This is a genomic window from Polyangium jinanense, from assembly GCF_028435265.1.
Taxonomy (GTDB): domain Bacteria; phylum Myxococcota_A; class Polyangia; order Polyangiales; family Polyangiaceae; genus Polyangium; species Polyangium jinanense.
In genome coordinates, this window is record NZ_JAGTJK010000004.1 from 457558 (window position 1) to 514698 (window position 57141).

At 67.6% G+C, this 57141-nt stretch carries 51 protein-coding genes (2 of these 51 cut by a window edge); 25 read left to right on the plus strand and 26 right to left on the minus strand.

The genetic code is table 11. The features are described 5' to 3' along the window. Positions 1 to 365, minus strand: partial view of a serine/threonine protein kinase gene (locus tag KEG38_RS12770; protein ID WP_272419684.1) — the start only. The gene continues 997 nt to the left of window position 1, outside the view; 365 of the gene's 1362 nt are visible here — the first part of the coding sequence; it begins with the start codon at positions 363 to 365; its stop codon lies beyond the left edge, outside the window. Between the two features lie 102 nt (positions 366 to 467). On the opposite strand from KEG38_RS12770, the gene KEG38_RS12775 reads away from it, so the two are divergent. Further along, positions 468 to 1700, plus strand: a complete 1233-nt coding sequence (locus KEG38_RS12775; RefSeq protein WP_272419685.1) for a vWA domain-containing protein — start codon at positions 468 to 470, stop codon at positions 1698 to 1700. A 6-nt stretch (positions 1701 to 1706) separates the two neighbouring features. Here the strand turns inward: KEG38_RS12775 and KEG38_RS12780 are convergent, their stop codons facing one another. Genes KEG38_RS12780 through KEG38_RS12805 form a run of 6 tightly spaced genes read right to left on the minus strand, consistent with a single transcriptional unit; the run spans position 1707 to position 8991 of the window. Continuing rightward, positions 1707 to 2552, minus strand: a complete 846-nt coding sequence (locus KEG38_RS12780) for an FYVE zinc finger domain-containing protein (protein ID WP_272419687.1) — start codon at positions 2550 to 2552, stop codon at positions 1707 to 1709. 50 nt (positions 2553 to 2602) lie between these two features. Continuing rightward, positions 2603 to 4111 (minus strand): 5-oxoprolinase subunit PxpB, encoded by a 1509-nt coding sequence (gene pxpB / locus KEG38_RS12785; RefSeq protein ID WP_272419689.1) that lies wholly within the window; start codon positions 4109 to 4111, stop codon positions 2603 to 2605. After that, complete coding sequence (locus KEG38_RS12790; RefSeq protein WP_272419690.1) at positions 4108 to 4818, minus strand: LamB/YcsF family protein; 711 nt, start codon at positions 4816 to 4818, stop codon at positions 4108 to 4110. Before KEG38_RS12790 ends, pxpB begins: the two co-directional genes overlap by 4 nt. Positions 4819 to 4839: 21 nt before the next feature. Further along, a complete protein-coding gene (locus KEG38_RS12795; RefSeq protein ID WP_272419691.1) occupies positions 4840 to 5883 on the minus strand; it encodes a hypothetical protein in 1044 nt (347 codons plus the stop codon). An 8-nt stretch (positions 5884 to 5891) separates the two neighbouring features. Further along, complete coding sequence (locus tag KEG38_RS12800; protein ID WP_272419692.1) at positions 5892 to 6917, minus strand: methyltransferase; 1026 nt, start codon at positions 6915 to 6917, stop codon at positions 5892 to 5894. 37 nt (positions 6918 to 6954) lie between these two features. Next, positions 6955 to 8991, minus strand: coding sequence for a hypothetical protein (locus KEG38_RS12805; protein ID WP_272419693.1), 2037 nt, complete (start codon positions 8989 to 8991; stop codon positions 6955 to 6957). Positions 8992 to 9038: 47 nt separating this feature from the next. Between KEG38_RS12805 and KEG38_RS12810 the strand changes: the two genes are divergently transcribed. Then, positions 9039 to 10220, plus strand: a complete 1182-nt coding sequence (locus KEG38_RS12810) for a class I SAM-dependent rRNA methyltransferase (protein ID WP_272419694.1) — start codon at positions 9039 to 9041, stop codon at positions 10218 to 10220. A gap of 49 nt (positions 10221 to 10269) precedes the next feature. On the opposite strand, the gene KEG38_RS12815 is transcribed toward KEG38_RS12810, so the two are convergent. The 7 genes from KEG38_RS12815 to KEG38_RS12845 form a co-directional block, all read right to left on the minus strand. Further along, a complete protein-coding gene (locus tag KEG38_RS12815; protein ID WP_272419697.1) occupies positions 10270 to 11922 on the minus strand; it encodes a serine/threonine protein kinase in 1653 nt (550 codons plus the stop codon). A gap of 131 nt (positions 11923 to 12053) precedes the next feature. Beyond that, positions 12054 to 13244: a M20/M25/M40 family metallo-hydrolase gene (locus tag KEG38_RS12820; RefSeq protein WP_272419698.1), complete on the minus strand. Its 1191-nt coding sequence runs from the start codon at positions 13242 to 13244 to the stop codon at positions 12054 to 12056. Positions 13245 to 13787: 543 nt separating this feature from the next. Further along, positions 13788 to 14552 carry an acyl-ACP--UDP-N-acetylglucosamine O-acyltransferase gene (gene lpxA, locus KEG38_RS12825; RefSeq protein ID WP_272419699.1) on the minus strand — a complete coding sequence of 255 codons (765 nt, stop codon included), beginning with the start codon at positions 14550 to 14552 and terminating at the stop codon, positions 13788 to 13790. A gap of 118 nt (positions 14553 to 14670) precedes the next feature. Continuing rightward, complete coding sequence (locus KEG38_RS12830; RefSeq protein WP_272419700.1) at positions 14671 to 15498, minus strand: SIMPL domain-containing protein; 828 nt, start codon at positions 15496 to 15498, stop codon at positions 14671 to 14673. 207 nt (positions 15499 to 15705) lie between these two features. Next, positions 15706 to 17454, minus strand: a complete 1749-nt coding sequence (locus tag KEG38_RS55500) for a serine/threonine protein kinase (protein WP_272419701.1) — start codon at positions 17452 to 17454, stop codon at positions 15706 to 15708. 8 nt (positions 17455 to 17462) lie between these two features. After that, entirely contained in the window at positions 17463 to 18101 is a 639-nt protein-coding gene (locus KEG38_RS12840) for a hypothetical protein (RefSeq protein ID WP_272419702.1), read from the minus strand. A gap of 113 nt (positions 18102 to 18214) precedes the next feature. Continuing rightward, positions 18215 to 18922: a hypothetical protein gene (locus tag KEG38_RS12845; protein ID WP_272419703.1), complete on the minus strand. Its 708-nt coding sequence runs from the start codon at positions 18920 to 18922 to the stop codon at positions 18215 to 18217. A 245-nt stretch (positions 18923 to 19167) separates the two neighbouring features. On the opposite strand from KEG38_RS12845, the gene glgC reads away from it, so the two are divergent. From glgC to KEG38_RS12880, 7 genes are all read left to right on the plus strand, one after another. After that, positions 19168 to 20433: a glucose-1-phosphate adenylyltransferase gene (gene glgC, locus KEG38_RS12850; RefSeq protein WP_272419704.1), complete on the plus strand. Its 1266-nt coding sequence runs from the start codon at positions 19168 to 19170 to the stop codon at positions 20431 to 20433. 9 nt (positions 20434 to 20442) lie between these two features. Beyond that, positions 20443 to 21132, plus strand: a complete 690-nt coding sequence (locus KEG38_RS12855) for a metallophosphoesterase (protein ID WP_272419705.1) — start codon at positions 20443 to 20445, stop codon at positions 21130 to 21132. Between the two features lie 56 nt (positions 21133 to 21188). Next, positions 21189 to 22091 carry a hypothetical protein gene (locus KEG38_RS12860; protein ID WP_272419706.1) on the plus strand — a complete coding sequence of 301 codons (903 nt, stop codon included), beginning with the start codon at positions 21189 to 21191 and terminating at the stop codon, positions 22089 to 22091. A gap of 52 nt (positions 22092 to 22143) precedes the next feature. Next, on the plus strand, positions 22144 to 23040 hold the full coding sequence (locus KEG38_RS12865) for a 50S ribosomal protein L11 methyltransferase (protein WP_272419707.1): 897 nt from the start codon (positions 22144 to 22146) through the stop codon (positions 23038 to 23040). Further along, the gene (locus KEG38_RS12870; RefSeq protein ID WP_272419708.1) at positions 23037 to 23765 is read left to right on the plus strand and encodes an RsmE family RNA methyltransferase; all 729 of its coding nucleotides are present in this window, start codon (positions 23037 to 23039) and stop codon (positions 23763 to 23765) included. Before KEG38_RS12865 ends, KEG38_RS12870 begins: the two co-directional genes overlap by 4 nt. 98 nt (positions 23766 to 23863) lie before the next feature. Continuing rightward, positions 23864 to 25411: a sensor histidine kinase gene (locus tag KEG38_RS55505; protein ID WP_272419709.1), complete on the plus strand. Its 1548-nt coding sequence runs from the start codon at positions 23864 to 23866 to the stop codon at positions 25409 to 25411. Positions 25412 to 25416: 5 nt separating this feature from the next. Further along, on the plus strand, positions 25417 to 26340 hold the full coding sequence (locus KEG38_RS12880) for a response regulator (RefSeq protein ID WP_272419737.1): 924 nt from the start codon (positions 25417 to 25419) through the stop codon (positions 26338 to 26340). A 7-nt stretch (positions 26341 to 26347) separates the two neighbouring features. Here the strand turns inward: KEG38_RS12880 and KEG38_RS12885 are convergent, their stop codons facing one another. Continuing rightward, positions 26348 to 27826 (minus strand): STAS domain-containing protein, encoded by a 1479-nt coding sequence (locus KEG38_RS12885; RefSeq protein WP_272419710.1) that lies wholly within the window; start codon positions 27824 to 27826, stop codon positions 26348 to 26350. Between the two features lie 323 nt (positions 27827 to 28149). Here KEG38_RS12885 and KEG38_RS12890 point away from each other — a divergent pair, with 323 nt between their 5' ends. Next, positions 28150 to 29454, plus strand: a complete 1305-nt coding sequence (locus KEG38_RS12890; RefSeq protein ID WP_272419711.1) for a ferritin-like domain-containing protein — start codon at positions 28150 to 28152, stop codon at positions 29452 to 29454. Positions 29455 to 29545: 91 nt separating this feature from the next. Further along, entirely contained in the window at positions 29546 to 30868 is a 1323-nt protein-coding gene (locus KEG38_RS12895; protein WP_272419712.1) for an amidohydrolase family protein, read from the plus strand. A gap of 34 nt (positions 30869 to 30902) precedes the next feature. Here KEG38_RS12895 and KEG38_RS12900 read toward each other — a convergent pair whose 3' ends face one another. Then, positions 30903 to 32072, minus strand: a complete 1170-nt coding sequence (locus tag KEG38_RS12900) for a glycoside hydrolase family 88 protein (RefSeq protein WP_272419713.1) — start codon at positions 32070 to 32072, stop codon at positions 30903 to 30905. A 163-nt stretch (positions 32073 to 32235) separates the two neighbouring features. On the opposite strand from KEG38_RS12900, the gene KEG38_RS12905 reads away from it, so the two are divergent. Together KEG38_RS12905 and KEG38_RS12910 are read left to right on the plus strand one after the other, a co-directional pair. Next, positions 32236 to 33357 (plus strand): Type 1 glutamine amidotransferase-like domain-containing protein, encoded by a 1122-nt coding sequence (locus tag KEG38_RS12905; protein WP_272419714.1) that lies wholly within the window; start codon positions 32236 to 32238, stop codon positions 33355 to 33357. Between the two features lie 5 nt (positions 33358 to 33362). Continuing rightward, entirely contained in the window at positions 33363 to 34331 is a 969-nt protein-coding gene (locus KEG38_RS12910) for an alpha/beta fold hydrolase (RefSeq protein ID WP_272419738.1), read from the plus strand. 16 nt (positions 34332 to 34347) lie between these two features. Here the strand turns inward: KEG38_RS12910 and KEG38_RS12915 are convergent, their stop codons facing one another. The 7 genes from KEG38_RS12915 to KEG38_RS12945 form a co-directional block, all read right to left on the minus strand. Next, positions 34348 to 34935, minus strand: coding sequence for a hypothetical protein (locus tag KEG38_RS12915; RefSeq protein WP_272419715.1), 588 nt, complete (start codon positions 34933 to 34935; stop codon positions 34348 to 34350). A 130-nt stretch (positions 34936 to 35065) separates the two neighbouring features. Next, positions 35066 to 35644: a hypothetical protein gene (locus KEG38_RS12920; protein WP_272419716.1), complete on the minus strand. Its 579-nt coding sequence runs from the start codon at positions 35642 to 35644 to the stop codon at positions 35066 to 35068. A gap of 13 nt (positions 35645 to 35657) precedes the next feature. Beyond that, a complete protein-coding gene (locus tag KEG38_RS12925; RefSeq protein ID WP_272419717.1) occupies positions 35658 to 38732 on the minus strand; it encodes a serine/threonine-protein kinase in 3075 nt (1024 codons plus the stop codon). Between the two features lie 63 nt (positions 38733 to 38795). Then, the gene (locus KEG38_RS12930) at positions 38796 to 39146 is read right to left on the minus strand and encodes a hypothetical protein (protein ID WP_272419718.1); all 351 of its coding nucleotides are present in this window, start codon (positions 39144 to 39146) and stop codon (positions 38796 to 38798) included. A gap of 21 nt (positions 39147 to 39167) precedes the next feature. Then, positions 39168 to 40319, minus strand: coding sequence for a zinc-dependent alcohol dehydrogenase (locus KEG38_RS12935; RefSeq protein ID WP_272419719.1), 1152 nt, complete (start codon positions 40317 to 40319; stop codon positions 39168 to 39170). A 101-nt stretch (positions 40320 to 40420) separates the two neighbouring features. After that, positions 40421 to 41095 (minus strand): DUF2490 domain-containing protein, encoded by a 675-nt coding sequence (locus KEG38_RS12940; RefSeq protein WP_272419720.1) that lies wholly within the window; start codon positions 41093 to 41095, stop codon positions 40421 to 40423. A 51-nt stretch (positions 41096 to 41146) separates the two neighbouring features. Beyond that, positions 41147 to 43273: a protein kinase domain-containing protein gene (locus KEG38_RS12945; protein WP_272419721.1), complete on the minus strand. Its 2127-nt coding sequence runs from the start codon at positions 43271 to 43273 to the stop codon at positions 41147 to 41149. Between the two features lie 591 nt (positions 43274 to 43864). Between KEG38_RS12945 and KEG38_RS12950 the strand changes: the two genes are divergently transcribed. From KEG38_RS12950 to KEG38_RS12990, 9 genes are all read left to right on the plus strand, one after another. Further along, complete coding sequence (locus KEG38_RS12950) at positions 43865 to 44470, plus strand: hypothetical protein (RefSeq protein ID WP_272419722.1); 606 nt, start codon at positions 43865 to 43867, stop codon at positions 44468 to 44470. 628 nt (positions 44471 to 45098) lie between these two features. Next, positions 45099 to 45704: a GyrI-like domain-containing protein gene (locus KEG38_RS12955; RefSeq protein WP_272419723.1), complete on the plus strand. Its 606-nt coding sequence runs from the start codon at positions 45099 to 45101 to the stop codon at positions 45702 to 45704. 93 nt (positions 45705 to 45797) lie between these two features. Further along, entirely contained in the window at positions 45798 to 46175 is a 378-nt protein-coding gene (locus KEG38_RS12960; protein WP_272419724.1) for a VOC family protein, read from the plus strand. A 177-nt stretch (positions 46176 to 46352) separates the two neighbouring features. Next, a complete protein-coding gene (locus KEG38_RS12965) occupies positions 46353 to 46649 on the plus strand; it encodes a hypothetical protein (protein WP_272419725.1) in 297 nt (98 codons plus the stop codon). Between the two features lie 192 nt (positions 46650 to 46841). Then, positions 46842 to 47957 (plus strand): hypothetical protein, encoded by a 1116-nt coding sequence (locus tag KEG38_RS12970; protein ID WP_272419726.1) that lies wholly within the window; start codon positions 46842 to 46844, stop codon positions 47955 to 47957. Positions 47958 to 48082: 125 nt separating this feature from the next. After that, entirely contained in the window at positions 48083 to 48694 is a 612-nt protein-coding gene (locus KEG38_RS12975; protein WP_272419727.1) for a hypothetical protein, read from the plus strand. A 244-nt stretch (positions 48695 to 48938) separates the two neighbouring features. Then, on the plus strand, positions 48939 to 49409 hold the full coding sequence (locus tag KEG38_RS12980) for a GyrI-like domain-containing protein (protein ID WP_272419728.1): 471 nt from the start codon (positions 48939 to 48941) through the stop codon (positions 49407 to 49409). 125 nt (positions 49410 to 49534) lie between these two features. Beyond that, positions 49535 to 50188 (plus strand): glutathione S-transferase family protein, encoded by a 654-nt coding sequence (locus tag KEG38_RS12985; protein ID WP_272419729.1) that lies wholly within the window; start codon positions 49535 to 49537, stop codon positions 50186 to 50188. Positions 50189 to 50231: 43 nt separating this feature from the next. Continuing rightward, positions 50232 to 51206 (plus strand): alpha/beta fold hydrolase, encoded by a 975-nt coding sequence (locus tag KEG38_RS12990; RefSeq protein ID WP_272419730.1) that lies wholly within the window; start codon positions 50232 to 50234, stop codon positions 51204 to 51206. A gap of 11 nt (positions 51207 to 51217) precedes the next feature. Here the strand turns inward: KEG38_RS12990 and KEG38_RS12995 are convergent, their stop codons facing one another. Further along, positions 51218 to 52246, minus strand: coding sequence for a LysR family transcriptional regulator (locus KEG38_RS12995; protein WP_272419731.1), 1029 nt, complete (start codon positions 52244 to 52246; stop codon positions 51218 to 51220). A 116-nt stretch (positions 52247 to 52362) separates the two neighbouring features. On the opposite strand from KEG38_RS12995, the gene KEG38_RS13000 reads away from it, so the two are divergent. The 3 genes from KEG38_RS13000 (at position 52363) to KEG38_RS13010 (ending at position 54423) form a co-directional block, all read left to right on the plus strand. After that, entirely contained in the window at positions 52363 to 52728 is a 366-nt protein-coding gene (locus tag KEG38_RS13000; protein WP_504970457.1) for an NADH-quinone oxidoreductase subunit B, read from the plus strand. Positions 52729 to 52849: 121 nt separating this feature from the next. Further along, the gene (locus KEG38_RS13005) at positions 52850 to 53065 is read left to right on the plus strand and encodes a hypothetical protein (RefSeq protein ID WP_272419732.1); all 216 of its coding nucleotides are present in this window, start codon (positions 52850 to 52852) and stop codon (positions 53063 to 53065) included. After that, on the plus strand, positions 53062 to 54423 hold the full coding sequence (locus KEG38_RS13010) for a hypothetical protein (protein WP_272419733.1): 1362 nt from the start codon (positions 53062 to 53064) through the stop codon (positions 54421 to 54423). Before KEG38_RS13005 ends, KEG38_RS13010 begins: the two co-directional genes overlap by 4 nt. Positions 54424 to 54756: 333 nt before the next feature. Here the strand turns inward: KEG38_RS13010 and KEG38_RS13015 are convergent, their stop codons facing one another. Together KEG38_RS13015 and KEG38_RS13020 are read right to left on the minus strand one after the other, a co-directional pair. Further along, positions 54757 to 56115: a DUF1254 domain-containing protein gene (locus tag KEG38_RS13015; RefSeq protein ID WP_272419734.1), complete on the minus strand. Its 1359-nt coding sequence runs from the start codon at positions 56113 to 56115 to the stop codon at positions 54757 to 54759. A gap of 804 nt (positions 56116 to 56919) precedes the next feature. Continuing rightward, positions 56920 to 57141: part of a sensor histidine kinase coding region (locus KEG38_RS13020; RefSeq protein WP_272419735.1), annotated on the minus strand (this coding region is incomplete at its 5' end). The annotated region continues 581 nt past the right edge of the window; the window shows 222 of its 803 annotated nt.

Sequence of the window (57141 nt, forward strand, 5' to 3'; positions counted from 1 at the left end):
GCCGAGGCGTCGCGGAGCAAGCGGATCACGTCGGCCTCGCCGAGCGTCGCGCCGCGCTTCTGCATCGCGGCGAGGCTCTCGCCCTCGATTTTCTGGGTGACGAGGAAGAGCTCGCCGCCCTCTTCGAAGTGCTCGACGTAGCGGGGCAGGCCTGGGTGCGACAGGTTCGCGAGCACACGCGCCTCGCGCTCGGCGAGCTCCACCTCTTTCCAGCTCTTCGCGCCGCGCACGCGGAATCGCTTGATCGCGACGGGCTGGCCTTCCTTCTTGTCGACGGCCTCGAACGTCGCGCCTTGCCCGCCCTCGCCGAGGAGGCGCACGACCGCGTATCGACCCTCGCGCAAGTTCTCCGGTGCGTCGCTCATGAAGTCCGCGGGCAGGGACGATAGCGCAAAAATCGACCTCGGGTGAAGTTTGATTCCGTGGCCTGCTATACGAATTTCCGGACTCGTGATAGGAAGGGAGCCATGCGAGTACGGAAAACGAATTGGCTTGGGATGATCGTGGGCGGTTTGTCGCTCGGGCTTGCGCTCGTAGGGGCGTGTTCGGCGTCGGGCGGGAGCGGGAGCGGCGCGACGGATGGCGCGGGCGCTTCCGGCGCTTCGGGGCAAGGCGGCGCGGGCGCGTCGGGCGGCAATGGGCCCGGCACGGGCGGCAGCGGCGGCGACATTTTCGTCGGGTCGGGCAGCGGCACGGGCGGCGGGCTCCCGGACGCCGATACGTGTGCGAGCGTCTCGTCCGAGGCGACGGCGGGCAAGCAGCCGGCGGATATCATCATCGCGGTCGACACGTCGGGCAGCATGGACGAGGAGATCGCCGAGGTGCAGGCGAACCTGAACAAGTTCGCGCAGCTCATCACGGCGAGCGGGATCGATGTGCACGTCGTGATGATCGCGGACGCGACGATGTGCATCCCCGCGCCGCTCGGAAGCGGGAGCTGCAATGGAATGGACGAGAAACTCCCGGGCTACCGGCACGTCGTGCAGACCGTCGCCAGCACGGACGCGTTCCAGCAGATCCTGAACACGTATCCGCAATGGAAGGACGTGTTGCGGCCGAACGCGGTGAAGACGATCGCCGTCGTGTCGGACGACGACTCGGACATGAGCGCCACGAATTTCAAGAATCAGATGATCGCGCTCGATCCGACGTTTTCGGGCTTCAAGTTCGACGCGATCGTCTCGTTCACGTCGGGCGACCTCTGTCCGCTCGAGTGCGGCTTCTTCGCCTGTCCGAATTGCGCGAACCCCTGCTGCAACAAGGTCTCGCCCGTCTGCGAGCCGCTCTCGGCGGCCGAGGGCAAGGTTTACAAGGAGCTCGTGCAGCAGACGGGCGGCGTGATCGGCGACCTCTGCACCCAGAACTTCGATCCGGTCTTCAACAGCATGGCGACCGCGGTCGTCTCGGAGGTGAAGATCTCCTGCGATTACCCGATCCCGGTTCCGCCCGACGGCACGACGATCGACCCGACGAAGGTCAACGTGGTCTACACGAACAGCAATGGCACGAAGACCACCATTTACAACGTCCCCACGGGCCAGGCCGATTGCGGGAACACGGGCGGCTGGTATTACGACGTGCCCGGGGCGCCCACGAAGATCACGATGTGCCAGAACACCTGCGCCGCGCTCCAGGGCGACGCGGGCGGGAAGGTCGAGGTGCTCTTCGGCTGCGAGACGCAGGTCAAGCCGCCGGAATGAGCGGATTCAATCCTCCGGCGGCGCCCACGCGTGGCGTCGGACCCACGTGCCCACGAGCGTCGCTTGCACGACCGCCGCGATCGTGATCACGACTCCCACGAGATACGGCCCGAAAAACGGGATGAGCCCCACCGTGTAGGCCGCGAGCAGGATGGCCGCCATGCCTGCCGCGGTCGACGCGACGAAGAGCCCCAACAGCTTTCCATAGGCCCCGGGCGAATGCGAGACGATCGCAACCCAGGCGACCGGCCAGAGGCCATTGATGGTGTGCCCGGTCATCGCGATCGCGAGGATCACCGCGGGCGTCACCGCGATCCCCACGAGGGCGAGGGCGAGCGTGAGATATACATTTCCAGGCAGGAGGATCTCCGAGAGGATCGCCGGCCAGAAGCCGCCGAGCACACATACGAGGCCGCGCAGGAACGAAAGGAAAAGATCCCAGCGCGAGGTAAAACTCGCCGAAAAAGGGAGGCCCGGCGCGTCGCGGCCCACATGCTCCACAATCTGGAAATAGACGGCGGAGAGCGTGCCGAGGTAAATCACGTTGAAAAACGTGGAGACGGAGGCCACCGGGATGGCGGTGAGCCAGTAAGGCACGGAGAGCGCGGCGACGAGGAACAGGCCCTCTTCGTCGAACGGGCGGCGCAAGGCGAGGGCGAAGTCATCGCGTTCGGGGCGCTCGGGCTCGGGCAGGGGCCGCGCGAGGGCGCCGCAGCGCGGGCATATCGTCAAAGGCCTCGCGTTTTGCTCCGTGACGAGGCGCTTGAGGCACGGCGTGCAATGAAGCGCGCCGCATTGCGTGCATTCGTGCGTCGCGTTCGTCCCGGGGTGTGTCTGGCAGGGGCCCGCCATCGAAGGAGGAGCGTTTACCCGACCCGGGCGACAAATGCAATGACGAGCCGTCAGGCGCCGCGCACGAAACGCAATCGTTCTCCCGGCCGAAGCCGCGCGAGCGCGCCGAGCGACGCGCGCCGCACGACGGCGAGGACCGGATACCCGCCCGTCGTCGGATGATCCGGCCCGAGCACGATAGGCGTGCCGTCCGTCGTGACCTGCACGGCGCCGCGGAGCATTGGCACGGGCAGGGCGAGATCGGGCCGATCGCGCGGGATTTTCGCGCCTTCGAGCCTTTGCCCCACCCGGTCGCCGAGACGCGAGACGGTGAACGTGGACGCGAGGAGCACGTCGAGCGCGTCCGCGGGAAAACGGCTCCGGTGCGGGCCTTCGTCGATCACGATCGTCGCGATTTCGTTTTCGACGGCCGGCGTGGAATGGCGCGAAGGCCGCGTGGCGGCGGTTTCCGGATCACCCACGGCCACAACGTCTCGCCGACGGAGCGCGCGTCCCGCCGCGCCGCCGAGCCGCGCGACGAGCAAGGTCGCTCGCGCGCCGAGCGCCATGGGTACGTCGATCCCGCCGCGCGCCGCGAGATAACGCACGGCGCGGGGGCCTTCCTCCACGCGGAACGATTCTCCATCCGCGAGACGAATCGGCGCCGCGCCGTCCACCGAAAGGATGAGCTCTCCCCGGGCCCGCACGGTCAGCGCGCCGAGCGGCACCTCGATCGCGGCCGCATCGGGCGTATTGCCCACGGCCTCGTTCGCGGCCGCGTGCGTCTCCGGATCGAGCGGCCCCGACGGCGGAAGCCCCCGTGCGAGTTGCCCCGCGCGTCCTCCATCCTGCACCGTCGCGCACGCGGGCGCGGCCTCCACGACGAGGGCGCGGGTGGATTGTTCATTGGGGACAACCTCCTTCCGCGCCGGCATCGCCTCCGCCTCGCTCACCGGCTCGAACCGCACCCGATCTCCCGGCGAGAACAGAATCGGCGGATTGCGGCCTGGATCAAAAAGCGCGGCCCCGGGCGCGCGGCCGAGCAGGTTCCAGCCCCCGGGCGAATCGAAAGGATAGATGCCGGTAAACGTCCCCGCGATGCCCACGCTGCCCGCCGCCACGCGTGGCCGCGGCGAGCTCCGGCGCGGCAAAACCAGCCTGGGGTCGATCGGCCCGCAATACCCGAAACCCGGCAGAAACCCGACGAGCTCGACCGTGACCTCACGCTCGGCGTGCAGGCGCACGACCGCCTCCGTCGAGACGCCGAGCGTGCCTGCGACCGCTTCGAGATCCGGCCCATCGTATACCACGGGGATCACGTGCGTTCGTCCGGACACATGTGCCCGTGCCGCGCCGGAGACCGCGGCCTTGATCGTCCGGACAACCTCGTCCGAACACACGACGTTTGCCAAGACGACCACCCCGCCGCCGACCACCACGTCGCTCCCCGGAAACACCTCGCGCAATGCGGAGGCCGCTGCATGCGTTCGCGCGGCCCGATCCGGCGCGCTCTCCATGCCGAGAGCGACGTACACGGCCGATTCCCCGTACGAAAGGACGCTCGTTCCGCCGTCGCTCACGCTCGCCCCCGCGTTTCCAGGAGCCCCGCCGATTCGAGCCCTTCCCGCACGGCTCGCGCAATCGTGAGCGCGCCGGGCGTATCCCCGTGCACGCAAAGCGTCTCGAACGTGCCCGCGCCCGCGAGCCGCAACGCCTGCGCCCGGGCCGCCGCCGGATCCGTGATCAATGCGCCCGCCTGCGTGCGTGGCACGAGTTTCCCGTCAGGCCCATACGCCCGATCGGCAAATCCCTCCCGCAAATACGCGCGCCTCTCTATCGTCGCGAGCCGGGCGAGCGCGCCCTCGGGCGGACCCACGAGCGCCACCGGAAAACCGAGCCCCGCTTCGATTCCCTCGACCACGGCCGTGGCGATCGCCGGATCCCGCGCCGCATCGTGATAAAGCGCGCCGTGCGGCTTCACGGCCTCGATCGAAATGCCCACCCGAAGCGCCACCCGGGCGAGCGCCTCGACCTGCGACCGCACGGACGACGCGAGCTCTGCGCTCGTCATCACGACGCTCGTCCGGCCAAACCCGGCCCGATCCGGGTACGAAGGATGCGCGGCAAGCCGGGCGCCCGCGCGGCGCGCGAGCTCGCACGCACGTTCCATCGTGGCCTCGTCGCCCGCGTGCCCGCCGCACGCGACGTTGACCATCGTCGCGATCGAATAAAGCTCCTCGGGTTCGCCCGGTAGCTCGCCGAGGTCCACGTTCAGCGATACGGCCATGATTCCCTCACCCTGCCCATTCTAGGGATCCGAACGCACCACGGTCCACGTGAGCGCATGCCAGAACGCGCCCGGCGCAATGCCCGGCTGCGCGCCCACCGCGACGAGCGTGAACGCCCGCCCGTCCTCGAAATCCGCCTGCGTGAGCCCGCCCCGCGAAAGGGCCGCATCGAGCGGCGACGCCGAGGTTTTCACGAGTTGCCCCGGCACGAACGTGAGGATCTCCGCCTGCGCGATCGACCCCCATTCGAACCGCGCGAGCTGCCGGAACGGCGGAAACGGCCCGACCGCGCCTGCCGTGAGCGAGGGCGCGACCTGCTGCGGCATTCCGCCCTCGGTCCCGGGCACGAGCCGCACGTCGACCGAGGGCATCGGCTGCGCCGCGTGTGCGGCCTGGAGCGAGAGTTTTCCCTCGGCCGTCACGCGCGACATGGCCGCCGCGAGCAGCCCCGGATTGGGCGTGTCCGCCGAATATGTCGGGCCACACGCTTCCTTTTCGAGCGGATCGGTATGACCGGGCCCGCCGACGCAGCCCGTCGGCACGAGCAAAAGGCTTCGCTTGGCGACGAACGCCGAGGCCGGAATCACCGCGACCGGCGCCACCACGACGTCCGCCGGCGCATTGCCCTCGGTGAGCGTGGCGCAGCCGAGGTCCTTGGTTTTCGTGAGGTCGCCGGCGATGACGTGCAAATACACGTCCTTGTCCGCGGGCAAGAGGCTCGCCGGATCGACCCGCGACGCCGCGGCGAATGCGAGCCCCGACGGATCGGCGGGATACGGCGCGGGATCGCCGCCGTCGGGGTAGGGGACGAAGCAGAGCCGGATCGCCTCGTGATCGTTCACGCCATTGACGATCGTGAGCACGGGCGGCCCGTCGGGCTCGGGCACGACCTCGCCGCCTCCGCCCGCGCCCCCGCCACCGCCCGTGCCGCTCGACGACGACGAGCTCGAAGAAGCGCTCGTCGAGGGGTTTTGCGGGGCGTCCGTGCCCTCGGCGCAGCCACTTTCGAGGGCGATGAAGAATGCGGAAATGGTGAGGAAGAGCGGGTGGGCAGAGCGAACCATGCCCGAGTTTACCGCGAGGGCGCGGCAGAAGCTTCGACGATGCTGAGCGCGGAGGGCGTCGGGACGACACGCTCGAGCGTGAGGCCCGCGGCCGCGAGAATCCGGCGAAACTCCTCCTCGGTGCGCTCGCGTCCGGGGAGCGAGGCCATCATCAGCACGTCGAGCTCCTTGCCCGGGTGCGGGGTATTTCCGCGAGGAATGACGGCGTCGATGATGAGCACACGTCCGCCCTCGGCGAGCGCGCCCCGGCAGATGCGGAGGATGTTGATCGACGTTTCGTCCGTCCAGTCGTGGAGAATGCGCTTGAGGATCAGGCAGTCGCCGCCCGGAGCGGACGTGAAGAAGTCGCCGGACACGAGCTCGCAGCGGTCCGCGAGGCCTGCGGCGGCAATACGCGCCTCGCGGAGTACGTGCTCGGCGTCGAAGAGCACGCCCCGCGCCTCCGGGTTTTTCCTGAGCACCTCGACCAGGAAGCCGCCGTGCCCGCCGCCGACGTCGACGATATTGCGGAATCGTCCGAAATCGAACGAGGCGGCGATGGGACCGTTTTCGGTGTCGGAGAAGCCCGCCATGCCGCGGTGGAAGATCCCGGTGACCTCCGGGTTTTTCTCGAAGAACTCGAAGAAGGGCGCCCCGAAGATCTCGGTGAACGGTGTCTTTCCGGTGCGGATCGTGGTCGAGAGTTGGCCCGCGGGCGCCCAGAACGTCTCGTGGACCAGCATCAGGACCGCGTCGCGCATCGAGCCTTTCGCGTTGGCTCGGAGGATGTCGGCGCTCGGCGTGAGGTGGAAGAGGCCGCTTTCGTCCTCGGAGAACACCGAAACCGTGGCGAGGAGCCGGAGCACGCGATAGAGCGGCTGCGCCGCGACCCCGAGCTCCTCGGCGAGCGACGCGGCGGACCTCGGCCCGCGCTCCAGGCGATCGGCAACGCCCAGCTCGACGACCGCGTTGAGCGCGGCCGGATAAAGGTACCCCAAGCTCAACTGAATGATGTGAAGATGAGGAGGAATGGCAGAAGCGGCGGTATCGGTCATTGGTGACCAATACTACGGCCGCTCGGCGGCCGCAAGCTCAGCGTCGGATCGAGTAGACGAAGCTCGCCTTGGGCTGCCGGAGCCATCGATCGGTGATCGTCTTCTTCAGATCCGCGTACGCGCCGGGTGCATCGACGTATTTCGCGACGAGCGCCTCGGCACCGGGTTTGTCGCCGCTGCCCTTGATCTTCGCCACGATCCCCATGAGCTTCTTGCTCGCCGCCGGGAACGCGTCGAGCTTCACCGAGAAGCAGCCCGCATCCGTGCCATTCTGCGCTTTTTCGTTCGCGTTCCAGGCGAGCACGCCCTCGTCGAGCAGGAAGCCCACCTGGATCGCCGCGAGCTGGCTGTAGTTGAGCGGGTGCTTGGCGTCGTCGTACATGCCGCGCGAGATGTGGCCGAAGGCCCAGGCGATGTCTCGCACGTGCGCGAAGTTCGCCTTCGTCTTGTCGATGACGCCACGCTCGACGAGCCAATCCGTGAAATAAAGCGCGGCCGACTGGGCCTTGAGCTCCTCCAGCGTGCTCGCGAGCGGTCCGCCGAAGATCTCGCTGTCGATCTTGCCATTCACCGCATATTGATGCGAAGGCCCGAGGTTGTGCGCCGCCTCGTGCAGGACCGTGCTCATGAGCTGCGGCCCCGGATCGTCCGTGTACGACGCCATGGCCTCTGCGCAGAACAAGGACGCAGCGAGCCCGTGGTGCGAGGCAATGCTGTCCGGGTCGGTATAAAAATTCGTCATCGCGACCGTGCGGCCGCGCCCCTCGTTGCCCACGGGACCGAAGTTCGGCAGGCTCTGCCCGATCGTCGCGCCAAACGCGTCCCGCGAGTCGCCCGCGTTCAAGATGACCGTGATGAAATCGGGCAGCTTGAAGGATACTTTCTGCGCCGTGTACGGCGGACCGGCGAGGGCCGCGAGCGCCTGCTCCATGTCCTGCTTGAGCGGGTCGAGCTTCTCCTTCCATTCGAGCGAGCCTTGGTCGATCCGCGCGAAGCTCACGTGAAAGCCCGCCTTCTCGCTGCACGGCTCGAAATACGTCTCGTCCGGGCCGATGCGCAGATACCATTTCGAGTTGAACGTGCTCATCCGCGCCCAGGCCTCGTCCGCCTCGAACCAGCTGCCGTCCCGGAACGCCTTCGCGGCCGCCCGCAGATACGACTGGAACGAGGCCTCGTCCGGATTCGTGATCGCCTCGGCCGCCGCGTCGAGCTCGCGCGCCACGGCCTGCATGTCGTTCTCGTAGGCGCGATGATACGGCACGGCCTTGAGCGCGTCGCCCTCGCCCGTCACCACGACGAACGGATTCATGAGCGCGCGAGCATCCGGGCGCGCGGCGAGCACCTTGCAGAAATCGGGGTTCGATTGCAGCTCCGCGGGATAGAGCCCCGACGGGACGCGCTTCTGCTCGCCCGGCGTCCGCGGGATCGCGTAACAATTGACGTCGCCCTTCGTCGCTGGCGCCTCGCATTGCGGGCCCTGGTTCCGGTAGAAGAGCCGCCGGCTCGCCGGATCGTCCGCGGGGACCCTCGACGCGAGCGAGAGCGTGCCCGTCTGCTTCTGGTAGATCTTCTCGACGAGCCGCGCCGCCGCGAGCACGTGATGCACGATCGCCCGATCCTCCTCGGTCGCGGCGCCCGCTTGAAAGTTCGAGGCGACGAGCGTCGGGCGGCCCGCTTCGAGCTCGCGCAGGACGGCCTTGCGGCGCTCGACCTCGCCCGGCGAGATGCCCTGGAAGCTCGGGCCGTTCTTCACGAAGGACACGATCGAGGCGTACGCCTGGCCGAACGTCGGGTTGAAGCCGCCGGCCGAGACCCAGTGGGTCTCCTCCGTCTGCGTCGGGCCCCAGAGCACCGCGAGCTCGTTCGGATCGAGGGTCTTGTCCTGATCCACGTCCGCGGCCCAGAAGAGCGGCAGATCGAGGGCGACCGCGGCGCGATTGAAGTCCGCGCGAGGGACCGCATCGAACGTGGCAAGCCAGACCCCATCCGCCGAGACGGCCGGCGGTGCACCGCCACACGAGGCAGAGAGCGCGAGGACGAGCGGAAATGCGAGGCGAGGCCAGGAAAAACGCATGCGCCCTTCTATCACGAGGAGCCCGGAAGTAGGCTTCCCAAAGCCCCGTGACCGCACGCGATTCGAAGACGCTCCGCCTCACCCGATCCGCCGCCGCCTCCGTTCGTCGTGGTCATCCCTGGGTGTACCGCGAAGGCCTCGCACGGCCGCCGAAGCTCGACTCGGGCACGGCCGTCTCCCTCACGAGCGAGGAGGGCGAGCCGCTCGGCGTGGGCCTCTGGGACGCAGAATCCCCCATCGCCGTGCGTGTCTTCGGCCAGAGCGGGCGCCTCGACGAGCGCGCGCTCGTCGAGCGGATCGAGCGCGCCTTCGCGCGTCGTGAGGCGTTCGTCGGGCCCGACACCGACGCCTACCGGCTCTGCAACGGCGAAGGCGACCACGTGCCCGGGCTCGTGATCGACAGGTACGCGCACGTTGCGATCGTTCGCCTCGACGGCGATCACCTCGATCCGTGGATCGAGAAGCTCGCGCCGAAGCTCGAGCGCTCGCTCGCGCGGCGCGGCGTGCGCAGCGTCGCGCTCCGCCGCGCCCGCGACGAGGCCGGCGATCGTCGCATTCGCCCGCTCGCCGGCGACGAGCCCGAGGACCGTGTGATCGTCCGCGAGAACGGCATGGCGATGGAGGTCGACCTCGCGCACGGGCAGAAGACGGGCGCGTTCCTCGATCAGCGCGACAACCGCGCCCGCGTGCGCTCGTTCGGCGCCCGTCGCGCCCGCGCGCTCAACCTCTACAGCTACGCAGGCGGCTTCTCCGTCGCGGCCGCGCTCGGCGGCGCCGCGCACGTGACCTCGGTCGACGTCGCCGCCGCCGCGCACGCGACCGCGCAACGCTCGTTCCGCGCGAACGGGCTCGACCCGGCGAAACACGCGTTCGTCACGGCCGATGCCTTCGCCTTCCTCGAAGCCGCGGCGCGTCGTGGGGAGAAGTTCGACCTCATCGTCTCGGATCCGCCGAGCTTCGCGCCAAACGAGCGAACGAAGCCACGCGCGCTCGCCGCGTACCGCAAGCTCCACGGCGCGCTCGCCAAGGTCTTGGCGCCCGGCGGGCTGCTCTGCGCGGCCTCTTGTTCGAGCCACGTCTCGGCCGAGGATTTTCTCGGCACGCTCGACGACGCCGCGCTCGGCCGGGACGACCTCTCGCTCGTGGCCATGCACGGTCAGCCGCCCGATCACCCCACGCTGCCCGCGTGGTTCGAAGGCCGGTACCTGAAGTTCGCGGTCCTCGCCTGACGGTTCGTCCTGGCGAACCCGTTGGACGTGAAACGATCAGGCGCGCTGCTCAGAACCCCGGATCACGCACCTTGGGCAGGTTGTCCTGGCTGCCCGACTTCGTGGTGCCGGTGCTCTTCGTGCTCGGCGTCTTCGTGGCGCCGGTGGGTGTCGTCGTGGTCTTCGTCGTCCCCGCGCCGGGGTTGTGCGTCGTGGGCTGCGTCGTCGCGCTCGTCGCAGGCGCGGCGCTCGCGACGGGCGGGGGGAGGGGGGTCGGCGTGGGCGCGGGCGTGGGCGCCGCGGACACCTGCGTGGCTGCGGGCTGCGTCGCGGCTTCCTGCTGCGTCGATCCTTGGGAGAACGCGATGACCGCGCCGCCGATCGCGAGCGCGCCGATCGCGGCGAACACCACGGCGAGCTTCTTCTTGCCGCCTCCTGTGAAGGCTGCGGCGTCGACATCGGCGACGATCGCGGCGGCCGTCGGCGACGAGGGCGCGCCTTGCGTCGCGGTGAGCGCGCCCGGCATCAGGCTCGCGCGGCCGTGCGCGATCGTGGCGACGTCGGTCATCGTTCCGGGCGGCGGCGGGATCGACTGCAGCCCCGGCGGGATCGTGGGCATGCGATTGCCGAGCAGGCCCGGCGGGATCGTCCCTCCGTTTGCCCGCGCCTGCGCGAGCAGCGCGGCGCGCTGCGCCTTGAGCTGCTCGCGTTGCTCGGCGCGTTCGTCGGCGACCTTGAGGCCTTCTTTGATCGCGGTGCGTCGCTTCTCGGCGCGCTCGCCGAGCATGGCCTTCACGAACGCGACCACGTCCTCGTCGGGCTGCCCCGCGAGCTTGAGCTCCGCGATCCCGCGATCGATCGCGCGCGCGAACTCCGCCATCGACGGGTAGCGCTTGTCGGCGTCCTTCTCGAGCGCCTTCATGACGATGCCGTTCAAAAGCTCGGGGCAGTCCTGCATCGCCGAGGCGAGTGAGGGCGCCGGATCTTTGTCGCAGATCCGGCGCAGCGTGATCATGTCGTTGTCTCCACGGAACGGGTGCTTCGAGGCGAGGAGCTGGTAGAGCACGATGCCGAGCGCGAAGACATCCGTGCGGCGATCCACGGCCTTTCCGAGCGCCTGCTCGGGCGACATGAACGGCACCTTGCCCTTGAGCTGCCCGTCCTTCGTCGCGCCCGTGTCCGAGACGGCCGTGGCCTTGGCGACGCCGAAGTCCACGATCTTCACGACGCCGTCGTACGTGACGAGGATGTTCTGCGGCGAGACATCGCGGTGCACGAGCCCCACGAGCGTGCCGAGCTCATCCTGCAGCTCGTGCGCGGCGTGCAGCCCGAGCGCGGCGTTGAGGCAGAGGCGCATCGCGATGAGCATCGGGACCCCGCCCTTTTGCCGCGCCGCGCGCGCGAGCTGACTGAGCGGCTCGCCGTCGATCCACTCCATCACGATGTAGATCAGTCCATCCTGCTCGCCGAGATCGAGGATCTCGCAGACGTGCGGATGCCGGATGCGCGACGCGAGGCCCGCTTCCGCGAGGAACATGTCCTCGAACTGCGGATCCTGCGACAGCTCGGGCAACATCGTCTTGACCGCGACGATTTTCTGGAAGCCGCGCGTGCCCTTCATGCGCGCGGCCCACACGACGGCCATGCCGCCCTGTGCGATCGGCACGAGCAATTCGTACCGCCCTAGCGTGTGTCCCGCCCCTACGTCCCCGAGCGAGCTCATGCGTCCCCCCTCAAAGCCCCGCACGTGCACAAAACGAGGCCGCCCGAGCACCTCGCCCGGTCTCGCAGCTCATACCTCGCCGGACCCTGCACGGTTGTCGTCCGTCAGGATCGCAGAAGGACGGTCGCGCCTCAAGAAGATCGCAACAAGCCGTCCGTGTCGAACTTCTGCATGCAGCCCAGCAAAAACCGCACGATCGCTTCCGCCTTCGGCACGAGCGTAGCCACCTCGATGCGCTCGTCGAGCGTGTGAAATCCCGTGCCGCGCGGCCCGAGTCCGTCGATCGAAGGGATGCCGAACGCCGCCGTCGTCGCCGCATCCGAGCCTCCACCCACGAGCGGTGCTTCGCCGTCTCCGAGCCCCGCGGCCCGCGCGCACGCAGCGTATGCCTCGTAGAGCGCAACAGAAGCCGCGGTGCGCTCGAGCGACGATCGAGCGATGCCGCCCGTCACCGTGATCGTCGTCCCAGGAACCGCCACTTCCTTCGCGGCCTCGGCGAGCGCGACGAGGAGCGCGTCTCCATCGGCGCGCCGCTCGTAGCGGAAATCGAGCTCGGCCTCGGCACGATCGGGCACCGTGTTCTTCGAGTGTCCGCCGCGGATCGTCCCCACGTTCACGGTCACGCCGCGCGTGTAGTTGGTGAGCTTTTGCGCGTGATCGATGAACCGCGCGAGCGCCCAGATCGCATTCGCGCCGTCCGCATGCGCGTTGCCCGCGTGCGCCGCTTTGCCCGTCGCGACGATGTGCGCGCTGCCCGTTCCCTTGCGCGACGTGATCACGAGATCCTTCGCGCGCCCCGCTTCGAACACGAGCGCCGCGCGCGCGCCCGCGACCTCCTCGGCGATCACACGTTGCCCCTCGGGCGAACCGACCTCTTCGTCCGACACGATCACCACGCGGATCGGCACGCGCGCGAGTAGGCCCACGTGCGCGAGCGCGCGCAGCGCTTCGAGCACCACCACGAGCCCGCCCTTCATGTCGAGCACTCCAGGGCCCCGCGCGATCGGTCCCTCGCGCCGGAATCCCTCGAAGGTCCCGGGCGGAAACACCGTATCGAGGTGCCCCACGATCGCCACGCACCCCGCGGCCGATTCCTCCGCTGCCTCCGTCCTCGCGACCCAGTGCGGCGCGTACCTTGCGCTCGCGTGGGACCGCACCGAGCTCACGCCTTCGAGCCCGCGGAGCTCCGCCGCGAGCATCTCGCCCACACGCGTCCCGCCCGGCACGTTGTCCGTGAACGAGTTCACCTCGACCAGCGCTTCGAGCAACGCGAGTGCTGCTTCTTCTCGCGCGCGGAGGCGCGCTTTCGCTGCCTCGATCATACGTGGAGCTTCGTCCAAAACGCCCGGATTGACGAGCCCTCCCGCACCTTGCCCGCGTGACGGCGTGCGCTACATGACAGGGAATCTAGGCGAGGCGCGGTTGTTGGTCGGGTGGGGTGCGCGGGCCGGATGAATTTGCTCCATACGCTAGAAATCCACGCATCGCAGATCTTCGTGGGCGTGGGGGTCTTCGGCGTGAGCCTCGCGCTCAGCCTGGCCGTGGTGGCGCTCGTGATCGTCCGGCTGGAGCCGGATCATTTCGAGGAGACGCGCGGCCCGGGTCGGTTCCTCGCCGATCGTCCGGCCTGGCAGCGCGCCCTCGGGATCGCCGGAAAGAACTTGCTCGGGTTTTTCCTGGTCATTCTGGGGATCGTGCTCTCCCTGCCCGGCGTGCCAGGACAAGGGCTGCTCACGCTCTTCATCGGGCTCGTGCTCATGGATGTTCCGGGCAAACGCGCGATCGAGCGGCGGATCATCGCGGTGCCAGCGGTCTTTCGTGCGTGCAACCGGCTGCGCGCTCGTTTCGACAAACCGCCGTTCACCCTAACGACGGGGCGGCGCGCGAAGGAACGCGACGAGCTCGCGGACGAACGGATCCGGATCGGATTCGATCCGCGCGAGGGCCTCGGCGCGCGGAAGATCCCCCACGAAGAGCGCACGAAAGGCCCGCTTCAGCGCGACACGTGATTCGAGCGGCACGCCCGTTCGTTCGAGCCCGACGCGGTTCAAAGCGCGCACACGCGCCCGGTTTCCCTCGGCGATGACGAACGGCGGCACGTCGCGCTCGACCATCGATCCACCCGCGAGGAACGAGCGCGCGCCCACGCGGACGAACGGCGCGACGGCTACGTGACCACCGGTCACCACGTAGTCCTCGAGCACGACGTGCCCCGCGAGCAATGTCCCGTTCGCAAGCGTCACGCGATCCCCCACGATCGCATCGTGCGCGACGTGCACGCCCACCATGAAGAGACCCGCGCTTCCGATGCGTGTCACGCCGCCGCCATGCCCGGTGCCGCGGTGCGCTGTCACGTGCTCGCGAAAGACGTTGTCGTCGCCCACGACGAGCGTGGTCGGCTCGCCCGCGTACCTTCGATCCTGCGGCGCGCCGCCGAGCACCGCGAACGAATGGACCACGTTGCGACGCCCGATCCTGCTGCCCGCCGCGATCACCGCGTGCGCGTCGATGCGGCAGCCGTCGCCGATCTCGCAGTCGCCCTCGATCACGGCGAACGGGCCCACGACGACGTCCGCGCCGAGCTTCGCCCCGGGATCGACGTGCGCGAGCGGATGGATCGAGACGGCCACGGGCGGCGCATTCTCGTGACCCGCGCCGCGCTTGGCAAGGCGAACGCCATCAAAGAAGCGCCGCGCGAGGGCCGACCGGCCGAAGCCTGCACGGCGCCTCGCGCGGCTGCACGATCGGTTACTGGTTCGCGAAGTGGTACCGCGCCGCCACGGTCGCCGTGATCGTGAGCTCACCCGGCTCGATCGTCGTCCTCAGCTCGCGCGACGCCTTCGCGATGCCCGCGTCGCGCCAGATCGGCGTCAGCCGGCCCTGCGAGCCATCCAGGCTGTGCAGCCCGAGCAACCGAACGCCCGACGAAGCCGCGAGGATCTTCGCGTTCCGCTCCGCGTCCACGACCGCGAGGTGCAACGCCTTGGCCTGCGCCTCCTCCGGGCGCGCGAGGAAGAACGAGATCCCCTCCACCACGTTCGCGCCCGCGCCGACGGCCGCGTCGATGACCTTCGCGGCCTGCGTCCCGAGCGCCTGCGCCTCCGCGAGCCGCAGCGTGACCGACAGCGTGTTCTGCGCGCGATAGCCGACGATCTTCGGCGCGCGGCCGGCCTCGGGCTTGCTCTGGACCGGATGGATCTCCAGCGTCTCGGTCTGCAACGTGAGGCCCTCGAGGCCGAGCTTCTCGATCGCGCTCGTCACGAGCGCCATCTTGCGCGCGAGCTCGCTCTGCGCCTGATCCAGCGTCTTCGCCTGGACCTCGACCCCGAGCTCGGCGCGCATCGCGTCCGGCTTCGCCACGATCTTGCCCTCGCCGCTCGTCGTGATGAACTCCGTGAGCTGCTCTTGCAGGACGATGTTCGCCTGCGCCTTGTCGCCCTCCTGCGCCCCGGCGCCGCTGCTCTTCTCCGCGGTCTTGGCCTGCGAGGAAGCGGCCGGGAAAACGAACGACAGGAGTCCGAGCGCCAGGCCCGCGAGCCGCCGCGAGCCGATCCGAAGTCGTTTCGCCATTGCCATGATGTCCCCCTTTCACGGCGCGGAGAGGCCTCTCCGCGCGCAATTCCCCCGACGGCGGACGAGCCGCCGCGTGCATCCAGGGCGAGCGTGGGGCCCGAGCCGGGCTTTGACCAGATGGGACGGACGGACGTCGCTCCGAAATCGAAACGGCCCGCTACGAAGGGAAAACGTAGCGGGCCGCCTCGGGGGAAATGCAGCGTCGAACGATTACTTGCACTTCTTGAAGAGACCGACCCCCGTGCATTTCGTGCCGGTCTTCGCCGTGCTCGTCGGCTTCGTCGTCGGCGTGGGGTTCGTCTTCGTCGTGCTGCCGCCGCCGCTGCCGCTCGACTTCGCGGTGTTCGCGGCCTGCGCCGTCTCTTTCGGGGCCTCGGCGAGCTTGTATTCCTTCTCGAACTTCTTGCCGGCCTCGATCGTGATGTCGTCGTTCTGCGTGACGTACCCGGCCTTCGAGAGCTCGACCTTGTGCGCGCCCGGCGCGAGCTTGAGCGTCGACGGATCCTCGATCGCCTTGTCGTCGACCTTGATCGTGTCGCAGCCCGGGCTGCACTTGATCGCGACCTCGACCTCCTCGGCCGCGGGCGGCGGCGTGGGCGGCGGCGTCTCGCCTGTGCTCGGGGGCGCCGCCGTGCTGTCACCGGTCGTGGTCGGCGCGCCCGTCGGCGTGATGGCGATCGGCGCGTTCGGGTCCTCGCCCTCTTTCTTGTCCTTGCCACCCGCGATGATGAACGCGCCCACCGCGCCGCCGATCAAGAGGACCGCCGCGACGCCGATGATGATTGGCAGCTTCTTCGAGCCGCCGCCGGCATCCATCGGCAGGCGCGGCGCCGCCGTCGTCGGCGCCGCCGGGCCGGGGCCCGGGCCCATGCCCATGCCCATGCCCATGCCCATATCCGCGTTCGCCGGCCCGCCCGGACCCATGCCGGGACCACCCATGCCGGGGCCGCCCATGCCCCCTCCGGGCGGAGGCGGCGGCGGGTAGCCCGAGCCATCATTCGAGCCGACGGGCTGGTACACCGGCACCGCGGCCGTCGGGCCCATCGGATCGGCGCCGCCGATCGCGGGGAACGCGATGGTCGCGCTCGTGGCCATCTCGGGCATGTTCGCCGCGGCGGAGAAGGCCACGGCGAGCTCGCTGGCCTGGCGGAAGCGCTCGTTCGGATCGAGCGCGAGCGCGCGGTTGAAGACCGCATCGAGCACGGGCGAGACCATCGCGCCGAGCTCCTGCGCGCGCTGCGACGCGGGCTGGCGAGGGCCGACGAGCTCGTGTTGCCACGAGGCGAGGTCGGGCTGCGCGCCCTGGCAGGAGCGCCAGTACGGCCGGCCCGTGAGCGCGTAGAAGAGCACGAGGCCCATCGCGAACACGTCGGCTGCGGGGCCCGCGGGCGCGCCGCCTTGCATCTGCTCGGGCGCGACCCAGGGCGCGGCGATCGCGTAGCCCTCGTTCGTCTGGACGTAGCTCCGCGCGAGGCCCGCGCCGAAGTCCATGACGCGCACGGCGAAGCCTTGCGGCGCGACGAACACGTTCGTCGGCTTGAGCGCGTGGTGCATGAGCTGCCGCACGTGGGCGTTGTCCAGCGTGCGCGCCATGTTCTGCGCGATCTGCGCGACCTCCTGCGGCGAGAGCGGGCGCTGCGAGACGAGCTGCGCGATCGACGGCGTTGGTGACAACTCCGTCACCGTGAAGGGCGCGGCGGTCTGCGGATCGTAGCCCGCGTCGAGGACCGGCAGCACGGCGTCGGGCGGCAGCCCGTTCGTCGCCGTGTAGATCTGCTCGATCATCGTCATCACTTCGGGGCGTTGCGCGATGTTCGGCGAGTAGATACGCACCGCCATCGCGCGCCCTGTCGCGTCGATGACGCGGTAGGTGGCCGAGGAGCCGCCGTGGCCCAGGAGGGCCTGGACCGAGTATTTTCCCGCGATGACGTAGCCGGGGGAGAGCTGGGGCGCGGTCACGACGTTCCTTATTCGGCCTTGATGGACTCGATCGCCTTGCTCACCGCGCCCATGCCGGCCTCGTCATCGTCGGCCGCGAAGCCCAGGCCGAGCAGCGCGGGTTCGCCGTCCTTGAGCGGCGCCTGCAAGACGAGCAGTGTGCCCTTCTTCTTCGCGCGCTCCGAGCCTGCCGCGGTCCAGACGTTGAGCTTGACGCCGTTGACCTCTTGCGTGTTGTCCGGCTTCTTCCAGTTGACCTTGTAGCCCTTCGGCAGGGTGACGGCGGTCGTCTTGATGAGCTCCGCGAGCGCCGCTTCACGCGCCGCAGCGTCCTTCTTCGCGTCCTTGTCCGGCGTGTACGAGCCGAACACGACGATCGCACCCTCCTCCGAGGCCTGCGCGATCGTCTGCGCCTCGCCCTGCGCGTACGTCCACTTCTCTGCGGGTTGGAAGGCGATTTTGGCGCTCTTGACCTTGGCGCTCGTTTCCTTCGTCGCGGCGCACTTCTCGTCGAGCGACTCGCACTTCGGCGGCGGGGGCGGCGTCTCGACGGTTTTCGAGGCGCCCTCGTCGACCGGCGTCTCGGGTTCGGGTGTCTTCCCGCCGCAGGCCGCGGCCACGAGAAGCAGAGCGAGGGGAGCGATTGCTTTGAAGGTGCGGTAGACCATGCGCAAATCCGAGCGTGTCAGATGCCGACCGGCGTCCGCAAGTATTTCGGGTCTCGCCCCCCCCACCTTCGCCGCCGGATCCTGGGGCGCGGGGAGCGCACGGGAGACGAAGCTCAGGGCTTCTTCTTCATGCCGGGCAGGTAGGCCTTCTCCGGCGCCTGCTCGAGGAACTCGATCTTCTCGGCCGTCATGATCCCGTACTTCGGGTTCGCGGCGGCGCCGGAGCTCGCCTTCGTGAACGTCACCGCGTAGGTGCCCGTCACCTTGACCTTCGCCCCGACATTGGGGATCGGGTTCGGCAGGTCCGCGCCCCAGAACTCGTCGGCGAGCTTCGCCTCGCCTTCCTTGCCCTTCGGCTGTTTGTCGATCGCTTCGATCAGCGTGAAGACCTGGGCGAAGTTCGAGGCCCAGCCCATGACGTCGATCATGTCCTTCGTCTCGCCCTTCTCGTCGGCGATCGCGAAGGTCGGGATCGGCGCCTTGCAGTCCGGCGGATCGCCTTTGCCCGTCTTGTGGATCGAGCACGCCGGCGCGTCGGCGTAGTTCGTCTTGACGATGTAGCCGACGATCGAGACCTGCTTCGCGTTGACGTCCTCGAAGTGCACGCGGCTGCGGAGATCGTGCGTGATGCCCCAGATCGTGTACGCGCCGTCCGGCGTCTTCTTCTGCTTCTGCGGGAGCGTCGGCACGGCGGGGAGCGCGGCCTTTTTGCCGCTCACGGCGGGCTTGGCCTTGTACGGCTCCTCCGACGGTCCGCAGCCGAGCACGGCCGAGCCTGTCACGGAGGCGAGGGCGAAAACGAGTGCATGTCGGACGTTCATGAGTCTCTCCGGGCCGCTCGAGGGTACGCCCTCGGGGACAGGCTGCCGCCCTGGGGCAGGGGGATTGGGCTGGAAAGGGCTAACACGATGGCGCACGGCGCGTAAAGAGATTCGCCGAAGGAGGGGAACCGACGCGCCTCGGTCCCTCATAATGAGGCGCTCGAGCAGGCCGACAGGCCCGTCCAAACTCGTCCCCGTCGTCGAGCGTCGCCTGGGCCACGAAGGTAGGGTAGTCTCCACGAACCATGCGCGAGACGAAGCTGCGCGCCCCGTTCGAGACTTCACGTGTCCTCGTCATGATCCTGGCGGGTGGAGAGGGCCGGAGGCTCGGTCCTCTCACCTCGGATCGTGCCAAGCCGGCGGTTCCGTTCGGCGGGCGCTACCGGATCATCGACATCGTCCTCTCGAACTTCGTCAACTCGGGGCTGCACAAGATCAAGATCCTGACGCAGTACAAGAGCGCGTCGCTCGACGAACACATCGCGCGTGCGTGGCGCTTGTCGCCGATGCTCGACAACTTCATCGAGACGATCCCGGCGCAGCAGCGCACCGGCAAGAGCTGGTTCAAGGGCTCGGCCGACGCCGTCTACCAGACCCAGCACGTCATCACGGACGAGTCGCCCACGCACGTCTGCATCTTCGGCGGCGACCACGTCTACAAGATGGACATGCGCCAGATGCTCGACGAGCACCTCGAGCGCTCTGCCGAGGTCACGGTCGCGGCCATCCCCGTCCCGCGCAAGGAGGCCACGCAGTTCGGCGTGATCGAGGCCGACGCGAGCGGCCGCATCATCGCCTTCCACGAGAAGGTCCCCGATCCGCCGCCGATGCCCGGCCACCCCGATCTCGCCCTCGCCTCGATGGGCAACTACATCTTCAACACGGGCCACCTGCTCGACGCGCTCGAACAGGACGCGAAGAACGAGCAGAGCGCGCACGACTTCGGCCGCGACATCATCCCGTACATGGTCAAGAACGGCAGGCGCGCGTTCGTCTACGATTTCCAGACGAACCGCGTTCCCGGCGAGGACGAGGGCTCGAACGCCTACTGGCGCGACATCGGCACGATCGACGCCTACTGGGCCGCGCAGATGGATCTCATCAGCGTGCAGCCCGCCTTCAACCTCTACAACCAGCGCTGGCCGATCCGCACCGCGATGAGCCACGATCCGCCGGCCAAGTTCGTCTTCCGCGACGAGTGGAACGCGCGCGTCGGCATCGCGACCGAGAGCCTCGTCTCGCTCGGCTGCATCATCTCCGGCGGCCGCATCCATCGGAGCGTCCTTTCGAACCGCTGCCGCGTGAACTCCTTCAGCCATGTCGAGGAGAGCGTGCTTTTCGAGAATGTCGTGATCGGGAGGCATGCCAAGATCCGCCGCGCGATCATCGACAAGGACGTCGAGGTCCCCTCGGGGGCCGAGATCGGCTACAACCTCGAGGAAGACAGGAAGCGCTGGTACGTGAGCGAGGGCGGCATCGTCGTCATCCCCAAGCGCGCCAAGATCGGCTGAGCGGGAGTGATGGGTCGAACGGTCGTGGTCGGCGACCTGCACGGATGCAGGTACGAGCTCGAGGATCTGCTAGGCCACATCGGGTTCGGCGCGGGCGATCAGCTGGTCTCCGTGGGGGACCTCGTCGTGCGTGGTCCCGATCCCGCGGGCACGATCGATCTGCTGCGCAAGCTCCAGGCGCGCGTCGTGCGTGGCAACCACGAGGATCGGCTCCTGCGCTACCGGCAGATGCCTCCGAGCATCGTGCCGCAACTCGGAAGCCTGCAGCGCGAGGTCGTGCGCGCCCTGCGCCGCAAGCACTGGGAGTTCCTCGCCTCGCTGCCGCTCTGGCTCGACCTGCCGGAGCACGGCCTGCGCGTCGTGCACGCGGGCGTCGATCCCGCGCTGCCGATCGAGCGCCAGAGCCCGCGTACGCTCATGTACGTGCGTTCGCTCAACGTGAGCGGCGTGCCCGAGGAGCGGCGCGGCTCGACCCTGTGGGGCGAGCGGTACGTGGGACCGCCGCATCTCGTCTTCGGGCACAACGCTCTCGAGCTCCCGCAGATCCACCGTGACGCGACGGGCATCGACACGGGCTGCGTGTACGGCGGCCGCCTCACCGCGATGGTGCTGCGCGCGGGTGAACACCCGCCTCCGCCCGAGGATCGGATGAGCGTCCTCGTGAGCGTGAAGGCGCGAAGGACCTACTACCCGCGCTGAACGAGTGATCGCACGGCTCTCGCCAACGACGCGCGTTTCCGGCTACCCTCAGGCCCATGCGCTCCGTCTGGCCTCGCCTCGCCGCGACGCTCGCCCTCACGGCTGCTTGCCATTCTGCGTTCGTCGTCGCGACGCCCTCCCTTGCGTTCGCGCAAGCTGCTCCCAAGGGCGACAAGGCCAGCGTCACCTCGCTCATCCAGCGCGGCAGCGCGCTCTTCGACGACGCCGAGTACGAAGAGTCGATCCAGACGCTCTCCGCCGCGCTCCTCCGCCCCGGCACGAGCAAGCAGGAGAAGATCGAGATCTACCGCCTGCTCGCCTACAACTACATCGTGCTCAAGCGCGTCGACGAGGCGGACGCCGCCGTGCGCGGGCTGCTCGTGCTCGACGAGACGTACACCTTGCCGCCGACCGAATCGCCGCGCTTCAAGGACTTCTTCAAGACGACGCGCGAGAAGTGGGAAGCCGAGGGCAAGCCGGGCCGCGAGACGATCGACTCGCCCGCGGCCGAAAAGCCGATCCGCATCATGCACACCTCGCCCGCGCAGGTGCCGCCGGGGACCTTGATCAAGCTCACGGGTCGCGTCGAGGATCCGGACGGCCGCGTGCGTGCGATGCAGCTCGCGTATCGCACGGGCGCCGATGGCAAGTTCGTCCTCGTGCCCGCGAGCTACACGCTCGGCGAGTTCCGCGCGCAGATCCCGAGCGACGCGGTCAAACCCCCGCTCGTCGAGTACTACCTGCAAGCGATCGACAAGGGCGGGTTGCCGCTCACCTCGCGTGGTGATGCCGCGACGCCGCTGCGCATCGCCGTGCCTGCGGCGCAGAAGGGCGGCGTCTTGTCGAGCCCGTGGTTCTGGGTGCCCGTCGGCCTCGCGGTCGTGGGCGGCGGCGTGGCCGCGACGTACTTCCTCCTCAACCAGCGGACCTCGACCGTGACGATTCGCGTGACGGAGTAGCCGATCTCGGGTGGCCCGAAGGCCCGATCCGCGCCAAAACCTCGTCTTCAAAATGACCGAGCCCGTTTATCCGTTCGTCGCCGTCGACGTCCCTCGCGATCGAGCCGAAGAGCTCGGCGCACACCTCTTCGATCTCGGCGCCATGGGCGTCGAGGAGCGCGACGAGCAGACGCTCGCGAAAGGCGCGGGCTCCGGGAAGGTGACCCTCGTCGCGAGTTTCTCCACGCGCGAAGAAGCCGACCAGGCGATCGCGGCGCTCGTCGAGGAGGACCCCTCGCTCGCGCCGCGCATCGAGGAGATCGTGGGCGACGCCTGGCGCGACGCCTGGAAGCAGCACTTCGAGCCGTTCCAGTTCACGTCCGACATCGTCGTCGTGCCGCCGTGGGTCGCCTACGAGAAGAAGCGCGCGGACGAGCACGTGCTCGAGCTCGAACCGGGCCGCGCCTTCGGCACGGGCCTGCATGCGACGACCGCGCTCGTCGCCGAGATGCTTCACGATCGTAAGAGCTCGTTGCCCGGCGTGCGTGTGCTCGACGTCGGCACGGGCAGCGGGATTCTCGCGCTCGTCGCGCTGATCTACGGCGCCGCGAGCGCGCTCGCGATCGACAACGACCCCGAGGTCATCGACGTCGTGCGCGAGAACGCCGAGCGCAACGGCCTCGCCGATCGCGTCGTCGTTCGCGAGCAGACGATCGAGCACGTGACGGAAACGTTCCCCGTGGTGCTCGCGAACATCGAGACGCGCGTGCTGCGTCCGATCGCGGAGGATTTGACGCGCGCGGTTGCTCCTTCGGGGCTTCTGATCCTCTCGGGCATCCTCGCGGCCGAGCACGACGAGATCGTCGCGCGGTACACCTCGCTCGCGCGCCCGCTGCGCTACCTCGAGACGCGACGCCGCGGTGACGGCACGGGCGACGACTGGGTCGCGATCGCGTTCGCTGCGTCATGAGGGGCCCGCTGCGTGTCCCCGTCGCCCGCGTCGAGGCGGGGTCTTCGATCCTCGACGAGGACGCCTCCCGCTACGTCGCGCGCGTCCATCGCAAGCGCCTCGGCGATCGCGTGGTGCTCTTCGATCCCGATCGCGCGATCGAGGCCGACGCCGAGATCACCGCGATCGATCGTGCAAGCGTCTCCGTCGTCGTCGAGGAGCCCCGCGCGGCCACGTTCCTGCCCGCGCGCCGCGTGACGCTCCTCCAGGCCACGTGCAAGAGCGACAAGTTCGACGCGATCGTCCGTGATGCGACCGAGCTCGGCGCGAGCCGCGTGGTTCCGATCGTCGCCGAGCGATCCGTGGGCCGCCCCGCAGACGGTCGCGCGGCGCGGTGGCGCCGCATCGCGGTCGAGGCCGCGCGGCAATGTGGCCGTGGCGACGCGCCGGCGATCTCGTCGCCGATGGAGCTCATCGAGGCCGTGCAGCTCTTCGCCTCGGGCGAGGGCGTCCATGGCTTTTGCCTGGATCCCGTGGCCGACGCGCCGCTCGGTCCGGCGATTCGGCGCCTCGGCCAGGAGGTCGAGCTCGCGTTCGTCGTGGGCCCCGAGGGGGGTTTGTCGCCGGCCGAGATCGAGGCGTGCACCTCGGCCGGCCTCTCGCGCGTCTCGTTCGGCCCGCTCACGCTCCGCGCCGAGACGGTATGCGCGGCGGTGCTCGGCGGCGTGGTGCTTCTCTCGCGATAACGCCTCGCGCCGGGGACAAACGCCGGGGACAAACGCGGGCCGCGGACAAACCCCGCATCGGACTTGACAAACCCGGGCGCCCGGCATCACCTTCCGGCGTGTCTTTCCTCGACGACGTGCGCCGCTGTCTCGACCGCCCGGAGGGCTCCTCGTGGGCGCTCTCGGGCCTCGGCGCGCATCGAAAGACGCTGCTCGACGCGCTCGAAGCCCTGGAAGCGCGCGGCGAGCCCGAGGAGAAAATCGAGCGTTTGCACGACGTCTGGTCCGACAAGCTCGGGGCGTTCGTCCAGGAAATGCAGCGATTGCTGGAAGGCGGCCTCGCGTTCGGCGCGAATGCTACGGAGCTGCATGCGCTCGTCGATGTCGCCCTCCGCCGCCGGCTCGGTTTGTCCGACTCGGCCGGCTCGCGCATCCGCGATCGCGAGCTCGATCGCCTCTCCAGCGAGGTCCTTTTTTCCATCCAGCGCCCCGAGCGCACCCCGAACCTCTGGCCCGAGCGGTATGCGCTCGAAGTGCGCGCATTGCGGCGCGCCGAGAGCGAGACGCTCCTCACGCCCATTGGCCGGCTCGTCCTCGGCTTGCCCGAGCGTGATGCCGTCCGCTGGCTGCTCGCCGTCGAGGTCGCGCAATCGCGCGGGCCTTCGGATCCTTGGCGATTGTCGCGCGGGGCCGCGGCGCGCCTCGTCGCGGCCCGCAGGCTCCGCGTCTTCTGGTATGGCAGCGAAGTGGCCGCGCATCCGCAATCGCTCGATCGCCTCGCCGCGCTCGGCCTCCTTTCGTTCGAGGACGAGGCCGAGGAGGCGCTCACCACCTACGAGCTCACCGAAAATGGCGCCGAGCTGCTTGCAGAGGTCGCCTCGGGCGATACGCCGATGGTCCTCCTCGCGGGCGCGCTCATTCAAGATGAGACGGCCGCCGTCCTCGGCCGCATTCGCGCCGCCACCGCATTGATCCAGCGCGAGAGCGCTGCATTCGCCATGACCCGACACGCGCGCATGGTCGCGCACGAGATTCGCAATGCCCTGGTCCCCGTGCGCGAGGCCATCGATGACCTCTTCGCCTCGCTCCAGCGCGACGGCCGCGGCACGCTCGTCGATCGGCACGGCGCCACCATCACGGGCGGCGTCGATCGCATCTTCCGGTTCATGACCGAAATGGCGCAGGTCGTCGAGCGCGCCGGCCCTCCGCCCGAACCTTTCGACATCGCGGCGGCCATCGAGGACGCGCTCGCCGCCCTCGCCGAGGAGCTCGGCCGCGTGGCTTTTTTCGACCGGCCCCGCTTCCTCCCGCATGTTCGTGGCCGCCGCGATCGGTTCGTCCTGGCCATCGTCGATTTGCTCCGCAATGCGGCGCGCGCCCGCGACGACCGTCCGGCCGAGATTCGTGTGGCCGCCGCGCTCGACGGAGGCGGCGCCATCGTCGTCACCGTCGACGACGACGGCCCGGGCGTCCCGCCCGAGTATCGCAAGGCGATTTTTGCGCCCGGGTTTTCCTTGCGTCCCGGGGGGACGGGGCAGGGGCTTGCGCTCGTGCGCGAGGTCGCGCGCGCGGAGCTCGGCGGCGAGGCGCATTGCGAGGAGAGCCCGCTCGGCGGCGCTCGATTCGTCCTCCGCCTGCCCGTGGATGCCGGAAGGAGCGCCGCGTGAGACCGATGGGCCGCATCTTGATCATCGACGACGATCCGAGCTTTTTGCAGCTCTATCGCGCGCGGCTCGGCGCCGAGGGATATCTCGTCGAGACTGCGGACGAGATCGAAAAAGCGCTCGTGCGGCTCGATCAGGGCGGCTGGGACGTCGTGCTCGTCGATCAGAAGCTCGACGGCAAGACGGGCCCGGACACCGGCCTCGACCTCGTCTCCGAGGTTTCCCGACGCGCGCCGCTCGCGAAGACCATCCTCGTCACGGGGTATGCCACGGAGGCCGCGGTCACGCGGGCCTTTCAGGACGGCGCCTACGATTACCTCGAAAAAGGCCCGATCTTTCGCGTCCTCTTGCTCGCAAAACTTCGCAATGCGCTCGAGGCCGTGCGGGCGCACCATTTCGGCGAGCTTTCCTCGGACGAGGCCGAGGCGGCGATTCGCGACACCTGGGCCGCGGCCGAGAGCGAGACGGATCCGAACCGCAAGGGCAAGCTGCTCGAAGACCTGATGGTCCTCGTCTTCAAGACGATCCCTGGCTTTCGCCACGCCTCGGCTCGGCGCCGCAACGAGGAGGAGGAGATCGACCTCGTCATTCGCAACGAATCCACCGATCCCTTCTGGGTGAACGAACGCACCTCGTACATCCTCGCCGAATGCAAGAACTGGACGCGGCCCGCCGGCGCCACGGAGATCCGGAGCTTCTTGTGGAAGCTCTCGCGCAAGTTCAATCGCTCGCGCCTCGGCCTTTTCATTGCGCCGGGCGGTTTTTCCGCGCCCCTGCGCAGCGATCTGCACGGCGAGCGCCGGGACGATTACCTCGTTCTGCTCGTCGGAAAGGCCGACCTCCGGGAGCTCGTCCTCGCGCCGGACCGAAATGCATTCATGAAGAAATTACATGAGAGAGCCGTGCTGGAGATGCATGGCGAGGGCCGCTGAGAAACCGTCAGCGCTTGCGCGCGCCGATCAACTTTCGCAGGGCCTCAGCCAGCGTCGGGTAGGTGCGGCGTGATTGCATGTCGACGCCGAGGTCCACCATCGTCTTCGCCACGCTCGGCCGGATCCCCGAGAGCAGCCCGGTCGCGCCGACGAGCTCCACGCTGCGCATCACGTTCGAGAGGTGCTGCGCCGCCTCCGCGTCGACCGTGTCCACGCCCGTCAGGTCCAGAATCACCGCGCTCGATTGCCGGCTGACGACCTCCGTGAGCAGCCGTTCGAGCAGGATGCTCGCGCGGGCCTGATCGATCGAGCCGATGAGCGGCACCACGAGCACGCCCTGCCAGACCTCGATGATCGGGCTCGACAAACCGACGATGGCCTGCTTTTGCGATTGGATCAGCGCGAGATGCTCTTCGAGCCGCCGCTGGTACTCCACGCGGTCGGTCACGTTCTCGGCCACCGAGTAGATACGCACCACGCGGTCGCCGAACGTGTCACGCACCGGGATGATCGTGTTGCGCCAGTGCGACGTGACATGCGATATCTCGGAGACGAACTGCTCCCCGGAGAACGCCCGCTTCATGTCCGCCTGGAAATCCTCGCGGCCGCTGTAGAGCTCATAGAGGTTTTTCCCGACGAGCTCGCCGGGCTTGAGGCCGAGATCCTTGAGGCCATTTCCCAGGGACATCTTGCACGTCCCGTCCGCGTCCATGGCCCAGATCGCGAGGGGCAGCTCCGAGAGCGCGCGGATCAAGGCCTTGGCCTGGAAGGTCTCTTCCGTGTTCTCGTTGGCGCGAAGCGAGAATCCAACGATCGAGGTGATGTCGCCGGCTGCGTCTCGCACGGGCGTGAGACGACGTATCCAGTAGGACATGCCCTCGATGCTGTCCGAGTAGAGCTCCTCCCCTGCGAGGGCGCGCTCGGTCTCCTCCCGGGCAGTCGATCCGGGTGGATAGATCTGGAGCGCATTCATACCGACGAGCGCGCCCGGCGCGATTCCGAAGTGGGCCAGCCCCTTGCCTTCCGAGACCAGGATCGTCCCATCCTTGGCGATCGCCCAGAGGATCCCCTCGAATCGATCGAAGATCTTGCCGAGGAGCACGCTCCGAAGCGGGACAGGCTCGTCTTTCGTGAGGAGGGGAGCGAGCGGCGCTGGAATGTCCGTGCGGGGCTCCGCGGGGCCGTCCATCCGGACGCATACCCCACCGTTCCCGACCGACCATGCGGTCCAGCGTTTCGCCGTGCCCGCCGCGGAGCGCGCCGAAAACGTCGATTTTGTCGATTGCCCGCCCGCCACGGCCGCGCAGGCCGACGACACGACGCTCCGATCCGCCGCGTCGAAGAGCGCGAGCAGCGACGATGCCTCGCCAAGCTCTGCGCGGGCCGCTTCATTTTGCGCCACCACCACGTCGCCCTCGACGAGCAACAGTGGATCCGGGCACCCCTCGAACACCCCACCGAGATGACGGTGTATGTCCCCGATCATGGGATCGGCTTTAACAGAGACAGGAGAAAGGCACAACCCGAGGCGTCATCATGGCGTCCTCACACGAACATTGGTAATTTTTGCACGTGTCCGGCCTTTCGTCCCGACGATCGGGCCGTCGAGTCCTCGCGCTCGAACCGATATCGCCCCGTGCTTGCGGCGAATTTTCGTCCCGTGAGCACGATTTTGTCCCTGTTGCCATTCTGTGCCAGGGATGCGCGCCATGGAGCGGCAAGGGTGCCAGGGAGTTTTCGGCCGCCCTCGCGAAAAGCCGCGTTTCTCCGGCTGGAACGGCCCTTGCCGTGCCGGGGGTCGAGGTGCTCATGGCCAGGTCCAATCGAGTCGGCAGAATTCTGCGTCACGTCCTTTCTCTTTCGATCGCGCCCGCCGCCGTCGCTTGCGGGATCGACACCGACGGCTTCACCGCGATCACGTGCGGCAACGATCGTCACCTCTCCGATTTGCGGACCGCCGAGGAGCTCGATTACATGGAGCTCATCAACATCGGCGAGGGAGGGTCGGATGAGCCGCGCGTGGTCACGACCTTCGGGGACAAGTGCGGCTCCGCGAGCAACGTCGCCATGTGCGAGGCCGCGATCGCCGCCGCCACGTCGGCCCAAGGTTTTCGCATCGGCCAGTGCGTCGATTTTTGCCCGCGCCACATCCTGGTCACGAACAAGGGCGACGAGGTGAAGGTCCTCGATACGAAGGAGGCCGTCCTCGCCTTGATCCGACCCATCGATACGGCCGGCGAGGCCGTGCTCGCCGCTGAGCTCGCGGAGTATCAAATCATCTGCAACAACACGGACGAGGGCGGCGTCCGGGCCTCGGGCTCCGGCTTCGACGTGCTCGGCACGCGATACACCGAGATCTGCGATCCGATCGAGCGCGAGCTGTACCTCCTCGACATCAATGCCGACGGGAACGTCCAGGAAATCGACTCCGAGGTCATCGAATCGGAGTCCGGCGCCTGCATTGGCCGGCGTCCCGCGGGGCTCGCGCGCCGCAAGGCCCGCGGCTCGACGCGCGTGGGCGCGTATCTCGCGAGCGTGGCGCGTCTCGAAGCCGCGAGCGTCGACGCGTTCGAGGCCCTCGCCGCGGAGCTCGTCCATCACGGCGCGCCGCGCGCGCTCATCGAGCGCGCCGATATCGCGCGACGCGACGAGGTCCGGCACGCGCGGGTGATGCGCAGGCTCGCGTCGCGTCACGGCGGGCAATTCCGTGCCCCGAGTGTCGCAAAGCAAGCCCCGCGCTCGCTCGAGGCCATCGCGCTCGACAATGCCGTCGAGGGCTGCGTGCGCGAGACCTTCGGCGTGCTCGTCGGCATGTGGCAAGCGCGCGCCGCCAAGGATCCTGCCGTCCGTCGCGCCATGCACCGCATCGCGCTCGACGAGGCCCGGCACGCCTCGCTCGCGTGGGCCATCGACGAATGGATTCGCCCGCGGCTCGACGCCGCCGCGCGGGAGAGGGTGGAAGCCGCGCGGCGGAATACGCTCGAAATCGTGGCGGCCGAGGCGCGGGCTGGAAATGACCCCGAGCTCGTCTCGACCCTGGGCCTCCCCGATGCTCCTGCCGGCGAGCGGCTCGCTCGGCATTTCAAGGAAGCCGTGCTCGCGCTCGCAGCGTAAAGCGCGGACGGTGGGCTCGCGGGGCCGCCGTGCGGGCTTAGATTTCCTGGGCGGGCGCGCTATCGTGGCGCGTTTGCCCAGGAGGTCCACGATGCCCCGGATTGCCAGGATGTTGTGCATCACCGCCGTCGCGGGCGGTTGCGTCGGAACCCCGGCGATCGCGCAACACGATATCGGTGGACGGATGGATTTCCTGCCGCCCGCGCGGGAAGTGAATCGCTTCACCGAGGCCCCTCGTGGCCGAACCCTGGCCATCACGGGCGCGACGCTCTTCGATGGACGCGGCGCGCCGCCCGTGCCCGACGCGGTGGTCGTCGTCCGCGAAGGACGAATCCTCGCCGTCGGTCCGCGCGGCGCCGTGGAAATCCCTGCGGGCGCGGAGATCGTCGATGCGACGGGACAATCCGTTTTGCCCGGCCTCATCGACGCCCATTTCCACCTCGACGGCGACATCCCCCTGCCGTCCCTCTTCCTCCAGCGCGGCGTGACGTCCCTGCGCGACCCAGGCGCATGGATCGAGGCGTATGATCCGGTGCGCTCTTCCTCCGCCCCGATTCCGCGTCTCTTTTTGACCGGACCCCACCTCGACGCGCCGCCGCCCGCGCACCCGAAGGACGCGCTCCTCGTCCTCGATCCGGCCGAGGCGCGCGCGGCCGTCCATCGCCTCGCGGATCAGGGCGCGTCGGCCATCAAAATCTATTATCGATTGCCCCTCGGCAGCATCCGTGCCGTCAACGAGGCTGCCCACGAGCGGGGCCTCATCACGACGGCGCACCTCGAAATCGTGGACGCGGGGGACGCCGTGCGCGCCGGGCTCGACGGCGTCGAGCACGTCACTTCGTTCGGCACCGCGATCGTGCCGCTCCGCGAGGCCGAGGCTTTCCGGCAGGCTGTCCTCGCGGACAACGCCGCCCGCGGCCCGGCTCGTTATGCGCTCTGGAGCAACGTCGACCTGGATTCCCCGAGCGTCCGGGCGATCCTCGACCTGCTCGTCTCCGAGGGCACGTTCTTCACGCCTACGCTCGCCATTTTCGAGCGCCGACCGGGCGATCGGGGCAGCAATGACGCCGAGGTCCGCGCCTTCACCAACATGCTCGGCTTCGTCCGCCGCGCGCACGGCGCCGGCGTCCGGATCGTGGTCGGCTCCCATTCCGACGTGCCTCACGCCGAGCGCGGAGACGCGTACGTCCGCGAATTGGAGCTCCTGCACGAGGCCGGCCTCTCGCGGGGCGAGGTCCTCTCGGCCGCCACCCTGGAGAACGCGAGATTCTTTCGTGTCCAGGACCGGCTGGGGAGCCTCGAACCCGGCAAAATCGCCGATTTGATCCTCGTCGGCGGCAATCCCGGCGAGGACCTCGCCGCCATGCGCGACGTCCGCCGCGTCATGCTGAACGGCGTATGGGTCGGGCCTTGAGCGCCCCGGCGCGTAGGTCGATACGATGATTACGTCAGCGCGGGCCGAGGGACAACGAGAGCAACGCGAGGAATGCTCCCTCGCCGTATTTCGTCCTCGGATCGAACCGCACCACGTACCTCGCCGGGTCCGCGGCCACGACGGTGCCAGTGCTCACGAGCGAGAGATCGGGGTTTTGCCAGCGCGGCAGGAGCGCGGAGAGCGTCTCCGTCGCGACGCACGCATATTGTGATTCGGGAAGCCAACCCATGCGAGCGCCCACGCCCATTCCATAGGCGATGAGCGAGGAGGCCGACGTCTCTTCGACATTCCCTTCGAGCCCCTCCGCCCCGAGGACCGTCATCCAGAGGCCGGAGGGTCTTCGTTCGGCGAGCAGCGCCGCGGCCGTTCGCCGGTAGCTCTCCAGAATGAAGGAATAGGAAGGGTGGCTCTCTGGCAGGTGAAGGAGCACCTCGGAGAGCCCGGCCATGACCCAGCCATGGCCGCGTCCCCAGAAGACAGGGCTCCGCCCGGTGCTCGGATCGGCCCACGCGGGCAGTGTTCCCTCGGCGCTCCGCTCCGCCCAGCCGTGTGCGTGCAGGCCGGTCCGAGGATCCATGAGGTGCTGGATATGCAGGACCGTTTGTCGCGCGGCCTCGTTGATGATGGCTTCGTCACCCGTGGCCTCCCCGAGCCGCGCGAGGAACGTGAGGAGCAGGAAATCCGAGTCGACCCAGAGCTCCACCGAGCCCTGGTACCCTTCCAGTAAGGAAGAAATATGTGAAATGCTCCCGTCCTCGGCCCGCCGAAAGGTCCGCTGCATGTAGTCGTGGATGCTCTTCGCCGCCGCGAGATACCGGGCTTCGCCGGTCTCCTCGTACAGGAAGAGCAAGTTGAGCCCGCAGGCGATGAAATCGACGTCTGGCAAGAGCGGCTCGAACGACCCATCCTCGCCGATGGCCGTATCCAGGCTCGACTGCAGATATTCGAGCCACGCCCCCCGGGCCGCCGGATTCGTCGCATACACCTTCTCCACGCCCCACAGGAGCGTCGCGTCGCGCCAGTAGCAGAGGGCGCTCGAAGCCGGGTATTTCGAGCGGACCGCGGACAGCACCTCGCCCGCGACAGCCTCGGCGCGCGCGGGTGGTGGAGCTGGGCAGGCGGCCGTTTGGAATGGGGGAGGAACGAGCAGGACGACGAGCAACAACGTGAGCAGAGTTCGCATGGTCATTCCCTTCTTTCCGGCACCCAGACGGCCTGCAAGGAGCGTGACCCGGCCGCGCTCGAACACGCGGGCGACCGGGCCGGGCGCCGCCCATCCATCCCGCTCCGCGCGCGGTCGCGACCTCCTTCGCCTTGCCGCCGCCTTCGTGTACACTCCGCCCCGCATGCGCGGCGCCATCCTCTTCAACGGCAATGCCGAGTCCGACGAATGGCTCGTCCGGGCCGCGGCTCCATTCCTCGCGACGTCGCGGCACAAGGATCCGGCGGTCGCCGCCGCGCGCCGCACCCTGCTCGTCACGGCCGGCTGGGCCGAGCACGAGTACGACGAGGCGCACGTCAAGCGGGCCCTCAACGCCGCGGGCTTTCCCTCCGTCTTCGAGGACGGCTTCGATCGCGCCCACGAGAACCTCTCCTTGCTGACCGAGCTCGACGGAGTCCTCGCCGAGGCGCCCGAGCTCGCCGAGGCGTTCCGCGAGCTGCGCCGCGCCGAGGCCACCGCGCGCAGGTTTTACCTCGAGCACAACGCGCACACGATCGACCTCTTCCGCCGCACCCTGCGCGAGGCGAAATCCGAGGCGCCCGATACCGATCTCCAGAGCCTGCTCGCCGACATGACGCATCCCACGGGCCCGCGCGCGCTCGCCCGCCACGCCCTCGCGCGCGAGCTCCGGCGCGCCTTCCACACGCTCGAATCGAACGACGACCACCTCTTCGAGCTCTTCGGTGATATCGAGCGCCGCGCCTTCGACGCCGCCGGCGCCCTCTACCACCCGGCGTTCCGCGCCGCGAAAGAGCGGCTCGAAGCGCGCATCCTCTCCTCGAGCAACATCTTCCTCTTCGGCGGCCGCCTCGATCTTTTGCTCGGCGCGCTCCGCTTCTTCCGCCTGCGCGACGTCTTCGTCGAGGCTCTGCGCCGCGGCGCGCAGATCGTCGCCGTCTCCGCGGGCGCCATGGTCCTCTGCGAGCGCGTCATCGTGTACGACGATTTCGCCGAGACCCCACGCGATTTCCAGCTCTACGACCGCGGCCTCGGCATCGTGCAGGACATCCAGATCTTCCCCCATTGCATGGAGCGCATTCAAACGGACGACCGCGACAACCTCGCCTACCTCGCGCGAAGGTTCCGCCACCACGCGTGCGTCGGCCTGAACCAGCGCTCGCTCCTCCTGCTCGACCTCTCGCCACGCCGGGCCGTGAGCGTCGGCGCGGGGGACGGCGTCTACGTCTTCGGCCCCGACGGGAGGAAGCGCTGCCATCGCGCCGGCGAGGAGGTCGCGATCTCGTGAATGGTATGGTTGACGGGAAAAACCGGGTATTTTCGTTCCTCGGCCACTGGTTCACCGTCGCGCCGGTCGCGCGGCACACGGTCGCGCCGCGCCGCATTTCGGCTTCCGTTCCCTTTCGGCTGACGGTCCCGGACACGAAATACGGCGAGGTCCGCCTCTCGGGCCGATTGCACCACGCGGCGTCGGATACGCTGCTCGTCGTCGTCCACGGCCTCGGGGGGGACGTCCGCAGCCATTACGTACTCTCGGCCGCCGCCGCCGCCGAGGCCGCCGGAATCGCGAGCCTGCGCGTCAACCTGCGTGGCTCCGACCGCACGGGCGAGGACATCTATCACGCGGCCATCACCCAGGACCTCCACGCGACCCTCGCGAGCCCGGAGCTCGGCCGCTATTCGCGCATTCTCCTCCTCGGATACTCGCTCGGCGGGCACATCGTCCTCCGCGCCGCCACCGAATCACTCGACCCCCGCGTCCGCGCCGTCGCCGCGGTATGCCCTCCGCTCGACCTCTTCGTCGGCGCGCGCGCCATCGACGAGCCCGCGCGGCTCGTGTATCGACGCCACGTCCTCTCGGCCATCAAGGAGATTTACGCCGAGGTCGCCGGCCGCCGCCCCGTGCCTTTGCCGCTCGCGGAGGCGCGCCGCATTGCCACGATCCGTGACTGGGACGAGCACATCGTGGCCCCGCGCTTCGGCTTCCGCGGCGCGGACCATTATTACGGGGAGTCGAGCGTCGCGCCGCGCCTCGCGACGCTCGCCGTCCCCTCGCTCGTCGTGGCCGCCGCGCACGACCCCATGGTCCCGGCCCACACGCTCCTGCCCATTCTCTCCGGCGCCCGCCCGCCGCTCGAGGTGCGGTGGATCGATCGCGGCGGGCACGTCGGTTTTCCGGCCCGCGTCGACCTCGGTTTTCCCGGGTCGGGCGGGCTCGAAGATCAGGTCGTCGCGTGGCTCCGTGATCGCGCGGGGGCTTGACGCGGGGCCCTTCGGTTCATTTGGGGACGCACGTTCCCGGCGTGTCCGGGTTGAAGCACATCTGGTTGCACGGGCAGACACTCGCGCCGTCGCATGTGCCCCCCAGGCAATCCGCGTCGGACCAGCACTTCGGCAGCACCAGCTTCTCCTTGCAGCGGTTCATGACGCACGTGGTCGTGAGCGGGCAATCCGAAAACGACTCGCAGCATTCGTCCAAGCCCGGGCATGTCGCAGCATCAACCGAGCCCTCGGGGCACTCCCACGTCCCGCTCATGCAGACGGCGGGCACGGTCTCCGCGGATTGGCAGGTTGGTCTGCACGTCGGCCCAATGGCGCCACACGGGACGGACACGCCGCCCGTGCCGCCGTCTCCGCCGCTCCCGCCCCCGAAACCGCCCATGCCGCCGCTGGCGTGGCCGCCGCCGACGCCACCCACGCCGCCGTGACCGCCACCCCCGCCGCTCCCGCCGCTCCCCGCACTGCCGCCTTCCCCGTCACCCCCTTCACCCCCGTTCCCCGAGGGCGGCCGATAACCCCCGAGCCCGCAAGCCGTGAACATCAAGGAAACGAACGCGATCGAAACGAAGCCAAGTCGATGGTTCATGCCCCCGATGATACCATGAAATTGCGTTGCGGGACCGACCCGCGATATGCGCCGGCCGAGCGGGCTCGAAGATCTGATCGCCGCGTGGCTCCGGGACCGCGCGGTCACGTGAGCGTCGGGGCCATGGTTGTCAAGCCGGCACACACTTGCCCGGCGTATCCGGCGTGAAGCACGTGTCCCCGCAGGCGCAGACGATGGCGCCTTCGCAAACCTCTGCTTCCGTGCATTCCCCGTTGGTCCAGCATTGCCCGGGGAGCACCGGCTCCTTGCACACCTTGTTGACGCAGGTGAACATCGCCGGGCATTCCGACGGCGTCGTGCAGCAACCGGACTGCATCGGGCATGTGCTCGCCTCGGCCGAGCCCGGGGGGCACACCCACGCGCCGCCGATGCATTCGGCGTTCGTCAGCATGTTAGGCATGCAGTCTTTCAAGCAGACGGGCGGCGTCTGATCGTTGCAATTCCCCCCCGACCCCCCATTGCCGCCCGTGCCGCCGCCGCCGTGGCCGCCGCTCCCCGCACCACCGCCGACGCTGCTCGAGGTGACCGCCCCGCCTCCCTCGCCGCCGGTGCCGCCGGCGCCCCCCACGCTCGTGCCCTCTCCCCCTTCGCCCCCGTTCCCCGTGGGCGGCTGATAACTCCCGAGACCACACGCGGTGAACACCAGGGAAACGGTCGCGATCGAAACAAAAGCAAGTCGATGATTCATGCCATCGATCGTATCACGGAATGGCGAACGACCATATGACCGTGAGCGGCTTTCCCTCGAATGGCTGTACGATTACCTGCCGGAACGCGCGATCCACGCACGCCCCGACCTTCGTCCCCACGAAACGCTCGTCGAGCGAGACGGCCGAGACCGTCCCCTTCGGATCGAGGACGAGCGCGACCTTGCCGTTGCCCTTCGGCTGCTCCTCGTCCTCGCGCTTGCAGGAGGCCGCGACCACCTTCGCCTGCGAGAGCTTGGAGTACGCCTCGCCGAGCACCACGGACCGCGCCACGGGCCCGCCGCGCGGCTGCGGCAATGCCGTCACCGGCCCCGTGAGCCCGGGTTCGACGACGGGCGGCGGGATGTGCTCGGTCTCGCGCAGGAGGTCTTCGAGCGGCTCGGGCAGCTTCGCGTTGTCGCGCTCCTGCTTGACGAGGTACTCGTCGAGCTGGCGGACGACGCTCGAATCGAGCGCCGTGGGCTCCTTCGGCTCGGAGGGCGACGCCTTCGTCTGGGGCGTGAGCGAGCCCTGCACGAGCTTCAGCGCCGTCAGCGCCGCCTTCGCCTCGGCCTCGCGCTTCTCGGCCTCCTTTTGCCCCGAGACGGCGCGCTCCCGGTCGGCCTGCGCCTTCGCCTCGCGCGCGAGCGCGAGCGCCGCCTCGGCCTTCGCCATGGCCGTGTCCGCCTCGGCCTGCGCGCGCTGGGCCTCGAGGTCGACGTACACCGTCCCCGCCCCGAGCGCGATGGCGCCGGCCAGGATCCCCACCACGCCCCCGATGATCCGGCTCCGCTGCGCCGCCGCGACGCTGGCCGCGTAAAACCGTTTTGCCGCGCCTTCGAGGCGCATCTGCCGCGCCCGCAGGATCTCTTCGAGCAGAAGCAGGCGGCGCCTTCGCCAGAGGAGCTCGGGGTCGGGTTTTTCCTCCCAAACCTTCGCGGCCTCCTCGAAATCCTCGATGACGAGGCGCTCCTCTCGCTCGCTCGCGACCCAGTCCCGGAGCTTCCCCCAGTGCACGAGCAGCGCCTCGTGGGCGAGCGTCACGAGCTCGACCTCGCCGTCCTTGCGCCGCTCGGTCTCGCGCAGGACGAGCCGCGCCTCCGCGAAGACCTGCACGACCGCGCGCGCTGCGGGGCCGAGCTCGCGCACGAGCTCTCCGATCCGCCGCGTCATGCGCGCTCCTGCGGGCGTCGTCAGCGAGAGCAGGATGCGCTGCACCATGCGCTCGGTGCCCGCCTCCTTCACCGCGCGATCCATGGTCTCGTTCGCGTGCCGCGAGAGCGCCCCGGAGAACTCGATCGCGCGGAGCGACGATCGCGTGATGAGCTTCCTCGCGCGATCGCGGCTGTGCCAGAGCTCGCGCAGCGCGAACTCGACGAGCGGCATCGATCCGGCCGTCGTCTCCAGCGCTTCGAGCAGCTCCTTGCGCAGCCGCGGATCCTCGAACGTGTAGCCGTAGCTCTCGAACGCCGCGTCGATGACCTCGCCCCACGCGGCCGATCCGAGCGGCGAGACGAGCACCGCGCCGCGCGTGATCACGCGGCCCACCTGCTCGTGCGCGAGGATCGGATCGAGCAAATCGCGCCGCGCAGTCACCACGACGCGAAGCCCCGGCCAGGGACGCTCGCCGAGCCGCGCGAGCAGATCGAGCGTCCACGTCTGGCTCTTTCCGCCGGGGCCCTGCGCGAGCGTGGCGATCTCTTCGAGCTGATCGACGAGCAGCACGAGCCCGCGCTTGCTCTGCGAGAGCCACGCCTCGACGCGCGCGGCCGCCTCTTCGGGCGAGCGCTTCGGATCGAGGCCCATGTGAAAGAGCGCCGTCGTGAGGACCTGCCGCGGATCGGTGCCGGGCGAGATCAAAACGGTCTCCCATTGCCGCGGACCGCCGAGCGCGCCGTCGGCGATCGCGGGCAGGATGCCGGCGCGCGCGAGGCTCGATTTGCCGCTCCCGCTCGGGCCGAGCAGCGCCGCGAGGCCACGCGTGCGCAAGACTTCGAGCGCCGCCGCGACCTCGACCCTGCGGCCGAAGAACACGTCGCGGTGCTCCTTCTCGAACCGCTCGAGGCCACGGAATGGGCCGTCCTCTTCCGGCGGCAGCGCGCGCCTTCGCCCGACGAGCGCGCTGCGAATGCGTTCGAGCTCGATGGCCACGATCTCGGCGGATCGAGGCCGCCCCTCCGGCTCGGGGGCGAGCAGCGCGTCGACGAGATCGCCGAGCGAGGCCGGGAGTTCCGACACGAGCTCGGCGAGGCGCGGCGGCTCTTTTCGCCCGTGGAGGACGTCCTCGTCGAGCGAGCCCCGGCCCGCCGCGGGCGTCCGACCGACGAGGCAAACGAAGAGCACCGCGCCGAGCGCATAGAGATCACTCGCGCTCGTCGCGGGCGAGAGAGCACGCCAGCAGACTGGATCGACGAACCCGCGTTTTCCCCCGATCGCTTCGAGCGGCGAGCGAAAGCCTCGATCACTCGGGCGATCTCGCGGCGTACTCGGCGCGCTCGGGATCTTCGATCGCATCGAGGGAATGGTTTGTCCTGGCGTGGCGGTCGACGCGGCCGAGATGCCGAAATCGATCAGCTTGTACGCCGCGGGCGTGCCGAGCAGGGCGGCGTCGACGACCACGTTCGCGGGCGAGATGTCGCGGTGCACGAGCCCGGCGCCGTGGACCGCGACGAGCGCCGAGGCGATCGCGATGCCGGCGTCGATCGTCTCGCGCACGGACAGCGTCTGCTTGTCGCGCAGCCGCTCGCCGAGCGACTCGCCCGCGACGTACTCCATCGCGAGGCCGATCACGCCGCGCGTCTCGTCGACGGGGAGCTGGTAGAAGCGCACGACGTTCGGGTGCTCGACGCGGCAGAGCCGGGCGGCCTCGTCGATGATCGCTTGCCGGCCCGCCTCGCCGCCCGCGTCGAGCGAAAAGAGCTTGACCGCCGAGAGCCTTAGCTTCGTCGTGCCCGCGGTCTCTTCGGCCAGCCAAACCGGCGCGAAGCCGCCGCGACCGAGTTGCCGTACGAGCCAGAACGCCCCGATGCGCCGCTCGGCATCGGGGAGATCGGTCAGCCGACGGACGGCTTCGGGCAGGGCGCTCGACATGCCAGGGCGGACATTGTCACGAGGCCAGGGCGGCGTGTCAAATGGAGCTGACGCGGGATCGAGCTAGGTGCGCGTGCGCCGGAAGAGGTCCTGCACCACGTCCACCCGATCGGCGGCGATGCGGAGCATCCAGTGGCTCACGCGATGGTCGGGAATCGCATACGCAATGAGGCGCAGCCTGCCCGAGAGACCACGCGGCGGCAGCGCCGTGCTGAAGACGGGCGTCGTGCGGGTCGTCTCCATCTCCGGCCGCGTCCGCGCCGCCTCGTCGAGAGGCTGCTGTTCGGGCTGGATCCAGTGCGCGTTGCCCATCGGGCGCGGTGACGTCTCGCGCGGTACGCCCGGCCTGTCCATCAGGTCGCGGTCGGCGCCCCAAAAGGGCAGGTCATTCGGTCGATGTTCCTTCCTTTGCATCTTCGCCTCCCTTCTGGAAAGTCACTTGGTCCCTGGCGGAATGAGCGCCACCTTGAGGACCCCGTCCTTGCGGGCATTGAAGAGGCGATACATCTCGGCGGCCTCCTCGAGCGGCACGCGATGGCTGATGAGCGCCTTCGGGTCGATGCGGCCCTGCCGGATGTGCTCGACGAGGCGGGGCATGTAGCGCTTGACGTCGCATTGACCTGCTTTGATCGTCAGGCCTTTGTTCATCGCGCTGCCCACGTCCACGAGGTTCCACGGCGGCCCGTAGACGCCGATGATGGAGACCCTGCCGCCGCGCCGCACCGCCTGGATCGCCCAGTTCAGGGCCACGGGCGATCCGGCCTGGACGCGGAGCGCTTTGCCCAGGACGCCGTGCAAAAGGGACCCTTTGGCTTCGAGGCCGACGGCTTCGATGCACACGTCCGGGCCACGACCCTCCGTCATTTCGAGCAGCCGCGAAACGACGTCGGGGTGCTCCTTGAAATTGATGGTCTCCACCGCATTGTACGTCCGGGCGAACGCGAGGCGGTCATCGATGGAGTCGATGGCGATGACCCTGCGCGCGCCAAGGATCCACGCGCTCCTTTGCGTGAAGAGCCCAACGGGCCCGCAGCCGAAGACGGCCACGGTGTCCTCGGGCGTGATGTCGCCCATTTCCGCAGCCTGGTATCCGGTGGGGAGGATATCCGAAAGAAACAGCACATCCTCGTCGGAGAGGTCGTTCGGGATCTTCATCGGCCCGACGTCGGCGAACGGGACCCGCACGAGTTCGGCCTGTCCGCCCTGGTAGCCGCCGGTCGTGTGGGAATACCCGAACACGCCGCCCACGACCTTCGTCAGCGGATTCGTGTTGTCGCAAAGCGAGGTCCGCTCGCGCTGGCAGAAGAAACACGTGCCGCAGGCGATGTTGAAGGGCACGACCACACGATCGCCGCGCGAGAGGCTCGCGACCGAGGGGCCGACCTCCTCGACGACGCCGGTGAACTCATGGCCGAAGATCGTGCCGACGCGCGTGTCGGGGATGTAGCCGTTGTACAGGTGCAAATCGGAGCCGCAGATCGTCGCGCGTGTCACCCGAAGAACGATGTCGTTCGGATGCTCGATCCGCGGCTCGGGATTTTCCTCGACGCGAACCCGCTTTGGACCATGGTACGTGAGTGCCAGCATACGTGATACCTCTCCCGAGGTACACGAATGCAAGAGGCAGACCGGCGGTTAGCGGGCCGAACGATTCCGAGAGAATCGCGTCAAAGCTGGAATTGCGGGCGTCACTTCGCCGGCGGCGGCACGTCGAAGAAAAGCGACATGAAAAAGACCCGGTCGTGGGTCCACCCCGAAGCATCCTCCCGGCTCCGGAGCATGAAGCCTGCGTCGAGGCGCGTTTGGGGCGAGAGCATTCGCGCGAGGCCGATCAGCGCGCGGTTTTGGTTCAGACCGAGCCCCGAGAGATCCACGAGCACCTCGTCCCAGACGAACGGCAGCCATTTCGCGCCCTTCGGCGCGTAGTTGATCCGGAGCTGATTGCGATACCGGTACCTCGTCTCCGTATCGCGGAACCTCGCCTCGAACCGGTTCCGGTCGTTCCACGTGAAATCGCCGATACGACCAAAAAAGTTCGGCTCGAACTCGAAACGCGCCTCCTGCGCGAATGCGCCCGTGGCCAGGCGATCGGCGTAGATCGTCCCCTGGACGCCGATGAACAGGAAGTCGGTCAGGAAAAACAGGGGGCCCGTCCGCAGGAACGACTGGTGCAGGCCGCCGCTTCGACCGTTCAGGCGCGACTCGGCGTACACGCGGAGGTCGATGCGGGGGAACGTCGGCTTGTCCGCGCGGACGATCGGCACGCGGTTCTCGGACCAGAGCCAGACTTCGTAATCAGCGTGCGCCTCGGACGCGAGGCAGAGCGCGAGGAGGGCGGCAGGGACGGCGAGGGCGCGCTTCATGCCCTGCAGTCGAGCCACAGGTTTCGTTGGTGGTCAAGCGATCGGGCGCGCCTAGCTCTGATCGAGCACCGCGGACGTGCTTTGCCAGCTGCCGATGTCCCGCGGCACGAGGTTCGCCCCGCCACCACGCGCGTCCATGACACGCGCCCCTTCGTGCGTGAACGTGATGCCGACGAGGGGCGGCGCCCCCGGGTCCTTTTCGTAGTACGTCCGCCACACCGGCGACGTCGAGCCTGCTTGCCGACGCATCACCGAGGACATCGTCACGATCCACGGCAGGCCCACCGGATCGAGCGCCATCGCCACGGGCCGATCCTTGGCCTCGACCTCCTCGGGGATCACCGCGCCTCGATCCAGGCCGAGCACGAAGCCCTCGCCCGCGGCCCACGAGAGCCGCTCGCCGCTGCAGAGCGCCGTGTACAGCGCGGGTTTGTCCTGCACGCCCGTCGCGTACACCGTCGTCTGTCCGTCGTAACTCGCGAACAGCGCGCGCCCGCGCGTGCCCCTCGCGTTCGCGCCCACGACGAGCATGCCGTAAGGACCCGAGGACAGAGCGAGCACGTGACCCGACAGCGGGAGCGCGACGGGCGCGGACCAGCCCTCGTCGTTCCAGAGCCAGAGCTCGGGCAAGCTGTCCTCGTCGCCCTCCACGGCTGCCGTGACGACGGCGAACGTCTGCCCATCCCCGAGTGCCGCTTCGATCGGCGTCTCGCGCGGAGGGAGCACGAGCGGGACGATCTGACCCGGCCGCACGAGCCGCACATGCGACGGGCCGACGAGCGCAAAGCCCGCGTGCGGGCCGCGCACCACGAACGTCGTCGCCGCGACGACCGACGCGTCCTTGGGCCCGATGGGGATGGGCAACGCGCGTGGGCCCCAGAGGTACATCAGCCGCCCACCGAAGCGCACGAGCGCGCGGCCGTCGGGCTGGAACGCGACGTTGCCGGGCCTGAGCGGCGGCAGCATCACGCCTTTGATCTCGACGGGCAGAAGCTCGACGATCTCCGCGGTCGGCTCGAGCGTCACGGCGGGGCTCGCGAGCGCCTGCGTCGTGCGGAACGCGGTCGTCGCGCGGTCCTCGCGCGCGGCGCGGGCCTTCCAGCGCGCGGCGGCCGCTTCGAGCAGGGGCAAGAGCGCATCGGCGAAGGCGCGTGCGGAGTCGAACCGCGAAGGCGCCTCACGCGGGGCGAGCGCGCGCGCGGCCTCCTCGTTTCGCAAGGGATCGGGCAAGGCCGGCGAGGCGGCTTTGCCGAGCACACGATCGAGCTCGGCGAGCGTCGCGCGATCGGCGGCGAAGCCCGGATGCAAGCGCGGCGCGGTCACGAGCGATCGGCGCTCGCCGGTCACGAGAAAGCCGTTGTCCCAGGGCCCGCGGCACCAGTGCTCGCCTCCGAGGACGAACCACACGACGGCGGCGAGCGCGTGCACATCGGTCCACGGGCCGATGAGCGGATTCTTCTCGCCGGGGCGCGAGAGCCACTGCTCGGAGCCTGCGTACTCGCGCGTGAGCGCGGCGATCGTGTACGTCGCGTCGGCGACACGGGCGATGCCGCAGTCGGCGATCTTCGGCGTCTCGTCGCCGACGGGCCCGACGATGAGCACGTTGTCGGGCTTGAGATCGCGGTGGATGATGCCCTCGTCGTGGAGCGCGAGCACGCCCTCGACGATGCCGCGGCAGAGGCGCAGCGCGCGGATCGGATCACATCCGTCGGGCGCGCGCGTGATGCGATCGGCGAGCGACGATCCATCGGGCCCGCCGTCGACGTACTCGAGCGCGAGCCAAGGCAGTTTTACGGTCCGCCCGCGCACGTCGACGGGCGCCTCGCCCATCCCGTAGAAGCCCACGACGAACTCGGTGGGCGGCGTGCGGTCCATGATGCGGCTGAGGGCCGTGGCTTCGCGCTGCGCGAGCTGCCCTGCGAAGATCCCCTCTTGCATGAGGTCCGACACCATGGCCGGCTTCATGACCTTCACGGCGATGCGGGGCGGACAGAGCGGCGAGAGCGCGCTCGAACGTCTTGTCGGATCGACCTCGGCGAGGAACACGCTCGACATGCCGCCCACGCCGAGCAGCCTGGCGAGGCGTGCGCCGGTGGGGCTGCCCCACGCGTCTGCAAGCGGGGGCGCGCCGCGCGCGAGGTCGCGGAGATCGACGTCTTGGGAGCGCAGGAGCGGCATGCTCGGGGAGCGATGGTAGGCGCGGATGGTGCCTGCCGTCAAAGTGCGCGACAGACGGGCGCGGGCGGAGGTGGGGGGCGCGCACGTCGCAGGGCTTGAAAGGGGAAGCCGCGCCCGGGTTCCAGAGTGCCTGCGCGCGTTCGCCGCGCTCGGGTTCGTCGGAAAGCTCAACGCAATCGACGCCGAGACCAAGGAGCTGCCCCCGGCTCGCCGGACCGGAGGAAGCTCGCCACGCCCGTCCTTGAGCGGTGCGCGAACGGGCGCGAAGCATCGGCAGGGCCCAGAAGGGCATGATGTGTGGTGTCGAAGGGTTCTGGATTTGTCTTGCAGATTGGGACCGTGTCGTGAGACCCATACTTCCGTGGGCCTGGGTGCTGCCGGGAGCTTCTGGTCAACGAGCCACGTTTGCGCCGCGGGGGGGCGGGCTGTAGCGTCGATCCGCAGCGCAGCGCCCCTTCGCCTCTCATCAATCAAGTGGGCTCACGATGCCCAGGGGGTCGCGATCGATGATGTGGGTGTAGATCATCAGCGCGGAGAGGTGGTTATGCGGCTGCGGGCTAATTCCACAGTTAGCCGGAGGAAAATCGTACGATGAAGCCTGCAGCCTTTCTAGATTATCCTGTCATCGATCACCTGCTTCGCATCGACGATGGCCGCTACTTGGGGAAGCACCAGGCAGCTCTGCTTGAGTTGCGAAGTCGTGCTCGGGCCGCAGAAATATCGCTCTGGATGTCCGAGATCGTACAGGTGGAAATGGCCCACGGGCAGCAGAACCCGCGGCTGACGCCGGAGAAGCGCACGCGCGCGGAAGCGAACGACGCACGCAAAATTACGATCGCTACCGACATGGGCGTGCGCTGGCTCGCGTATCCGTGTGCAAAGACGAACGACGAGTACACCCTGCTCGACATCTCTTTTCGATGCGCTGGGTTCGAGTGGAACGAGGCAAACACGCTCGAAGGCGAGCTCGAACAGATCAAAGGCATCTCCAAAGGAGACGCGCGGCACCTGGTTTCGTGGATTTTTGGATGCGATACCGCGGCGCTCGACTTCCATCCAACGCTCAACTGCTTCGTCTCCGAGGATGAGCCATTGCGCGAGGCGTTGCTCCAGTTCCAGCCGCGGGCTGCCAATCAGGTTCTCCGCGAGGCGAAAATTTTGTCGGTTGCGGAATTTGTTGCGCTCGTTCGTACATAACCCGGCTAACAAGGCGCTGGATCTGACGAGCGCTTCGCGCCCGCGGCTCAGCGCCAGGCCGTTAGCCGCGCAAAGGACGACGCACGATGACGGGTTCCGGACAACTTCTGATCGAGGGGTTCCATCCCGGTGAGCTTCCTGAAGCGCTTGGTCCAGAGCTCGAAGCAGAGGCCGTGAGCGGTCGCCCGCTCGTGGTACGAGTCGGGACAGCCGACGTGCTCCTCTCGCTCGCCACCGAGGGCAGTGTCCTTCGGACGGAGCTCGCCCATGTTGACGGCGGGGGTGAGGGTGTGCTGCCGGCTTTGATTCCGGCTTTCGTGCGGCTGGCCCAGCGCCGAGGCGCTGCTGAGATCGAGTGGCTCGTCTTCGCGACGAGTTGCGCGCGCCCGAATCCAAGAGTGCGCCCCATTCTCGAAAGGCGTGGCTTCGTGGTTCGGGAGATCCCCGGGCGCGGCTTCTGCTACCATCGGCGAGATGCGGTGGAGTGCAGTCACGATGCCCGAACCACTTCCGGAGGGACCGAAAGGGCCGGCTAACAAGCGGCTGGTGCTGACGGTGCGCCGAGCTTCGCTTTGCTCGGCACGGCGCACCGCAGCACACCCGCGCGTTAGCCGTCATTGGAGGGCTCGTGGGCAAGATTGATCTCAAGAGCGAGTTGAAAGACCTGTACAAGCCTTCCGCAAAGGAGGTGGTCGAAATTGACGTTCCTGCGTTCAACTTTCTGATGGTCGATGGCGAAGGGAATCCCAACACATCCAAGAGTTACAAAGAGGCGGTAGAGGCTCTCTATTCCGTTTCATACACCATAAAGTTTGCACTAAAGAGGGAGAAGGGACTCGACTACGTGGTAATGCCACTTGAAGGTCTGTGGTGGGCGGACGACTTGACTAGCTTCAACCACGGTGAAAAGGAAAGTTGGAAATGGACAATGATGATCATGCAGCCGCCGGAAGCTGCAAAGCAGATAGTCGAGTCGGCGATTGCAAGCGTTCAAGACAAGAAGGGACTGCCCGGGCTTCAAGGCATTCGTTTTGAAAAATTTAGAGAAGGTCGGTGTGCGCAAACATTGCATGTAGGCCCGTTCTCGGCGGAAGGTCCGACAATCCAGCGGGTGCATGACTACATATCAAGCCGTTCTGCCCTTAGGGGCAAGCACCATGAGATCTATCTGAGCGACATTCGAAAAGCGGCACCTGAAAAATGGAAGACAATCATCCGTCAGCCAATGGAATGACGGCTAATGATTCAATTGAGTCGACGCCACTTTGTGGCGTGGCTTAATTCAGACGGTAGGCCTCGCGCAGGCCCACACACTTCAGGAGAACTCATGTTTGACCACGTCAAATTCGGAGTCAGCGACTATGCAGCGAGCAAAGCGTTCTTCCTCAAGGCACTCGAACCGCTCGGCGTAGCTGTTGTCTCGGAGGGGCCGCCGACGTACGGTGTCGAACTTAGCCCAAAGGGTGGTAAGGCTTCATTGTGCCTGTACCAAACCGAGGAGAAGCCGGCGCATCTTCACTTGGCGTTCACGGCCGAGAATCGCCAGCAAGTCGAAGCTTTCTATCGCGCGGCTCTGGAGGCGGGTGGCAAAGACAACGGTGCGCCTGGTCTGCGCCCGCAATACCACGCGAACTACTATGCAGCTTTCGTCATTGGTCCGGACGGGCACAACATCGAAGTGGTTTGCCACGAACCCGAGGCCTGACCCTTCGTTGCACCCGACGTGCTAAAGCAGGCTTCGCCTGCTTCTGCCCGCGGGTGAACTCAAACGTTTGGCGGAAACCGACCAACCGGAGCATAAGGCCATGCCAGGCAGGCTTCGTCGGTGGAACGTAATCAACAGAGGCGTTGACCTCGCAAGAAAAACGGAGTGATCAGGCACATGTTGGAGTGGTTGCGAAATGCTTGGCGAAAAGCCTTCTCTTCACGGGCAGAGTTGCCTCAGGTCGAGCCTGCCGTGCAGGTCGCGGTGGCCCGTTGCTATCGCGAATCATTCCCCGAACGCATGAATCCACCCGTGTCGTTTTCCATTGTTGCCGACGAAAATGACTACTTCGTTGTGGCGGCAAGCAACCTTGAACCCGGATGTCTGGACTTCTTTCGTGTCGCCAAGGATACTCATCTCGCAACACTGGTCGAAGAAGACCAACTCAAATACCGTCCTCGAAATCTCAAGTGACCACGCGATGAACACCGACCGGCTGCCCCGACGGGTTCTCGCGAAGCGTTGGGCGGGCAGCCACCCTCTAGACGGCAGCTTCGTTCCGGCTCGGGCTGAGCCGAGGGGCCGCGAGAGGGCCATCGGCAGAAGCGTCGCGCTCGCGTCTCGCCAGTCGCAAAAGGGTGCAGAGACCTGCTAGGTTTGCCCGCCGTGGTTCACCGGATCCTGCTTCAACTGCGCCTCACCCTTTACACGCGTGCGCCCGAGGCCTTCGCCTTCGAGCTATCGGAGCGCTTCCGGCAGCTCCGGATCGCCGGGATGGTGGACGGGCGCGTCCTGCCGGACGGCGAGGTGAGCGCGCTCCTCCACGGGCTGACGTCGCTTGCAGGCGAAGCCATCCCCTCGCTCACCCGGCGCAACCCGAGCGTGGCGCTCAACGTCGTCGAGGTTGCAAGGCTCGCTTCGCTACGGGCCGGCGTGGAGCAGGCGCTCGTGGCCCGGGCCCCCCACCTCGGCCCCTTGCTCGAGGTCTTCGGGGCGCGCCCGGCGGCGCGGCAGTACCGGCTTTCCACCTGGCTCACCGACTTCGCGGCGGTGACGGGACGGCTCCGCAAAGTCTCCCCTGACGATTTCGTGGACGCGGTCGGCGAGGGCCTGGATCCCTGGGCCGAGTACGACAAGATAGAGGGCCGATGGCAGTTCCACGAGAGCGGCTCCGCGGAGGTGCGGTGGCTGCTCTCCGCCATCGGCTGCGAAGACGACCTCGCCACTCACAAGGGGAAGCGCTGGGTTCACACCTTCGACCACCGGGACGGGGACGCCTGGGAAGAGCTGCCGAAGATGATCGGCGTGCCAGAGGACGAGGACTTCGACGCCGAGCTCCAAGCCTGGAGGGAGAGCGAAGAGACCATGGATGTGTTCGATTTCGTCGACCTCTGCAACGCCCGCGCCCATGCGCTGGGGTGCGAGCTGCGCCTGTTCTCCGTCGAAACCCACGGAGACGACCACCTATTCGTGGCGCTGCCGCCTCTGGCCTGCAAGTCCGCGGTGGAGCGCGGACTCCTCGAGGTCACGCCCTATGTGCCGCATCTGTCGACGAGGCCACGCTGGTCGCTGTGGCACGCCGGCGTGGTGCTGCTCGCCGGCGTGCTCGCCCTCGCCCTCGCCTACGCTCTCTACCCAGCCGCACGCACGTCGATCGAAGCCGTTTGCCTCCTGGGTCCTCTGATGCTCGCGATCATCTGGGGGAATCGATGGATCGAGCGCACCCTCGCCGCGCGCTTCCCAGCGGTGGTGCGCGCGCTCAAATCGCTGCGAGAGCGGTGAGCTCCACCCGCATCGGAAGGCAGAACCGCCCAACGACGTGTTGCAGACCGACGGAGCACGCCGCCTCGCTCCGCTCGGCAGTGTATCCCGCGGCTGAACAGTGCGTTATGCCGAGAGGATGAGTGATGCGAATAACCTCGCAGGCAGACGCTGAGCGGTTCCTTCGCGCGACACAAGCCGGAGCCGAGTTCGGGTTCAAGCTCTCGCACACATCATCATGGCTTGAATATCTGCAACTCCTGCTCAAGGAAGCTGCAACTTGGTGCGCCATGCGCATCGACCACTTGTCGCCGAAGGACTGCTTCCGCCAGGAAACTGTCCGCCCGCGAGTTTTACCCCGTGACCGCTGGGACTGCGTTAGAGATATCGCCTACAATCGGCGCCGCGCGCTCGAAGGGCGCCGAATTGCGCTTCCTTCAGCGCACGAAGGAAGACTGCTCGTGTACTTCCCGGATCTGGACCTCGCAGACGGTGCAGCGGAGGTCGCTTCAAACGGCTTCTTCGATGTAAACAACGCGCCTCCGTATGGAAGCTGGGTCGCCTATTTCGAGGACAACGACGCTGAGGCGTCTTCTCGCTCGATTCTGCTGTCGTGGGTGCCCGATGCGTTCATCCCGCTTGCAGACGCGGGCGTACAGGTAAATCCAGAAGGATGCATCGTGTGGCTTGATGAGCTTGCGTCACCTCTACGTCAGGCAGTCGTATATGTCGGGTTCAACTACCGATGTCCGGCATAACGAGCAGCTGGATCCAACGACGCCCGCCGCGTGGAGGACTGAAGTCTTGCGAATAACAGGAATGTCATGGGCACGCTGCAACCTCGACCTCGGCGGGTTTCGCGGCTCACCCGCAGGCCGTTCGCCGTCATTGGAGGGCTCGTGGGCAAGATTGATCTCAAGAGCGAGTTGAAAGACCTGTACAAGCCTTCCGCAAAGGAGGTGGTCGAAATTGACGTTCCTGCGTTCAACTTTCTGATGGTCGATGGCGAAGGGAATCCCAACACATCCAAGAGTTACAAAGAGGCTAAAGTTTGCACTGAAGAAGGAGAAGGGACTCGACTACGTGGTCATGCCACTTGAAGGCCTGTGGTGGGCGGACGACTTGACTAGCTTCAACCGCGATGAAAAGGAAAGCTGGAAATGGACAATGATGATCATGCTGCCGCCGGAAGCTGCAAAGCAGATCGTCCAGTCGGCGATTGCCAGCGTTCAAGACAAGAAGGGACTGCCCGGCCTTGAAGGCATTCGCTTTGAAACATTTAGAGAAGGTCGGTGTGCGCAAACATTGCATGTAGGCCCCTTCTCGGCGGAAGGTCCGACAATCCAGCGGGTGCATGACTACATATCAAGCCGTTCTGCCCTTAGGGGCAAGCACCATGAGATCTATCTGAGCGACATTCGAAAGGCGGCACCTGAAAAATGGAAGACAATCATCCGTCAGCCAATGGAATGACGGCTAACGATTCATTCAGGCCGACGCCGCTTCGCGGCGCGGCTTCATTCAGACGTTAGGCAGACTTTGGCATGTACAGCGTGCCAGCCCCGCAGCCAATGATTTTCGCCAAGAGGAGCTTCGAAATGACCATCACCATTACCGCCTTTGAACGATCGCCCGATGGCGGCAAGGGACTGGCGCGTGATACGCGCGTTCGCTGGGCGCTTGAAGAAGTGGGCCAGCCTTACGAGGTTCGGCTTGTTTCGTTCCGTGCGATGAAGGAACCCGCGCATCTGGCGCTTCATCCTTTTGGCCAGATTCCGACCTATGAGGAAGGCGATCTCGGCCTGTTCGAGACAGGAGCGATCGTGTTCCATATCGCCGAGCGCCATGCGGGCCTGCTGCCAGAGGATGCCAATGCCCGGGCGCGTGCGATCACGTGGATGTTTGCCGCGCTCAACACGGTGGAGCCGCCGATCCTTGAACTCGGAAACGCCAGGATCCTGGAGAGCGATAAGCCCTGGAGTAACGAGCGCCTGCCTCTCGTCGAGGATCGCGTCCGCAACCGGCTGAAACAACTTTCCGCTCGCCTGGGCGATGCCGAATGGCTCGACGGTGCATTCAGCGCGGGCGACCTGATGATGGTGTCGGTGCTACTCAGGCTGAAATCATCGGGCATTCTGAACGAATTTCCGAACCTGGCCGCCTATGTCGCCCGCGGCGAAGCGCGGCCCGCCTACAAGCGGGCTTTCGATGCTCAAGCGGCGATCAACACCGGCAAGCCACCGACCGGCTGATTGAGATCCGGCCTGGGCTCGAAGTCGTCATCCGTCATCTACGATGGCCAGTTTGTTCACTCAACGCGCCGAGCGGACTGCGGGGAGCATTGATGCCGGTATTTTTCGCGTACTTAGACCTGAACCACTTCATCACACTTGCGAAGCTGCGGCAGGCAGGGACAGTTCCATGACGACCTGGATCCGTGAAGTCTGCGAAACGAACGGCATCAACATCCACTACCTCCGAACTGGAGGCGCCAAGGATCCCGTCGTTCTGCTCCATGGATTGATGGGGAGCGGCGCCTGCTGGACTCCCCTGGCGCGGGCGCTCGAAGGTGAATTCGACGTCGTCATGCCCGACGCCAGAGGGCACGGCGGTTCGAGCGCGCCGCACCACGGATACCGGTACGACGATCACGCGAGCGACGTCGTAGGCCTCATCCGCGGCCTTTCGCTCTCTCGTCCGGTTCTGCTTGGCCACTCGATGGGCGGCATGACCGCCGCGGTGGTGGCGAGTCGAGGGGCGGGGATCATCCGCGGCCTCATCCTGGTCGACCCGACGTTCTTGAGCCCCGAGCGCCAACGCGAGGTGCGCGACAGCGACGTCGCCGATCAACACCGCCAGGCCCTCGGCTTACAGAAGTCGGACCTCGTTGCGCAGGCCCGAGCCCGACACCCGCGTCGCTCGCCCGAGATCGTCGAGCTTCAAGCCGAGGCGAGATTGAAGACTTGCATGGGCGCGTTCGACGTACTCACGCCGCCCAACCCCGCGTATCGCGACGTGGTGAGCGCGATTGACGTCCCGAGCCTGCTCGTCATGGGTGACTGTAGCCCCGTCGTCACGCTCGAGATGGCAACGGAACTGCGGAGTCTCAACCCACGTGTACGAATCGAACAGGTACAGGACGCCGGCCACGGCCTTCCGTTTGAACAACCCGAGCGCCTGGGAGAGGTAGTCCTGTCGTTCTTGCGTGAGCTGGTGCAAGAAAACTCGACGTTCAGCGCGACATCCACGGGGGATGATGTCTTGCTGTAGCTGGGGAGCATTTATTGGCGATCATCCGAGACCTCCCGGGCACTGTGCTCAGAATTCGTGATCTCGAGGAATGAGCGTACGAGCGGATCCTCTTCGTCAGCGGCGCGCCATACGGAGCGACCAAGGATGACGACGTCCAGGCCACGAACCCGCTTGAGGACCGCTCCAACTCGGATGAAGGGTGCGGCGCTCTCCGTAAAGAAGCTGAGGCCCTCGCCGCTCGCGACGAGCGTGACGAGGGCTTCGTTGTCCGCCTCCTCGTGGGCGATCTCGAGCGTTTGGCCATGCGCTCGGAACGCGGCGATGACGTCATCATAGAGCCGCGGACTCCGCTTGCGCGGGATCCATAGGAAGCGCTCGTTCTTCAGGTCGGCGATCCGCAGTGTGCGTCGTGTGGCGAGTCGATGGCTCTTCGACATTCCCACGCTGAGACGATCGCGAAACAGCACGCGGAAGTGGACGAGCGGGTTTTCTACCGGCGGATGATAGCCGTACCCTAGCGAGATTTTGCCATCGCGCAGAGCGGCGACCTGCTCCTCACTCGGTAGCGGCACGAGGCGCACCTCGACGCGCGGATGACGTGCGCGGAACATCTGCACGACCCTGGGCAGCAGGCCGCTGTAGGCCATGCCGCCCTCGAATCCGACCACGACCGTTCCGATGCGGCCCTGCGCCGCCTCGAGGGCGTCCTCGACCGCGCGCGTGGCGCGTGCCAGCGTGGCGCGCGCACCTTCCAGGAAGCTACGGCCGGCGGGGGACAGCTTTACCCCGCGTCCTTTGGCGATGAAAAGCTTGGCGCCGATCTCCTCCTCGAGCTGGGCGATCTGCCGGCTCAACGGCGACTGCGAAATGTGAAGCCGCTCGGCGGCCCTTCCGAAGTGCTCCGTTTCAGCGACAGCGACAAAGTACCGCAGATGACGTAGCTCCCATGATTCAGACCTATAGGGTCTGGAACCGTTGCGATCAATGTCATGGTCGTATCGAACGCGAGGTCGTACGTTCTTCGACACATCGAAGCGGCCCTGCTCGAGGTGGACCATGTGCCCAACGAACGGCGCGCCAGCCGTCGTGGAACGACCCTTCAATGCGGGGAATGCTCGGCCCGTGCGCTTGCTGGACACGTGGGACCCCTCCAATGGTAAACACGAATCGCACTGTGACCTTCCACGACGGCGACGGTGGCTTCGCCACCACGCGCCTCGAAGCGATGCTTGGGTGGGCGCGCAAGTACTCGCTCTTCTGCTATCCGTTCGTGACTGCGTGCTGCGGCATGGAGTTCATGGCGCTTTCCAGCCCGCGCTTCGATCATGCACGCTTCGGCGCGGAAATACCGCGCTTCTCGCCGCGTCAGGCGGACCTCCTTTGGGTTGTCGGAACCATCAGCCAGCGTCAGGCGCCGGCGCTCCGTCGGATCTACGAGCAAATGCCGGAGCCGAAGTACGTCCTCGCGTTTGGCACTTGCGCCAGCTCGGGCGGCTTCTACCCCGCCCCGGCGTGGTCAAGCCGCGCACGGATCCGCTGAAGGACTTGGTTCAGCTTCGCAAGAAGAGCGAAGAGTCCACATGAGACGTGATTCGCGCCGAAATCAGGACAGGCGGAGCGACAGCCCCCCGGCTTTGCCGGGGGATTCTTACAGGGTGGCCATGCTGACCCGTGTCAAGGGATGGCTTACAGACAGGCGTGTCCCGCTGCTCGTCGCGCTTCTCGCGATTCTCCTGCTTCTGCCTACGCTCGGGGCGGGGGCGTTCATGGACGATCACGTGCACCGGATGGCGTATCATCCGACGTTCACGCAGCCCGGGGGCCCCGCGGCGACTGGGATCTTTTCCGCTTCCTTGGAGACGATCCTGGCGCGTTGAAGTCCCTCCGCGATCAGGGGCTATGGCCGTGGTGGACCGTCGACGGATTCAAGCTCGCGCTCTTCCGCCCCCTCGATTCGCTGTGGCACGCGCTTGATTACCGCGTCTGGCCGAACGCGCACTGGTTCATGCACGCCGAGAGCATTCTTGTCTTCGCAGCGACGGCCTTCTTCGCGGCCCTCCTTTATCGAAGGCTGCTCGGCGCCACGGTCGCCGCAGGGATCGCCGCGCTGATCTTCGCGGTCGACGACGCCCATTCGACGGACATCGGCTGGGTTGCGAACAGGCACGCGGTCCTCTCGACGCTGTTCGGCGTGCTCGCGCTCGTCGCGCACGATCGTGCCCGCCGGGACGGCTGGAAGCCGGGCGTCTTCCTCGCGCCGCTCGCGCTCCTCGGGGCTGTGTTCTCTGGAGAGAGCGGGCTCAGCGCCCTCGCGTATCTCTTCGCCTACGCCCTCTTCCTCGATCGCGCACCCCTGCGCTCCCGCGCGGTCGCGCTCCTCCCGCACGTCGGGGTTGCTCTGGTCTGGTTCGCGGCATACAAGCTTGGCCGCTATGGCGCCGCCGGCGGCGCGTTCTACATCGATCCGCTGCGACAAACGGGGGCGTTCATCCGCGCGGTGGGTGTGCGTCTGCCGGTGCTCCTCGCCGGGCAGATGGCGGCGCCGCGCGCCGACGTGTGGATACTCTGGCCGCCGAATGAGACACGCAGCCTCGTGTCGATTTGCCTGCTCGTCTTGCTCGTCGTGGGGGGCGGGATCTTCGCCGTGCTGCGCCGTGATCGCAATGCCGCGTTCTTCGCGCTGGGGATGGTGCTCTCTCTGCTGCCAGCTTGCGCGGTTTGGCCGAGCGATCGGCTCTTGCTCTTCGCGGGGATCGATGGCGCCGAAGGACGGACGCTCGTGGTGGTGAGCGCGCCCGATAGCATGATCGTGAATACGGTGATGGCGGCGTGGGTCAACGAGACTGCGCCGTTGCCTTCGGCGCTCCGCGTGCTCTCGACGGCGGTCGGCGGGACGCTGAAGGTCGGCCGCGCGGACGATCGCACACTGTCGGTGACCCTCTCGGACGGCTTTTTCCGTGATCCGATGGCGACCGTGTTCCGGGACATGCAGAAGGCCCCGCTGCGCATGGGAGACCGCGTCCCGGTCGGGGCGATGGTGGCGGAGATCGTGTCCGTGACCGAGGATGGCAAGTTGCCTTCGCGAGTCGATTTCCATTTCGATCGGTCGCTGGACGATCCGTCGATCGTGTGGGTTGTCTGGGAGAAAACCCGATTCGTGCCGTTCGTGGCGCCGAAGGTTGGGGAAACGAGGGATCTTGTGGTCGTGTCGTATCAGACGGCGGTTGGCGGGTAGCGCGGTAGGGAAGCTCCTCGACGCGATGACGGTGGCCACGCGCCGAGGTAGCACCCGTCGGTGCAGGCGACCCAAGGAAGCGCAATCCAAGCTCCCGCCGGTCCTTCGGTTAAGGTCCTCCTGCTGCTCCACCGCATCCGCCGGCCCCCGAGGTGCCGCCATGGTCGAGGTGATCCCCGAGTTGGCGGGCTACGCCGAAGAAAAGGCACCAGGGGAGCGCGACCCGAGGCGCCCTTCCGTCTACAAAGGCCGTGGTTCCGAGGATTTGACGGACGCAGAGCTACCGGAGCGGAATTCGACTCCGCCTCCACTCCCGCGCCCGCCTGTCGAGATTCAGGTCGCTCGCGAGATCGCGGGTGGGTGCCAATCTGCATTGACCGCCGGCAGCTTCGGCCAGTACAGCCGCATGGTGAGGTTGAACGCGCCTTGCTGTGGTGCCGGCAGCCAGTTCGACCGCCTCGGATCGGCCTCGTCCATGGAGCGCTGGACGTACAGCGTCACGGAGCCATCGGGGCCCTTGGCCAGGTTGTTTCGCGTGCCCAGCGAGAAGCGGTCGATGGCGTTCGGGACCTGGTATCCCTGCTCGTCGTACATCGTCACGGACCAGAAGGCGTTCACCGGTGGCAGTTTGTCGGCCTCGAAGCGCAGCGTGTAATGCATGGCGCTGTCCAGCGCGGTGCTCGTGGAATCCTCGTAGCCGACCGGATAGATCGCGTCCTCCGGGAGATTGGCGCCCAGACCGATCAGGGCAATGATTGCGCGGCGGAGGTAGCTCGTCCCGTAGGTCCCCATCAACTCGTTCGCGTAGGTCCAGCCATCCGTCATCGGCGTGATGGAGACCTGCTTCGCCTTCATCTGGGCGAGGGCGTCGGGGGCCGCTTTCTTGAAGGCGTCTTGCACCGCCGCCGGGGCTGCGTTGAGGTCGAACGGCTGGCCCGCCACGAAGCCTGCCCGCGCCAAGCGCGCGAGGATGGGGTAGTCGTTGAAGTGCGCCGGAATCCGGCGCATCAGGTCCGCGCCATAGGCGAAGAACGCCGCGGGCGTCATCTCCTCCACGATGTCCATCGGCTCGTCGAGGCTGATGTCATCGCCGTCTGACCCCTCGGGCGGCGGCGGCGGCTGCCCGGCTTCGTAGGCGGAGAGAGGGATGATCTGGAGGCCATTCTGGAACTCGTGCACGCTGGCATAGTCGGATTCACCATTGCACTGCGTTCGTCCGATGATCCAGACATACGGCGTCGACGCGTCGATCCGTTGCAGGTTCAGGGCCGGGTTGATCGTCCCCTTCCACCCCGGGCCGACGATGACGAGCTGCTGGGCCGCTGTCCCCGTCGTGCGGGGGCCGGGGCAGGCGAAGACATCCGTCCACATGTCGAGCATGGGCAAGAGGTAGTAGCGTCCACCGGACGCAGGGACCTTGATGACCATGGGCTCGCGCACGAGATCGAGCCATGCGCTCGAATAGAGCGTGTCGAAGTTGGGTCGCACCACGGTGCGGTCTGCCGCCCCCGGGAAGCGCGGGTTATTCATGAACACGTTGGCCGGGGCTCGCCAGGCGGCGAGGTCGATCTCCTTGACGTTCGTCATCTGCCGGCGCGTCACGTCCATCAACACGAGGGGATAGAGATATGTATATCCCTCGCAGCCGATCTCGTATGCCGTCTCGAAGTCCAAATCAGCGTTCGTCGCCATAGGCTCCTTTCATCGAGCGCGCAGCGCTCGACGTTCCATTCGCGGGTAGGAAACCGCTCTCCTGGGACCAGGTTCCGTCGCGCTCCGCGCTTCGCTGCTGCTGAATGCCTCAATCGCGAAGGGCGCGACTCACCCCCGTGAGCGATCGCGGCGATTCTGCCGAGATCGCTCACGGAGCGTCAATCCGTCGTCATCCTCCATCGCTTCAGGCGAGGATGCAACCGCGAAGAATGCATCCGCCTGCTTATCTTGCGTTTCATGGACAGTCCGCTGCCGTTTCTGTACAGGCGAATGGTCACGGCTCCGTGTCGACGGAGCCCCCGGCCGTTGCCGACAAGCGCAGCGAGCATGTCGACGAAGCCCCCGGCCGTTGCCGACGAGCCCGGCGAGCATGTCGACGAAGCCCCCGACCGTTGCCGACGAGCGCGGCGAGCATGTCGACGAAGCCCCCGGCCGTTGCCGACGAGCGCGGCGAGCATGTCGACGAAGCCCCCGACCGTTGCCGACGAGCGCAGCGAGCATGTCGACGAAGCCCCCGGCCGTTGCTGACAACCGCAAGCGAGCATGTCGACGAAGCCCCTCCTCGTTGCCGACGAGCCCGGCGAGCACGTCGACAAAGCCCCTCCTCGTTGCCGACGAGCCCGGCGAGCACGTCGACAAAGCCCCTCCTCGTTGCCGACAAGCGCGGCGAGCATGTCGACGGAGCCCCCAGCCGTTGCCGACGAGCGCGGCAAGCACGTCGACAAAGCCCCTCCTCGTTGCCGACGAGCGCGGCGAGCATGTCGAGACCGCTCGAGGCAACCGCTACGACGACAAATCCCCCGGGCACTCGGTCGAGAGCGGCAGCTCGACGCAGAAGGTCGACCCCCGGCCGACCTCGCTCGACAAGCGAATTCGGCCCCCGTGCGCCTCGACGATGGTGCGGGTGATGTAGAGGCCGAGCCCGAGCCCCCCGTAATGCTTCGACGACACGCCGCGGCGAAATCGTTCGAAGAGCTGCGCCTGCACTTCGGCCGGGATCCCGAT

What these genes read in the sequence shown, in the direction of transcription:
- KEG38_RS12775 (WP_272419685.1), top strand. Translation starts at nt 468, where the DNA reads ATGCGAGTACGGAAAACGAATTGGCTTGGGATGATCGTGGGCGGTTTG.
- KEG38_RS12780 (WP_272419687.1), bottom strand. Translation starts at nt 2,552, where the DNA reads ATGGCGGGCCCCTGCCAGACACACCCCGGGACGAACGCGACGCACGAA.
- KEG38_RS12790 (WP_272419690.1), bottom strand. Translation starts at nt 4,818, where the DNA reads ATGGCCGTATCGCTGAACGTGGACCTCGGCGAGCTACCGGGCGAACCC.
- KEG38_RS12795 (WP_272419691.1), bottom strand. Translation starts at nt 5,883, where the DNA reads ATGGTTCGCTCTGCCCACCCGCTCTTCCTCACCATTTCCGCATTCTTC.
- KEG38_RS12800 (WP_272419692.1), bottom strand. Translation starts at nt 6,917, where the DNA reads ATGACCGATACCGCCGCTTCTGCCATTCCTCCTCATCTTCACATCATT.
- KEG38_RS12805 (WP_272419693.1), bottom strand. Translation starts at nt 8,991, where the DNA reads ATGCGTTTTTCCTGGCCTCGCCTCGCATTTCCGCTCGTCCTCGCGCTC.
- KEG38_RS12815 (WP_272419697.1), bottom strand. Translation starts at nt 11,922, where the DNA reads ATGAGCTCGCTCGGGGACGTAGGGGCGGGACACACGCTAGGGCGGTAC.
- KEG38_RS12820 (WP_272419698.1), bottom strand. Translation starts at nt 13,244, where the DNA reads ATGATCGAGGCAGCGAAAGCGCGCCTCCGCGCGCGAGAAGAAGCAGCA.
- KEG38_RS12830 (WP_272419700.1), bottom strand. Translation starts at nt 15,498, where the DNA reads ATGGCAATGGCGAAACGACTTCGGATCGGCTCGCGGCGGCTCGCGGGC.
- KEG38_RS12840 (WP_272419702.1), bottom strand. Translation starts at nt 18,101, where the DNA reads ATGGTCTACCGCACCTTCAAAGCAATCGCTCCCCTCGCTCTGCTTCTC.
- KEG38_RS12845 (WP_272419703.1), bottom strand. Translation starts at nt 18,922, where the DNA reads ATGAACGTCCGACATGCACTCGTTTTCGCCCTCGCCTCCGTGACAGGC.
- glgC (WP_272419704.1), top strand. Translation starts at nt 19,168, where the DNA reads ATGCGCGAGACGAAGCTGCGCGCCCCGTTCGAGACTTCACGTGTCCTC.
- KEG38_RS12855 (WP_272419705.1), top strand. Translation starts at nt 20,443, where the DNA reads ATGGGTCGAACGGTCGTGGTCGGCGACCTGCACGGATGCAGGTACGAG.
- KEG38_RS12860 (WP_272419706.1), top strand. Translation starts at nt 21,189, where the DNA reads ATGCGCTCCGTCTGGCCTCGCCTCGCCGCGACGCTCGCCCTCACGGCT.
- KEG38_RS12865 (WP_272419707.1), top strand. Translation starts at nt 22,144, where the DNA reads ATGACCGAGCCCGTTTATCCGTTCGTCGCCGTCGACGTCCCTCGCGAT.
- KEG38_RS12870 (WP_272419708.1), top strand. Translation starts at nt 23,037, where the DNA reads ATGAGGGGCCCGCTGCGTGTCCCCGTCGCCCGCGTCGAGGCGGGGTCT.
- KEG38_RS12880 (WP_272419737.1), top strand. Translation starts at nt 25,417, where the DNA reads ATGGGCCGCATCTTGATCATCGACGACGATCCGAGCTTTTTGCAGCTC.
- KEG38_RS12885 (WP_272419710.1), bottom strand. Translation starts at nt 27,826, where the DNA reads ATGATCGGGGACATACACCGTCATCTCGGTGGGGTGTTCGAGGGGTGC.
- KEG38_RS12890 (WP_272419711.1), top strand. Translation starts at nt 28,150, where the DNA reads ATGGCCAGGTCCAATCGAGTCGGCAGAATTCTGCGTCACGTCCTTTCT.
- KEG38_RS12895 (WP_272419712.1), top strand. Translation starts at nt 29,546, where the DNA reads ATGCCCCGGATTGCCAGGATGTTGTGCATCACCGCCGTCGCGGGCGGT.
- KEG38_RS12900 (WP_272419713.1), bottom strand. Translation starts at nt 32,072, where the DNA reads ATGCGAACTCTGCTCACGTTGTTGCTCGTCGTCCTGCTCGTTCCTCCC.
- KEG38_RS12905 (WP_272419714.1), top strand. Translation starts at nt 32,236, where the DNA reads ATGCGCGGCGCCATCCTCTTCAACGGCAATGCCGAGTCCGACGAATGG.
- KEG38_RS12910 (WP_272419738.1), top strand. Translation starts at nt 33,363, where the DNA reads ATGGTTGACGGGAAAAACCGGGTATTTTCGTTCCTCGGCCACTGGTTC.
- KEG38_RS12915 (WP_272419715.1), bottom strand. Translation starts at nt 34,935, where the DNA reads ATGAACCATCGACTTGGCTTCGTTTCGATCGCGTTCGTTTCCTTGATG.
- KEG38_RS12920 (WP_272419716.1), bottom strand. Translation starts at nt 35,644, where the DNA reads ATGAATCATCGACTTGCTTTTGTTTCGATCGCGACCGTTTCCCTGGTG.
- KEG38_RS12925 (WP_272419717.1), bottom strand. Translation starts at nt 38,732, where the DNA reads ATGTCGAGCGCCCTGCCCGAAGCCGTCCGTCGGCTGACCGATCTCCCC.
- KEG38_RS12930 (WP_272419718.1), bottom strand. Translation starts at nt 39,146, where the DNA reads ATGCAAAGGAAGGAACATCGACCGAATGACCTGCCCTTTTGGGGCGCC.
- KEG38_RS12935 (WP_272419719.1), bottom strand. Translation starts at nt 40,319, where the DNA reads ATGCTGGCACTCACGTACCATGGTCCAAAGCGGGTTCGCGTCGAGGAA.
- KEG38_RS12940 (WP_272419720.1), bottom strand. Translation starts at nt 41,095, where the DNA reads ATGAAGCGCGCCCTCGCCGTCCCTGCCGCCCTCCTCGCGCTCTGCCTC.
- KEG38_RS12945 (WP_272419721.1), bottom strand. Translation starts at nt 43,273, where the DNA reads ATGCCGCTCCTGCGCTCCCAAGACGTCGATCTCCGCGACCTCGCGCGC.
- KEG38_RS12950 (WP_272419722.1), top strand. Translation starts at nt 43,865, where the DNA reads ATGAAGCCTGCAGCCTTTCTAGATTATCCTGTCATCGATCACCTGCTT.
- KEG38_RS12960 (WP_272419724.1), top strand. Translation starts at nt 45,798, where the DNA reads ATGTTTGACCACGTCAAATTCGGAGTCAGCGACTATGCAGCGAGCAAA.
- KEG38_RS12965 (WP_272419725.1), top strand. Translation starts at nt 46,353, where the DNA reads ATGTTGGAGTGGTTGCGAAATGCTTGGCGAAAAGCCTTCTCTTCACGG.
- KEG38_RS12975 (WP_272419727.1), top strand. Translation starts at nt 48,083, where the DNA reads ATGCGAATAACCTCGCAGGCAGACGCTGAGCGGTTCCTTCGCGCGACA.
- KEG38_RS12980 (WP_272419728.1), top strand. Translation starts at nt 48,939, where the DNA reads ATGGCGAAGGGAATCCCAACACATCCAAGAGTTACAAAGAGGCTAAAG.
- KEG38_RS12985 (WP_272419729.1), top strand. Translation starts at nt 49,535, where the DNA reads ATGACCATCACCATTACCGCCTTTGAACGATCGCCCGATGGCGGCAAG.
- KEG38_RS12990 (WP_272419730.1), top strand. Translation starts at nt 50,232, where the DNA reads ATGGCCAGTTTGTTCACTCAACGCGCCGAGCGGACTGCGGGGAGCATT.
- KEG38_RS12995 (WP_272419731.1), bottom strand. Translation starts at nt 52,246, where the DNA reads ATGGTCCACCTCGAGCAGGGCCGCTTCGATGTGTCGAAGAACGTACGA.
- KEG38_RS13005 (WP_272419732.1), top strand. Translation starts at nt 52,850, where the DNA reads ATGCTGACCCGTGTCAAGGGATGGCTTACAGACAGGCGTGTCCCGCTG.
- KEG38_RS13015 (WP_272419734.1), bottom strand. Translation starts at nt 56,115, where the DNA reads ATGGCGACGAACGCTGATTTGGACTTCGAGACGGCATACGAGATCGGC.